General features: G+C 34.1%; 54 protein-coding genes, 1 tRNA gene, 1 pseudogene and 2 riboswitches (1 of these 58 running past the window's edge). Of the genes and pseudogenes, 5 read left to right on the top strand and 51 right to left on the bottom strand.

The genetic code is table 11. The features are described from left to right. The 5 genes from PND65_RS07010 to PND65_RS06990 form a co-directional block, all read right to left on the bottom strand. Positions 1–1,397, bottom strand: the 5' portion of a protein-coding gene (locus PND65_RS07010; RefSeq protein ID WP_015536292.1) for an ABC transporter permease. 232 nt of this gene lie to the left of the window's left edge; 1,397 of the gene's 1,629 nt are visible here — the first part of the coding sequence; the start codon lies at positions 1,395–1,397; its stop codon lies beyond the left edge, outside the window. Positions 1,398–1,402: 5 nt separating this feature from the next. Then, positions 1,403–2,416, bottom strand: coding sequence for an ABC transporter substrate-binding protein (locus PND65_RS07005; RefSeq protein WP_271991647.1), 1,014 nt, complete (start codon positions 2,414–2,416; stop codon positions 1,403–1,405). Then, complete coding sequence (locus PND65_RS07000; protein WP_271991649.1) at positions 2,413–3,189, bottom strand: sugar phosphate isomerase/epimerase family protein; 777 nt, start codon at positions 3,187–3,189, stop codon at positions 2,413–2,415. The genes PND65_RS07005 and PND65_RS07000 overlap by 4 nt, the downstream gene beginning before the upstream one ends. A gap of 914 nt (positions 3,190–4,103) precedes the next feature. Then, entirely contained in the window at positions 4,104–4,391 is a 288-nt protein-coding gene (locus PND65_RS06995; protein ID WP_195190969.1) for a hypothetical protein, read from the bottom strand. An 82-nt stretch (positions 4,392–4,473) separates the two neighbouring features. Then, a riboswitch (SAM riboswitch) is annotated at positions 4,474–4,559 on the bottom strand. A 103-nt stretch (positions 4,560–4,662) separates the two neighbouring features. Next, positions 4,663–5,991 carry an MATE family efflux transporter gene (locus tag PND65_RS06990; RefSeq protein WP_271991651.1) on the bottom strand — a complete coding sequence of 443 codons (1,329 nt, stop codon included), beginning with the start codon at positions 5,989–5,991 and terminating at the stop codon, positions 4,663–4,665. Between the two features lie 228 nt (positions 5,992–6,219). Between PND65_RS06990 and PND65_RS06985 the strand changes: the two genes are divergently transcribed. Next, positions 6,220–6,693, top strand: a complete 474-nt coding sequence (locus tag PND65_RS06985; protein ID WP_271991652.1) for a pyridoxamine 5'-phosphate oxidase family protein — start codon at positions 6,220–6,222, stop codon at positions 6,691–6,693. Between the two features lie 19 nt (positions 6,694–6,712). Here PND65_RS06985 and PND65_RS06980 read toward each other — a convergent pair whose 3' ends face one another. The 5 genes from PND65_RS06980 to PND65_RS06960 all read right to left on the bottom strand — a co-directional run bounded on the left by PND65_RS06980 (position 6,713) and on the right by PND65_RS06960 (position 11,238). Then, positions 6,713–8,287: a hypothetical protein gene (locus PND65_RS06980; protein ID WP_271991654.1), complete on the bottom strand. Its 1,575-nt coding sequence runs from the start codon at positions 8,285–8,287 to the stop codon at positions 6,713–6,715. After that, on the bottom strand, positions 8,280–8,984 hold the full coding sequence (locus PND65_RS06975) for an ABC transporter ATP-binding protein (protein WP_271991656.1): 705 nt from the start codon (positions 8,982–8,984) through the stop codon (positions 8,280–8,282). The genes PND65_RS06980 and PND65_RS06975 overlap by 8 nt, the downstream gene beginning before the upstream one ends. A gap of 253 nt (positions 8,985–9,237) precedes the next feature. After that, complete coding sequence (locus tag PND65_RS06970; RefSeq protein ID WP_271991626.1) at positions 9,238–9,990, bottom strand: type II CAAX endopeptidase family protein; 753 nt, start codon at positions 9,988–9,990, stop codon at positions 9,238–9,240. A gap of 36 nt (positions 9,991–10,026) precedes the next feature. Further along, positions 10,027–10,533 carry a GNAT family N-acetyltransferase gene (locus PND65_RS06965; protein WP_271991623.1) on the bottom strand — a complete coding sequence of 169 codons (507 nt, stop codon included), beginning with the start codon at positions 10,531–10,533 and terminating at the stop codon, positions 10,027–10,029. A 96-nt stretch (positions 10,534–10,629) separates the two neighbouring features. Beyond that, a complete protein-coding gene (locus tag PND65_RS06960; RefSeq protein ID WP_167699194.1) occupies positions 10,630–11,238 on the bottom strand; it encodes a DUF1349 domain-containing protein in 609 nt (202 codons plus the stop codon). 216 nt (positions 11,239–11,454) lie between these two features. On the opposite strand from PND65_RS06960, the gene PND65_RS06955 reads away from it, so the two are divergent. After that, entirely contained in the window at positions 11,455–12,222 is a 768-nt protein-coding gene (locus tag PND65_RS06955; RefSeq protein WP_271991620.1) for a biotin--[acetyl-CoA-carboxylase] ligase, read from the top strand. Here PND65_RS06955 and PND65_RS06950 read toward each other — a convergent pair. The 16 genes from PND65_RS06950 to PND65_RS06875 form a co-directional block, all read right to left on the bottom strand. Next, positions 12,186–12,881: a lysophospholipid acyltransferase family protein gene (locus PND65_RS06950; RefSeq protein WP_162610434.1), complete on the bottom strand. Its 696-nt coding sequence runs from the start codon at positions 12,879–12,881 to the stop codon at positions 12,186–12,188. The genes PND65_RS06955 and PND65_RS06950 overlap by 37 nt on opposite strands. Next, a complete protein-coding gene (locus PND65_RS06945) occupies positions 12,868–13,194 on the bottom strand; it encodes a 4'-phosphopantetheinyl transferase superfamily protein (protein WP_015535182.1) in 327 nt (108 codons plus the stop codon). Before PND65_RS06945 ends, PND65_RS06950 begins: the two co-directional genes overlap by 14 nt. After that, positions 13,195–13,632, bottom strand: coding sequence for a 3-hydroxyacyl-ACP dehydratase FabZ (gene fabZ, locus PND65_RS06940; protein WP_015535183.1), 438 nt, complete (start codon positions 13,630–13,632; stop codon positions 13,195–13,197). Position 13,633: 1 nt separating this feature from the next. Beyond that, a complete protein-coding gene (fabF, locus tag PND65_RS06935) occupies positions 13,634–14,869 on the bottom strand; it encodes a beta-ketoacyl-ACP synthase II (RefSeq protein ID WP_430734189.1) in 1,236 nt (411 codons plus the stop codon). Between the two features lie 8 nt (positions 14,870–14,877). Next, on the bottom strand, positions 14,878–15,621 hold the full coding sequence (fabG, locus tag PND65_RS06930) for a 3-oxoacyl-[acyl-carrier-protein] reductase (RefSeq protein ID WP_015535185.1): 744 nt from the start codon (positions 15,619–15,621) through the stop codon (positions 14,878–14,880). Continuing rightward, positions 15,609–16,544: an ACP S-malonyltransferase gene (fabD, locus tag PND65_RS06925; RefSeq protein WP_022356709.1), complete on the bottom strand. Its 936-nt coding sequence runs from the start codon at positions 16,542–16,544 to the stop codon at positions 15,609–15,611. The genes fabG and fabD overlap by 13 nt, the downstream gene beginning before the upstream one ends. After that, positions 16,541–17,605: an NAD(P)H-dependent flavin oxidoreductase gene (locus tag PND65_RS06920; protein WP_271991618.1), complete on the bottom strand. Its 1,065-nt coding sequence runs from the start codon at positions 17,603–17,605 to the stop codon at positions 16,541–16,543. The genes fabD and PND65_RS06920 overlap by 4 nt, the downstream gene beginning before the upstream one ends. Continuing rightward, positions 17,599–18,546: a nitronate monooxygenase gene (locus PND65_RS06915; protein WP_087319333.1), complete on the bottom strand. Its 948-nt coding sequence runs from the start codon at positions 18,544–18,546 to the stop codon at positions 17,599–17,601. Before PND65_RS06915 ends, PND65_RS06920 begins: the two co-directional genes overlap by 7 nt. Beyond that, entirely contained in the window at positions 18,524–19,516 is a 993-nt protein-coding gene (locus PND65_RS06910) for a beta-ketoacyl-ACP synthase III (protein ID WP_271991616.1), read from the bottom strand. The genes PND65_RS06915 and PND65_RS06910 overlap by 23 nt, the downstream gene beginning before the upstream one ends. After that, the gene (locus PND65_RS06905; protein ID WP_195190961.1) at positions 19,498–20,433 is read right to left on the bottom strand and encodes an acetyl-CoA carboxylase carboxyltransferase subunit alpha; all 936 of its coding nucleotides are present in this window, start codon (positions 20,431–20,433) and stop codon (positions 19,498–19,500) included. The genes PND65_RS06910 and PND65_RS06905 overlap by 19 nt, the downstream gene beginning before the upstream one ends. Beyond that, positions 20,430–21,302 (bottom strand): acetyl-CoA carboxylase, carboxyltransferase subunit beta, encoded by an 873-nt coding sequence (accD, locus tag PND65_RS06900; RefSeq protein ID WP_271991614.1) that lies wholly within the window; start codon positions 21,300–21,302, stop codon positions 20,430–20,432. The genes PND65_RS06905 and accD overlap by 4 nt, the downstream gene beginning before the upstream one ends. Beyond that, the gene (accC, locus tag PND65_RS06895) at positions 21,286–22,653 is read right to left on the bottom strand and encodes an acetyl-CoA carboxylase biotin carboxylase subunit (protein WP_271991611.1); all 1,368 of its coding nucleotides are present in this window, start codon (positions 22,651–22,653) and stop codon (positions 21,286–21,288) included. The genes accD and accC overlap by 17 nt, the downstream gene beginning before the upstream one ends. Next, the gene (locus PND65_RS06890; protein WP_035401276.1) at positions 22,650–23,075 is read right to left on the bottom strand and encodes an acetyl-CoA carboxylase biotin carboxyl carrier protein; all 426 of its coding nucleotides are present in this window, start codon (positions 23,073–23,075) and stop codon (positions 22,650–22,652) included. Before PND65_RS06890 ends, accC begins: the two co-directional genes overlap by 4 nt. Before the next feature lie 60 nt (positions 23,076–23,135). Then, the gene (locus PND65_RS06885) at positions 23,136–23,363 is read right to left on the bottom strand and encodes an acyl carrier protein (RefSeq protein WP_015535194.1); all 228 of its coding nucleotides are present in this window, start codon (positions 23,361–23,363) and stop codon (positions 23,136–23,138) included. Between the two features lie 142 nt (positions 23,364–23,505). Then, the gene (locus tag PND65_RS06880; RefSeq protein ID WP_229027164.1) at positions 23,506–23,886 is read right to left on the bottom strand and encodes a MarR family winged helix-turn-helix transcriptional regulator; all 381 of its coding nucleotides are present in this window, start codon (positions 23,884–23,886) and stop codon (positions 23,506–23,508) included. A 254-nt stretch (positions 23,887–24,140) separates the two neighbouring features. Further along, positions 24,141–24,229 (bottom strand) — tRNA-Ser (locus PND65_RS06875). Positions 24,230–24,361: 132 nt separating this feature from the next. Between PND65_RS06875 and PND65_RS06870 the strand changes: the two genes are divergently transcribed. After that, a complete protein-coding gene (locus tag PND65_RS06870; protein ID WP_087159093.1) occupies positions 24,362–25,612 on the top strand; it encodes a methionine gamma-lyase family protein in 1,251 nt (416 codons plus the stop codon). 21 nt (positions 25,613–25,633) lie between these two features. On the opposite strand, the gene PND65_RS06865 is transcribed toward PND65_RS06870, so the two are convergent. The 16 genes from PND65_RS06865 to PND65_RS06785 all read right to left on the bottom strand — a co-directional run bounded on the left by PND65_RS06865 (position 25,634) and on the right by PND65_RS06785 (position 44,273). Next, the gene (locus tag PND65_RS06865; RefSeq protein ID WP_271991608.1) at positions 25,634–26,380 is read right to left on the bottom strand and encodes an SDR family NAD(P)-dependent oxidoreductase; all 747 of its coding nucleotides are present in this window, start codon (positions 26,378–26,380) and stop codon (positions 25,634–25,636) included. A gap of 21 nt (positions 26,381–26,401) precedes the next feature. Next, the gene (gene efp / locus PND65_RS06860) at positions 26,402–26,959 is read right to left on the bottom strand and encodes an elongation factor P (RefSeq protein ID WP_015535197.1); all 558 of its coding nucleotides are present in this window, start codon (positions 26,957–26,959) and stop codon (positions 26,402–26,404) included. 74 nt (positions 26,960–27,033) lie between these two features. Next, positions 27,034–28,263, bottom strand: a complete 1,230-nt coding sequence (gene pnuC / locus PND65_RS06855; protein WP_271991606.1) for a nicotinamide riboside transporter PnuC — start codon at positions 28,261–28,263, stop codon at positions 27,034–27,036. 50 nt (positions 28,264–28,313) lie between these two features. Beyond that, the gene (locus PND65_RS06850; RefSeq protein ID WP_271991604.1) at positions 28,314–28,772 is read right to left on the bottom strand and encodes a GNAT family N-acetyltransferase; all 459 of its coding nucleotides are present in this window, start codon (positions 28,770–28,772) and stop codon (positions 28,314–28,316) included. A 106-nt stretch (positions 28,773–28,878) separates the two neighbouring features. Then, complete coding sequence (locus tag PND65_RS06845) at positions 28,879–29,334, bottom strand: hypothetical protein (protein ID WP_015535199.1); 456 nt, start codon at positions 29,332–29,334, stop codon at positions 28,879–28,881. A 61-nt stretch (positions 29,335–29,395) separates the two neighbouring features. Then, positions 29,396–31,009 carry a recombinase family protein gene (locus tag PND65_RS06840; RefSeq protein ID WP_008394611.1) on the bottom strand — a complete coding sequence of 538 codons (1,614 nt, stop codon included), beginning with the start codon at positions 31,007–31,009 and terminating at the stop codon, positions 29,396–29,398. 1,105 nt (positions 31,010–32,114) lie between these two features. Next, positions 32,115–33,329: a replication initiation factor domain-containing protein gene (locus PND65_RS06830; RefSeq protein WP_008394618.1), complete on the bottom strand. Its 1,215-nt coding sequence runs from the start codon at positions 33,327–33,329 to the stop codon at positions 32,115–32,117. A 408-nt stretch (positions 33,330–33,737) separates the two neighbouring features. After that, entirely contained in the window at positions 33,738–34,205 is a 468-nt protein-coding gene (gene ribH / locus PND65_RS06825) for a 6,7-dimethyl-8-ribityllumazine synthase (protein WP_008394619.1), read from the bottom strand. Continuing rightward, entirely contained in the window at positions 34,206–35,411 is a 1,206-nt protein-coding gene (locus PND65_RS06820) for a bifunctional 3,4-dihydroxy-2-butanone-4-phosphate synthase/GTP cyclohydrolase II (RefSeq protein ID WP_008394621.1), read from the bottom strand. A 19-nt stretch (positions 35,412–35,430) separates the two neighbouring features. Further along, positions 35,431–36,066, bottom strand: a complete 636-nt coding sequence (ribE, locus tag PND65_RS06815; RefSeq protein WP_008394622.1) for a riboflavin synthase — start codon at positions 36,064–36,066, stop codon at positions 35,431–35,433. Continuing rightward, entirely contained in the window at positions 36,051–37,151 is a 1,101-nt protein-coding gene (gene ribD / locus PND65_RS06810) for a bifunctional diaminohydroxyphosphoribosylaminopyrimidine deaminase/5-amino-6-(5-phosphoribosylamino)uracil reductase RibD (RefSeq protein WP_008690020.1), read from the bottom strand. Before ribD ends, ribE begins: the two co-directional genes overlap by 16 nt. A gap of 136 nt (positions 37,152–37,287) precedes the next feature. Continuing rightward, positions 37,288–37,402, bottom strand: a riboswitch (FMN riboswitch). Positions 37,403–37,511: 109 nt separating this feature from the next. Further along, the gene (locus tag PND65_RS06805; RefSeq protein WP_271991601.1) at positions 37,512–37,658 is read right to left on the bottom strand and encodes a helix-turn-helix domain-containing protein; all 147 of its coding nucleotides are present in this window, start codon (positions 37,656–37,658) and stop codon (positions 37,512–37,514) included. 184 nt (positions 37,659–37,842) lie between these two features. Beyond that, a complete protein-coding gene (locus PND65_RS06800) occupies positions 37,843–38,460 on the bottom strand; it encodes an alpha/beta fold hydrolase (RefSeq protein WP_271991599.1) in 618 nt (205 codons plus the stop codon). Then, a complete protein-coding gene (locus PND65_RS06795; protein ID WP_271991597.1) occupies positions 38,457–39,440 on the bottom strand; it encodes a helix-turn-helix domain-containing protein in 984 nt (327 codons plus the stop codon). The genes PND65_RS06800 and PND65_RS06795 overlap by 4 nt, the downstream gene beginning before the upstream one ends. 157 nt (positions 39,441–39,597) lie before the next feature. Continuing rightward, positions 39,598–40,380 (bottom strand): hypothetical protein, encoded by a 783-nt coding sequence (locus PND65_RS06790; protein WP_271991595.1) that lies wholly within the window; start codon positions 40,378–40,380, stop codon positions 39,598–39,600. A 158-nt stretch (positions 40,381–40,538) separates the two neighbouring features. Next, positions 40,539–44,273, bottom strand: coding sequence for a P-loop NTPase (locus PND65_RS06785; protein ID WP_271991592.1), 3,735 nt, complete (start codon positions 44,271–44,273; stop codon positions 40,539–40,541). Between the two features lie 563 nt (positions 44,274–44,836). Here PND65_RS06785 and istA point away from each other — a divergent pair. Next, a complete protein-coding gene (gene istA, locus PND65_RS06780) occupies positions 44,837–45,592 on the top strand; it encodes an IS21 family transposase (RefSeq protein ID WP_271992473.1) in 756 nt (251 codons plus the stop codon). 397 nt (positions 45,593–45,989) lie between these two features. Here istA and PND65_RS06775 read toward each other — a convergent pair whose 3' ends face one another. From PND65_RS06775 to PND65_RS06735, 9 genes are all read right to left on the bottom strand, one after another. Continuing rightward, positions 45,990–47,903, bottom strand: coding sequence for a UvrD-helicase domain-containing protein (locus tag PND65_RS06775; RefSeq protein WP_271991764.1), 1,914 nt, complete (start codon positions 47,901–47,903; stop codon positions 45,990–45,992). A 16-nt stretch (positions 47,904–47,919) separates the two neighbouring features. After that, on the bottom strand, positions 47,920–49,842 hold the full coding sequence (locus tag PND65_RS06770) for an ATP-dependent nuclease (protein ID WP_271991762.1): 1,923 nt from the start codon (positions 49,840–49,842) through the stop codon (positions 47,920–47,922). A 271-nt stretch (positions 49,843–50,113) separates the two neighbouring features. Next, positions 50,114–51,439, bottom strand: coding sequence for a tetratricopeptide repeat protein (locus PND65_RS06765; RefSeq protein ID WP_271991760.1), 1,326 nt, complete (start codon positions 51,437–51,439; stop codon positions 50,114–50,116). 106 nt (positions 51,440–51,545) lie between these two features. Further along, on the bottom strand, positions 51,546–51,944 hold the full coding sequence (locus PND65_RS06760; RefSeq protein ID WP_271991758.1) for a hypothetical protein: 399 nt from the start codon (positions 51,942–51,944) through the stop codon (positions 51,546–51,548). Then, complete coding sequence (locus PND65_RS06755; RefSeq protein WP_271991757.1) at positions 51,925–52,908, bottom strand: DUF4365 domain-containing protein; 984 nt, start codon at positions 52,906–52,908, stop codon at positions 51,925–51,927. Before PND65_RS06755 ends, PND65_RS06760 begins: the two co-directional genes overlap by 20 nt. A gap of 285 nt (positions 52,909–53,193) precedes the next feature. Further along, positions 53,194–53,628, bottom strand: a complete 435-nt coding sequence (locus tag PND65_RS06750; RefSeq protein ID WP_271991754.1) for a very short patch repair endonuclease — start codon at positions 53,626–53,628, stop codon at positions 53,194–53,196. 10 nt (positions 53,629–53,638) lie between these two features. Further along, positions 53,639–55,153, bottom strand: coding sequence for a Sau3AI family type II restriction endonuclease (locus PND65_RS06745; RefSeq protein WP_271991752.1), 1,515 nt, complete (start codon positions 55,151–55,153; stop codon positions 53,639–53,641). A gap of 54 nt (positions 55,154–55,207) precedes the next feature. Next, complete coding sequence (gene dcm, locus PND65_RS06740; protein ID WP_195190936.1) at positions 55,208–56,425, bottom strand: DNA (cytosine-5-)-methyltransferase; 1,218 nt, start codon at positions 56,423–56,425, stop codon at positions 55,208–55,210. Between the two features lie 119 nt (positions 56,426–56,544). Then, positions 56,545–56,748 (bottom strand): helix-turn-helix domain-containing protein, encoded by a 204-nt coding sequence (locus PND65_RS06735; RefSeq protein ID WP_271991750.1) that lies wholly within the window; start codon positions 56,746–56,748, stop codon positions 56,545–56,547. 440 nt (positions 56,749–57,188) lie between these two features. On the opposite strand from PND65_RS06735, the pseudogene PND65_RS09650 reads away from it, so the two are divergent. Continuing rightward, positions 57,189–57,263: pseudogene (locus PND65_RS09650) on the top strand (hypothetical protein); the annotation flags it as partial. Positions 57,264–57,671: the final 408 nt, after the last annotated feature.

Here is a 57,671-nt window from a genome sequence, read left to right as displayed (position 1 = left end):
AAAGGAATAATGATCTTGCGCCACACATGAACAGGCTTACTCCCACTCATTCGAGCCGCTTCTTCTAGGCTAGATTCCACAGACAATAAAGCAGTCGTACTGCCTTTAATTTGTAAAATCATATACCGGGTAATGTAGGCAATCACAAGAATCTTGATTGTACCATAAACACCTGGGACTTTTCCCCAATGAAAAATCATAGCCAAAGCCAAAACAATCCCTGGAAGTGCGTATGTCAAAGATGCCGAAGACTCAATGAAATACGCAACCTTAGAATTTTTACGAACTTTAAGATACGCGATCGTCGTTCCGATCACGATACACACAACACAAGTAAGCAAAGTCAAAAAGACACTATTAAACACTGAATTTCTAACACTTTGATTCGTAAAAACAAATTCAAAATTCTCTAACGTTAGACGCGTACCATATGTATTATAGAAACTTGATACCATCATCCCTAATAAAGGTACGATGTTTATACAAATCAAGAAGAACATCAACACAAAGTTGATTACTCTCACCTTTTTCTTGCCAATATAGACACGTATCGAATAATCTTCTTTTACACTTTCCATCTGAGAGCCCTTGGCCACAAAACGCAACTGAATCAAAGAACCTCCCAATGCAATCACCGATAATAAAATCGATAAAGCCGCCGCTAGATTGAAAGAAGAAGGACCAAAACTTATCGCATTTTCATAGATATATGTGCTTAATACAGGAATACCCGCCGAAATTCCTAAAAATGCAGGAATGCTAAAATTATCAATCGACGCCAAAAATGCAAGAACACCACCACTAGCTATAGCAGGAGATGCCAGTTTTAGAGTGATTTTCGTTATCACATCTTTTAAACCATAGCCACTAACACGAGCAGCCCACTCCATATCTTTCGGAATCTTTCGCAACATATTGATCACAATCAAGTAGACAACAGGAACATTGCAGATTCCCATGACTAAAATGATTCCTGGCAACGAATAGATATTGATTTCTGGCAAAGATAAAGATGTTAAAAAACTATTGATCAATCCACGACTCGAAAGCATTTCGCTCCAAGACAAAGTAATGACATAAGAAGGAATGATATAAGGAGCCAAGACTAGCAGTTCTATCCAACGCTTGTTTGAAATATTTGTATAAGCAACTAAAAACGCAAACAAAGATCCAAACACTACTGCAATAACCGTAGATAGTACGGAAATCAATAATGTATTTAATATTGCCTCCCTTGTTCGTTCTTGCGCCAACAAAACCACAAAATTCTGTATAGATAATCCATCATCCGTTGTAAGGCTCATCAACACCAATCTTAGAATTGGCATAATGAAGACAAACACTACAACGAAAACAAATATAGCGGAAACCGCTATATTTATTCCCTTTCGATTCATTTTTCTTAAGCCCCAAACATCGTCGCAAACTGCTCTTTGTCTGCTTCCTTTGTTTCTACGACTTTTTTGATATCAACAGAAATCGCATTGATTTCGTCAGCCTTTTTAAATCCTTCCGGAGCCTCTACACCCTCTTTGATTGGCGTATATCCAATTTCAGCGGTTTTTGTTTGACCCTCTACAGACAAGATATAATCGATGAATGCCTTTGCTTGATCAGAATTTGCACAATCTTTGACCATTCCAATTGGCTCAGTGATTACTAAAGATCCTTCTTCAGGGTATACAAATTCTACCTTTGCGCCATCAGCCTTTGCTCGCAAAGCCATATAGTCAACGATCATTCCATAGGCCTTTGTACCATCCGTAACCGATTGTAAAACCGTTCCATTTCCTTGTTCAACAGCTACATTGTTATCCTTTAGAGCTTGATAGAAATCCCATCCAAATCCATCAGTCTGCGTCAATACGCTCAAGTTATAAGATGCAGCACCTGAATAAAGTGGACTAGGCATGACCACATTGTCTTTTGCTGCCTCGCCTGTCAAATCAGCAAACCCTTTCACTTCACCATCAACTAGATCTGTATTATAAACAACACCCGTCGTTAAGATCTTTGTCCCTGTGTATGTATGATCAGTATCATAGTATTCTTCGCTGATTCCTTCCAATTCTGGCGATTCATAAGATTCTAAAATATCCTCTGCTTTCAATGCCTCAAACGTTGTTGCATCCGATACTAACAATACATCCGCCAATACAGAACCCACTTCTTTTTCAGCCAATACTTTACTTACGACTTCTTCTGTTCCACTACGGAAAATATCTACTGTTACATCTGGATAAATCTCATTAAAACCTTCAACTAAAGCTTGAATATCCTCTTCCGGCTGAGAAGTATAGACCGTCAAACTTCCTGAAAGGCTAGTCGTATCTTCTGTTAATGTACTTGTTTGCGCTTGACATCCAGTCGCCAAAGCCATCATTCCAGCCATTGCCAATACACCTAATTTTTTCATTGTTCTTTCTCCCATTCCTTTAGAAATTCTGTTTCTTTTCGCACACGCTCAAAGTTTCTTCCTATCGCAAACCCTTCGACGACTACCGGAACATCATCATGCCTTAACTGATGTAAAACTTGAACGATGTCCAAATCGCCTGGCTCACTTATCGGCGTATGCAATTTCTTTCCGATTTTATTTGTGATATGAAACTTTGAAATTGGACTCAATTTATTTCGATATGCCATAAATTCTTCTGTGCTCTGACAATGCGCAAGATCCAATGTAAGACTCACAGAATCTTTAACATCTCGAATAAAATCATCCATTTCCTCCGGCGTTGTTACAAACTCTTTCGGAATCTTTTCCATCAATTCTACGGAAACATGAACATCTTGTAAGTCCGCATAATCTACGATTTCTACCAAATTTTGTCTAGCTCGCCTTTTCGTTTCCTTATCTACAAACAAAGAACATCTCGGAGGATGCAAGGTGACGACATTGCTTCCTACTTTTCTTGCCAAATCGATGGACGTTTTGATTTCTTTAATCGATGCCTTTCGAATTCCTTCGTTGACAGAGGCATAATTCAAGTCCCAGCTTTTGGCATGGATGATCGTTTTAATGTTTGTTGCTTGGCAAGCTTGGATCCATTCATTCATGTCCAAAGCACAAGATTCGACTTGTTGCGCCCAAAGCTCCACGCCCTCATAGCCATTTGCCTTTGCCATTTCAACGATTTCTCGGCTTGTCGCTTCCCACATCAATGTCGAAGAAAAATAGAATTTCATTAATCTTCACCACTTTCTCCGTGATTGATAATAACAAACGAACGTTCATTTAAAGTTAATGAAGTGTAAAATACTCGTAAAGATTGAAAGCTTTTAACTTAAGGCCAGAAATTAACTAACTATAATTCAAAGAATTATTATTAAAATTGATTTTTACTATTCTTATATATCCCTACTTTTGATGCTGTCACTTTCGTCCATGTTTCAAAATGTTTGATCCATATCCAAAGAAATCTATTTGTTAAAACAAGAGTATCTGTCCCAAAAAAAGATCTAACAGGATATACCAAATTGATCGATGGTATTTAACCAGCTCACAGTGAAGAATCTATTCAATGAATGAATCAACCAATATACCCGTCTTTAAAAAGATGGATCAATAAAACAACAGCCAGGCAGTTATTAGGTACAACTGCCTGACATTTCGTGGTTATCATCACTTACCTTTAAACAATGTTTTGCATAATAAGCATGCCAATATTCATTTAAAAATCACTTACACATTTCCCTTAACAACCCCTATTTTCCATCACATTCTGGATTTATAAATTCTGTATCCATATAATCATCCATATCATTTAATTCCCTAATATATATTAACCTTTTTAAAATACTTTTCGCTCGAACATGATTTCTTTATACCATTTTAGTTTATCTCATATTGATTTTTATCAATTCTTCTATATTAAATTTACAAATCATACTTACTTTTAATCATTTTCAGTTTTATAATGTATCCAAAATGCACTCGAATTGGATCATTTTTTCTAAAATAAAACCAACTACTGCATAATTTGCAAGAGTTGGTTTTTACTTCTAATGTCGTTTCACTATTCGAACTCGACTCCTATCAATTATTTACATTTATATTATATTGATTATATTTATTGATTGTATTTAATATGTACTAAATTTTAAAAATTTATTCTTTTTAATGAAGAATAATCGACATGAACAATTTCCTTATTTGTCGCAAATGACATTTTCCAACACATACTTGATATAAACGCAATCGTTTTATCTGAATGAACAGCTATGTAATATGATAAACGATGATGTTTTTCCAGCTTTTCTCCACTCATCCATGTTGCACCTAATTCCATTAATTCTTTTTTAAAGTTTTCTTCAGTTTTATCATCTTTTAAATAAAACCAAATTGTATCCTTTCCATACTTTTCTAAGATCATTTTTACATTATTCATTTTTAGTTCCTCCTTTTCACCTATAAAGAGGACAAAAAAAACGATCCCATCGTCATGACAGGATCATATATTTTCTAATTTGATCCTATCATTCAAGCTTTAGCACCTTGCCATTGGTAGGTTGCTGTGTGGTCAATGAGCTTGTCTCTCGCACACTCTTTATAGGTATCTAGATTATATTCTATTCAATAGATTATTGTAAACACGTTTATCACTTTTTAAACCATTTAACCAGTATAAACAAAAGTTTTATCGTTCATTAAGGAAAGAATCAAATCTCTAGATGAACGATTTCTTTTCTTTTGATACGCTCATACAGAATAACACCTATTACAGTTGTTAAAAATTCAGCCACTGGATAAGTCATCCATACCCCTGTCATTGACCATAATAGAGACAATAAAAAGGCAAATGGGATGATAAAAATAAAACCACGTAATAAAGATAAGACGTAAGCCGGAATCGCTCTTTCAACAGAGGTAAAGAAAGTTGATAAAATGATGTTATAGCCAATAAATGGACTGGCGATAAAATAAATTTTTAAACCTGTTACTGCAATTTCCTGCAAAGCCATATTATTTTCACTGTTAAATACAGATGTAATTGGATCATCAAACAAGTAGATGCATGTATAAATAACAAACGATAATATCAGCATGGTAATCATGGCGTAATTTAACATTTTTCTAGCCATGTATTTTTCACCTTTACCATAAAATGTGCTGATTAAAGGTTGGATCCCTTGCCCAATACCTGTGTATATCGCAATGATCACAAGCGATATATTAGCTACCACACCATAAGCTGCAACGCCGGTATTTCCAGCCAATCCAAGGATGATCATATTAAAAACGATCATGACTATACCCCCAGATACTTGAGATACTAAAGAAGGAAACCCCAATGCAACATCTTGTTTAAAGATATAGAATCTTAAGCTGGTCCAAATAAAATGGAATGTATTTTTCTTTTTGATCCAATGAGGAAGCATGATCAAAATACTGATGATTGGCGAAAGGCCAGTCGCAAAAATAGCCCCAAAGATACCCATGTTCATCGGAAAGATAAATACATAATCTAATATGATATTTGAAAAACTTCCTATTAACATAGCTGCCATTGCAAGATGTGGGCTTCCATCATTTCGTACAAAACATAAAAATACATTATTCAAAATAAAGGATGGTGCAAATAACATCAACCAATATAGATATGTATTCGTCAGTTCCAAAACACTGGTATCAGCACCTAGTAAAGATGCGATATCTTTCGAAAAGAAAACGCCCAACAACATATATATAACTGAAAAAATCAAAGAAATAAAAATCGTATTTGAGTACAGACGATTGATTTCATCTTGTCTTCCCTGGCTTTTACAAACCGAAAATCTTGTGGCAGCCCCCATGCCTAACATTAAGCCTGTTCCATAGATAAAGTTATATACAGGAATTGCCAAATTCAATGCTGTTAATCCATTGGCACCAAGGCCTTTGGAAATAAAAAATGTATCCGCCAATATGTAACAAGAAACACCTAAAGTACCTAATACACTTAAAAAAGTATAGTTCGTAAATTCTTTTAAGTATGACCGTTTTTCCATATCCTCACTCCTAACACAAAAAAATAGCGTCCAAGCTTTCCATCTCCAACGGCCTACGGATAGAAAGTTTGAGCGCTAAACTTCTTACCCGGCGGCAAGAAGTGCCCATTTCATTTTCGCATCTATTATATTGAAAACATTTTTATTAGGCAATACCTTTAACTTATCTTTAACACCTATTGAACCAGCATCTTACTTTGAGTATAGTTATAAAAAAGGAGAACTTCTATGCGACGTTTTAAACAAGAACTACCATATGATGAATGTCTACACATCCTACAAAAAAATCATTCTGGAACACTGGCTTTATGTGATAAGGAATCGTATCCATATGCCTTGCCACTAAGCTATGTCTATGATGAAAACTGCATTTATTTTCACAGTGCAAAAGAAGGACATAAGATCGATATCTTACAAAAGAACCCAAAAGTATCTTTTTGTATAATCGATCAAGATGTAATCCAACCTTTAGAATATACTACATATTTTAAAAGCGTTATTGTCTTTGGCAACATTGAGATCCTTGAAGACAATGAATCTAAAATTGAACCTTTAAAAAAACTAGGATCAAAATATGCCCCAAACAACACCGAAGAAGCTTTAGATAAAGAAATACAAGTTGGCATAAACAACCTTGTGATCTTAAAGTTAAACATCGATAAGATCAGTGGAAAACAAGCAATCGAATTAATGAAAGAATAAAAAGCAGCGTTTGCTGCTTTTATCGTCTAAGTCGAAATGTCTGGCTGGCTTTTTTATAAACCAAACGATAGGAAATCACAAAATAAACCAAAGAAAATAAAGTCATGATTGTTCCAAAAACATATGTACTCATATGAAGATAAATGAAGGCAAAACAAATTCCATATGTTAATGACATAATCAAACTATATGTTGCGCTCTTGGTTTCCGTAAACTCATTATATGGCTGCAGTAAATAGTAACAAGTCAAATAATGAATCGAAAAGAAAATGCTGGTAGAAATAATACATATAAAGACAATTAGATATACTAACAAACTTTCCTTGCTTCCACTTAATGCTAATAAAACATCAAGCCCAATTGCCAAGGCAACAGCTGGAAGTAAATTGATCAAGATCAAAGAGCGCAATCGTAAGCGAAATAAAGAAAGGATCACTTCTGGTCTTCGATAGAAAGAATATGTCAACATACTATGATCACAGTTACGAAACATTGCCTGTACAACTGACTTTGAAGAATTAAATGAATACAAAATAAAGATAAAATATGGTAAATAATCAAGTACAAATTTTTGTACGATCATACCCACTTCATCAAAAAAGAGCTCTCCAATTCCAATCACAAGTGCAACGCCTATGATGATCAAACTCAATTTCTTGGAATAACGCCACAAGATTTTTTTATGACGTTTAACAAATAAATCATTAAAATACGCATAGCCTGTTTTATCACTAGTGATCGATTCATCCATTTTGATTGCATCAGTTATATTTTTAGCTTGTGCATCTTTCATGATCGCCTGCATATCTAAAGGCGTATTCTGCAGTAAGATTCGATACATCTCTTTATATTTTCCATAGTTCCAAACATATCTGGATAAAATCAATCCCACTATACATACAATAAGCATGGCTCCTATATATACATAGAAAGGTAAAAAAGTTTGAAAAAATAAAACTGCATAAGCCAAGATCCAACAAATAATAATTCCGGTCCATACTGTAAACACAGGACTGTTTTCATTACGAATCTGCCCTTTTTTATCAAACCGGTATAACGAAAAAGCCGCACTGATCATTTTGGAAAAAACAATATAAACAGGTATCAAAATACATATATAAAGAGGAATATTAAAGAAAAAACGTAAACAAATCAAGGAAATTCCCATTCCCAACAATATCTTAAACATATTGTATAAATAGTTAGTCAAAGTATATTTTCTTGCATCCATACGCATCAAGATCATGGCGTAATATTTATCTTTCGTAGGATCAAACATCGTATTGTTTGAAATGGCACCAGCAATCGTCAAGAAAAACAGAATATTTAAGATCATCAAAATTTTTGTATCATTGGATATAAAGAAAACAGGAACAAAAACAAACACCAAAACATACAAACCCTTATTGATAAATATACTTAATAATTCCCATAACAAAGCAATGCACGTAATAATATTTTTTAGAATCGTATTCCCATATAAAGTTACAGGTATTACTTTTTTGACAAGAGGAATTTGTCGAAGTGCATATAAAATTGAATTAATGCGATATGCCATTTTTAATTGAAATGATATCCAAAAACATTTAAGCATGATCTTCCTCCTGCAAGATGCGTAAGATATCTGTTTTTAATTCTTCTTCATCTAAAGTTGAAGATACAGCTCTTAACTCTCCCTGACTCAACAAAACAATCTCATCGCAAAGATCAAAAGCCAATTCCATGATATGCGTCGATAAAATCAATATACGATCATGTTTAAGATCTCTTAATATATTTTTCATCTCTTCAGCGACAACAACATCTAAAGAAGTCAATGGTTCATCCAATAATAAAACTTTGGGTGAAGCTATGATATTGATCAACATCTGCATTTTATTTTTCATACCATGCGAAAAATCCTTTAATAAACGATCACGATCTTCTCTTTCCAAATTAACGATATCAAAGTATTCATCAATTTCTTTTTCTTCCTGCAGGCTCTCTTTATTAATTTCAATAAAAAATTTTAGAAATTCACGTGCTGTCAAAAATTCAGGAACTTGAGGTGTTGATAATACATAACCTATATCTTCCAATCGTAAATCATGCTCACCCATTTCATCTTCAAGATAAAACCTTCCACCATCAACTGAAATATCTTGATTCAAACAATTGAACAAAGTTGTTTTCCCTGCACCATTTCTTCCTAATAAGCCATAGATCTTCCCTGGCTCAAAAGTGAATGTGACATCCTTTAAGACATCTTTAGTATCAAATCGTTTTTGAAGATGTTCTATTTTTAGTTTCATACGTCTATCCCTTTCATACATTACTATAAAAGTATTATATCATTACTACCCCCCCCCCATGACAATTGTATCTTTTCTTTCTATACTGAAAACAAAGGGAGATAGAGGTACATATTGTTGACTCTGACATAATTCAACTTTACGCTTATATTGGATGAAAACAATACTTTCCAGATATTGAAAAGCGACCAATCATAAAGACTGACCGCTTTGTATAATACTGGATATGAAATTGTTAAATTAGGATTTGCTATTATCTTATATATCTTTTATTTATATTTAAAATTAGTATTGATACTATTATTGTTACAATTAAAGTTATACAACAACTTAACAAACTATAATTAAATACAAATATTGCAGATAACCCATTTATTAAACAATGAGTTAATATACAAGGAAATACACCTTTCGATACCTTTCTTATTGTTGCCAAAGCATAGCATAAGGTTAAACACATTATTCCAAAAAGAAAATAGTTCATATTTGCATTTGCTGTTCCTATTATAAAAAATATTGGTAAATGCCATAACCACCAAATAATAGAAGTAAAGATTGTTGCTATATGAAATCCAAATTTCTTTTCCAATTCAGGTTGTAAAATCATTCTCCATCCAACTTCTTCATTTCCACCACCAAATAACATCATTGGTAAAATTACTATAAGCATAAATATAGGAGCACCAAATTTAAATCCATTTATTGCACACCCCAAAACATAATAAATCAATACAAATAAAATTACTAAAATATAAGTCCAAATATTATGTTTTATATCAAATATCTTTTTTAACCATTCTTTTAAATTCTTAACTTTGTTATTTCTCTTTAGTGATATATAAGAGGCAATAGTTGGAGAGAATCCCCCGATAATGTGCATAATCCTTAAAAGTATATTATTTATTGTCAAGTTAAATATTTGACTAATTAAAGCACAACCACCCCAAAATATTAGCATTATAACAAATGTTATTATTAAAAATTCTTTCACTAACTTTTTATTCATAAATACTCCTATCATCTCTACAAATTAGGATTTATTTTACAATTTGATTTCATATCCAATTTCACGTAAAACATATCCATCGTCAAACACTTCATCATAAACTCCATTAACTTTTGTGAAACCATTTTTTTGATACAATCGAATAGCTGGTTTATTTATATCTACTACAAATAATCGTAAATATTCAGCACCAAGTGATTTAGAAATTTCTTTTGCTTTATTGAGCATTTGCTGACCAATTCCTTTTTTAGAATACTCAACATTAACACCCAATCGGTCAATATACATTGCTTTAGCAGATTTTTCACTCCATTCAACATAAGCTTCTCCTGCATTGTTATCACATAAAGCAAAAGCAGATATGATTTCTTCATCATCTGCAATAACATAAAGACGCTTGTTATTTATGTCATCTTCAAAGAACTCGCAAGGATAAATATCGTCCCAAATTTGAATGTTATTTTTATTCATATTTTTTATGATTTCTTTATAAATTATTTTCAGTTGTTTCAAATCATCTATTCTTGCTAGTCTAAATTCCATCTTATCATCTCCAAAAAATCGATGTTGTTCATTATAATTACACTTCTAAATTCTAATTTCTGCTCTACAATTTAGGGTTCTACAATTTAGGATTTACTATTCTAAATCTGGTTGCTGTCCATCATGTGGTAACCATTTGCATTTTGAGATTTCCATATCCGTAAATGTCGCTTTAAATGATGACTCTTCAGGACTACACGCATAGATACCAAAACGAATTTCACCATTGCCATTCCACATATGACATACTCGCATTTGTTTAAATGTAGTACCATCTTCGGAACATTCAATACAATAATCGTCTTCACGACGACTTAATCTGTACCACATTGATTTTATATTTACATCAATTTCAGTAGTTGCCCAATCGGAATATCCGTTGTTTGTAACAACGCTTCCAAGATGTTGAAAGCTGTCATTTTCATATTCAATAGAGCCTTTGAGCCAATTTTCGCTGTCAAGATACATTACAATTCCACACTGGTCAAATCTGCATTTACTTTGAAATTGAGTTTTGACAGTAAATGAAAAGAATTTATCATTTGTCTTCATTTGCAATACAGGTGCATTGTCATTTCTGAAATGATAATATGTTCTCTGCCATAAATCTGTATGCGGATTTGTAATAATTTCAATTTTATCAGCAGATATTGAATAATCTTTAGGTTTTCTTGTCCATTCTAATTTACTTACATCAAATTTCATAATATGAATTATCTCCTTCAAATTCCAATTTATAGAGATATTATACATCTATTTTTACCCTATGTTTTATAAATTCTAAATTTGGAAGAACAATCTATACTTCAATGAATAAAGGACAACACAATACTTTTAAAAAGGTATCACCCGATTTTTTCAGTATAGAAATCTTTTCTTTTTCGATTTCTTGAAAACCATATTCTTTGATATAATTTTTGTATGCAAGCATATATAGATAAACTCAACCAGGAAAAGATTCAATCCAGTCTTCCTTCTTTCTATCAAATCAAGGTCATTGACTCTACTGCCAGCACCAATTCATGGCTATCAGAACATACAGAGCTACCTGAAGGAACGGTTTTGATTGCAGATCATCAAACACAGGGAAAAGGAAGAAATGGCCGCTCGTTTTATTCTCCTTCAAATAGTGGCATCTATCTTTCTTTATTATTAAAGCCCAAAGAAGATAAAGAATGCGTCCTACACTATACAGCCTTAAGTGCCTTATGTATGTGTGAAGCCATTGAATCTGTATATGGATTCTTCCCTTCGATCAAATGGTTAAATGATATTTATTTTCACGATAAAAAACTTGGAGGAATCTTATGCGAAGGAAAGCTGCAGCAGGAACGCTTTGATTCTTTGATCATTGGCATTGGCATAAATGTCCATTCCTTTATTTATCCTGAAGATATTGCTTCTATTGCCTGTGCTGTTGAAGATTTTGTTCCGTTCAAAAAACCTCGCAATATATTGATCACAAGTTTTCTAGAGTCTTTTTATGATTACTATACCAATCATCATTCTTTTCTTCAGGCATATAAAGATCATCTTGCCTATATTAATCAAACAGTAAGGATCCTGCATCCCCAGAAAGAATATAAAGGAATGATCTTAGGAGTCGATGATTCTTTTCGACTTGTCATAAAAAAAGAGGATGGATCGATCGATCATTTATCCTCTGGTGAAATATCAATTCGACTTTGAATCCAGTCATGAAGTTCTTTAGCAAGATCTTCCTGGCTGATTTTTTTATATTCTGAAGCACGAATCGGTTTTCCATATTCAATTTCAAGTTGTTTAGTATGATCAGATGAAATATCTAGTGTATAAGCTTTTTTTAAGGCAACTGGCACAATTGTAGCTTTTGATAAATAAGCCGGCAACAAAGCACCTGCCTTGAACTCATTCATCGTATCTCCTTTTGATCTAGTTCCTTCAGGAAAGACCAAAAGATTCTTTTTTTGTTTAAGCTCTCTAGCAGCTTCTCTTAGCATATGCACATTGCCTTCTCTAGATTCACGGTCAAAATGGATCGTACCTATATTTCTAGCCCATCGGCCAAAAATAGGCATGGTTTCATTCTCTTTTTTTGAGATAAAAGCCAAATGAACCGGACAGCTTGCCAAGACAAGAGCTGGATCCAATGTGCCTTGATGATTGGATACAAAATAAATCGTTTCCTCTTTAGGAATTGTTTCAATTCCCTTAACAGATAAATCGTATCCCAGATATTTCAAAATAAAACGGCTCCATTTTTCCAGTCGAACCTGTGCTTCCAACTGACTTTTTTTCTCATATATCTTTGAGCTAACCCAGGCAACAGGCAAAACAGGTAAAGCTCGAATGATCTTAGATGTTTTCATGAGATTCCTTTCTTTGAACCAGGGCTGTCGCCATGGCAAATCCTCCATCATGGGCAATCGATACTTGAATCGTATACCCTTGATACTGAATTTCTTTTGGTGGCTCTACTACAATTTCCTTTAGCTTTAGAGGAATCGGTAATGCTTTGATAATGGCCTCTCTAGCGGCAAAGCGCCCTGCCAAAAACTCTTTTTGTCGATTTGAAGAATAATTTGAAAATTGTTCATATTCTTGTTCACTCAAGATCCTTCTGGCAATTTTGTAAGGATCCTTGATTCGATCGATATTTACAATATCACAACCGATCCACATTTATTCCACATCCTGTAAAGCACAAAGAATTTCACCATATGCGACTTTTTTATCGTCCACATAAGCTTCACAACCGGCAATACAAATACCACCGATCATACGTTTAAATTGAACCTTCATCCTTAATACATCCCCTGGTACGACCACAGACGAAAAACGCATCTTATTGATTCCCGCAAACAAAGGAATCTTTCCACGATTTTCTTCCTCTTTCAATAAATACACAGCTCCTGTTTGTGCCATAGCTTCTACGATCAGAACCCCTGGCATAACACTTTGTTGCGGAAAATGTCCTAAAAACTGCATTTCATTGGCACTGACACACTTGATTCCAACAATGGTTTTGGTTTCTTCATCAATGGATTCAATTTTATCAACCAACAAAAAGGGATATCTATGCGGAATGATCTTTTTTATATCTTCGTTTGATAACAACATACTAATCCTCCCATTTTTTAAATACCAAGGATGCATTATGTCCACCAAAACCTAAAGAGTTGCTCATGGCATAATGAATATCTTGATGACGTCCTTGATTTGCGACAATATCTAGATCACAGTCTGGATCGGATTCTTGATAATTGATCGTTGCCGGGATAAAACCTTCCTGTAAAGATTTGATAGAAATAATAGCTTCCACAGCTCCACTGGCACCTAACAAATGCCCTGTATTGCTCTTGGTTGAAGAGATAGCTAATTTATAAGCGTGGTCTTTAAAAGCTGCTTTAACAGCCATCGTTTCTGTCTTATCGTTTAGTTTTGTACTCGTTCCATGAGCATTGATATAGTCGATATCTTCTGCTTTGATACAAGCATCCTGTAATGCCTGTACCATGGCTTTGGCTCCACCTGAGCCATCATCCAATGGTGCTGTAATATGATGTGCATCGCAGCTTGAACCATATCCTACGATCTCGCCATAGATCTTGGCATTGCGGGCCTTGGCATGCTCTAATTCTTCCAGGATCAAGATCCCGGCACCTTCACCCATGACAAAACCACTTCTCTGTTTATCAAAAGGAATGCTGGCTCTTTTGGCATCATCTCCAGTATGTAAAGCACGCATTGACTGGAAACCGGCAATGGCTAATGGAGTGATCGCAGCTTCACTGCCACCAGCTAACATAACATCTTCATAGCCATCGCGAATTCGATGAAAAGCTTCTCCAATCGCATTGGAACCAGCCGCACAAGCTGTTACAACACAAGAAGTTGCTCCTTTTAAGCCCCAGTCAATTGCCACCTGTCCTGCTGCAAGATTGGCTAAAGCCATAGGAATAAAGAATGGAGAGACTCTTGAAGCTCCTCTTTCGCTTAACGTATGTGAAGCTAATTCAATTGATTCAATACCCCCAATTCCTGAACCAATGATGCATCCAAAACGATCTGCATCCGAAATTTCTTTATCAAATCCAGCATCCTGCATCGCTTGTTTAGAGGCGATACGAGCAAACTGTGTAAAACGATCATTAAACTTTAGATCACGTTTAGAAAAATAAGTTTCCATGTCTAGATCTTTTACTTCAGCCGCCAATTTCACCTTATAATCACTTGTATCAAAGTGCGTAATCGGAGCAATTCCACATACTCCTTCTTCAATACTATTCCATAAAGCATTTACATCATTTCCAATAGGAGAAATAACTCCTAAACCTGTAATTACAACTCTACGCATAATTCCTCCTACATGATCATGCCGCCATCGACATGAATCGTTTGACCTGTTACATATTTAAAGGCATCGCTTGCCAAGGCAACACATACATTGGCCACATCTTCTGGTTGCCCAAATTGTCTTAATGGAATTTGTTCCATCATCTTCGCTTTGTCTTTCTCTGCCAGTTTTGCGGTCATATCCGTTTCGATAAAGCCAGGTGCAATCGCATTGACTCGTATATGACGAAGCGCCAATTCTCTAGCTGCAGATTTTGTCAAACCAAGCACGCCGGCTTTGCTGGAGGCATAATTGGCCTGCCCGGCATTTCCCATGATACCTACAACGCTTGACATATTGATGATCGAACCACTTCTTTGTTTCATCATGATCCTTGAAACATGTTTGATACAATTAAAGGTCCCTTCCAGATTCACGGCAATGACCTTATGAAAATCTTCATATGACATTCTTAACATCAAACCATCTTTATTGATTCCTGAATTATTTACCAAAACATCTATTCTTTCAAATGTCTCAATACTCTTTTCAACCATTGTTTTTACTTGATCTTCATCAGATACATCTGCTTGAACAACAAGTGTCTTTACACCCAATGCTTCAATTTCCTGCTGTGTATTTAAGGCCGCTTCTTTAGAACCATTGTAGTTGATGACGATGTTATAACCTTCTTTGGCAAAAGCTAAGGCAACAGCTTTTCCAATACCTTTGGCAGCCCCAGTAATCAATGCTGTTTTATTTACTTGTTCCATGTCTGCAGCATCCTTTCTACATCTTCCATTGTATTGATCGTAAATACATTCACTTTGCGATCGATCTTTCGAACAAAACCTGTCAGTGTCTTTCCTGGACCAATTTCGACAAATGTATCGACACCATCTTTGATCATATTTTGAATCGTTTGTTCAAAATAAACACTTTGACAAATTTGCTGCTTCAAGATCTTGATCAAATCTTCGATCGTTTCATATTCATGAACTTTTCCGTCCACGTTGTGATACACAGGAATAGAAGGTAAAGATAACGAACTTGTCTTCAACACTTCTTCAAGTTGATTGCTGGCAGGAGTGAGTAAAGAAGAGTGGAAAGCTCCGCTGACACTTAAAGGTAAAACTCTTCGCGCTCCTTTTTCCAATAACATTGGTGTCGCCATTTCTAAAGCTTCTATTTGCCCGGTAACAACAATCTGCCCTGGACAGTTATAATTGGCCACTTCAAGAACCAACCCTTTTTCATTTACTTCTTTGCATACTTCCAAGATCTTGCTTGCGTCTAATCCTAGAACTGCACGCATTCCCGTTGTGTTCTGCGGCAAGGCATTGGACATTAAGATCCCTCTTTGACGTACGATATTAATTGCAGTTTGTGCATCCATTGAACCTGCACAACATAACGCGCTGTATTCTCCTAAGGAAAGGCCGGCACATACATCTGGTTTTATACCTTTTGATTTCAATCCTTCTAAGATCATCAAAGAAGCTGCCACAATCGAACTTTGTGCATAAGCTGTATCATTCAATGTTTCCTGCGGCCCTTCAAAACAAAGCTTTTTTATGTCGTAATCACAATGCAGGTTATCCATCAATTCTTTACTTGAAGGGCAATGATCATAGAAATCTTTTGCCATTCCTACAATCTGTGAGCCCTGCCCTGCAAATAGAAATGCTGTTGTCATTGTTCTTTCACCTCTCCTTTTAATTGATCCATTAATGTATGTACATCAATGATCTCATGAATCTTTTCGGCACTTGTTCCACAAAAGAACAAGCCATTCTCCATATCTCCTTTAACCGCTCGAATCAAAGCACGAGTTATACAGTAAGGCGTCGAACTTGGAGTGCATGGAAGCATGCAAGCCAAACAATTTGAAACACTTTGATTTGACTCTGTTTCCGTTCTTTTGACAAACTCATTTTTAATGGCCCTGCCTGGAAAACCAGCCGGGCTTTTTACATAGACAATATCTTCCTTTTTTGCCTTTAAGATCATCTGTTTAAAATTTTCATGAGCATCACATTCGTTTGTCGCAATAAAACGTGTTGCCATCTGTACACCAGAAGCGCCTTGATCAATATAGTTTTGAATATCTTCATGTGTAAATATTCCACCGGCAACAAAAACCGGAATCTGTTTATTATATTTCTTTTCAAATGGTACAAGTTCTTCTAAAACCTCTTTTAAGATTTGTTCTAGCGTTTGATATGTTCCGTCTTCTAGATCTTTTTTCTTAAAGCCTAGATGTCCTCCTGCTTTTTGACCTTCGATTATGACAAAATCTGGTGTTGTATTATGATGTTTATCCCATACACGACACAACAATCGACATGCCTTGGCACTTGATACAATTGGTGCCAACATGATCTTGCCCTCTGCATACTTTGGCAAATCTAAAGGTAGTCCAGCTCCAGATATGATCGCATCTGCCCCAGCTTCAACAGAAGCTTTTACATAGGATTCATAATTTCTGGATGCAACCATAATATTGACTCCTAGAAGCCCGCGTTTTACTTCATTGGCTTTTTGAATTTCCTTTTTTAATGCTCGAATATTAGCTTCTAAAGAATTGGTTTCAAAATCTGGTTCATTAAATCCAGGCATAGCGGCTGAGATAACACCCATACCGCCTTCTTTTCGAACAGATGATGCCAAGTTTGATAAAGATACACCTATTCCCATACCACCTTGAATAATTGGAACTTCTAAGATCTTATCTTTTAGCTTTATAGGTCTTAACATTGGCATTCCTCTATTTTCTTTTTCAGTTCTTCCAGTTGTTTTTTAGAATCATTCATCATATCTTCAAAGATTTCTGATAGAGGACGAATTTCCTTACATAAGCCGGCAACCTGCCCCATCATGACAGATCCAGTTTTCATATCGCCTTCAAAAACAGCTCGTCTTAATCCACCAAGAGTCAATTTTTCCATTTCTTCAGGTTTGGCACCTGCTTTTTCTAATTTTAAATACTGACGGCTCATTGAATTTTTTAAGATACGCACCGGCGTATTTAAAGTTCTTCCAGTTACGACCGTATCTGTATCCTTTGCCTTTAAGACAGCATTTTTATAGTTTTCATGAATTGGACATTCTTCACTTGCCAATAAACAAGTTCCTAACTGAACACCACAGGCTCCTAAAGATAGAGCTGCATTAAAACCTCTGCCATCTGCAATTCCCCCAGCTGCAATGACTGGAATATTCACTGCATCAACAACTTGAGGTAATAAAGCCATCGTTGTCTGTTCATTGACATGTCCACCCGCTTCTGTTCCTTCGGCAATGATTCCATCAGCTCCTGCTCTTTCCATACGAATCGCAAGAGCAACACTGGCTACAACAGGAAAGACCTTAGTTCCTGAAGCCTTTAACATTTCCATATATTTTCCTGGATTTCCTGCTCCAGTGGTTACAACAGGCACATGATTCTGCGCAATAACTTCCATGATGGCATCTGTTTCCGGATTCATCAACATGACGTTGATGCCAAATGGTTTATCTGTCAAAGAACGAATTTTTTGAATACTTTCCTGAACTTGCTTGGCATTCATAGCCCCTGTTCCAATAATACCTAATGCTCCACTTTCTGAAACTGCTGCAGCAAATTCAGGTGTTGCGATATTGGCCATAGCGCCTTGAAATATAGGATATTTGATATTAAGCATCTGATTGATCATCATGTTTTCCTCCTTCGATATGAATCTTGCAGGCTGCCCAGGTAAATCCTGCCCCAAAGCCAACTAATACAAGATTCATATTTTCTTTGATCTTGTTTTGTTGCCATGCCTGGCCTAGCGCCAATGGAACACTGGCAGCTGATGTATTACCAAATTGATCTAAATTGATAAACATCTTATCCATTGGAAATTTCATTTTCTTGCTGACATATTCTAAGATGCGAATATTGGCCTGATGGGGAATCATTAAATCGATCGAATCAATGCTCTCTTCTTTAAGCACATGTTCGATCGCATCTGGCATGGAGCGTATCGCAAAGCGGAAGACTTCTCTTCCATTCATGCTAAGATAAGGTTTCTCTTGGGCTATATTTTTCAATTCTGGTTGTAAAGAACGCCCGGCACAATATAGTGCCTTATCTTTATCTCCTTTGGACCTAGCATAAAAAGTCATGTTAGAACCATCGTCGCAGTGTTTGATCAGGACGGCTCCTGCTCCATCACCAAACAAAACACAGGTATTGCGATCTTTCCAGTCTAAGATCTTAGATAAAGTTTCTGCCCCTATCACAAGAGCTATACCTTTATCCAACATTCTAGAAGCACACTGTAAAGCATAAATAAATCCACTGCATGCTGCATTGATATCAAAAGCCATGACGGGATCCTCATTAAGACCTAGAGCTTCCTGCACTAAACAAGCACACGATGGTGTGACATTATCTGGCGTACAGGTTGCCACAATAATTAATGAAATTTCATGTTTATCGATATGATTTTCTTCGATCGCTTTTTTGGCAGCTCTGATTGCCAGATCACTGGTATTTTCATTTTCTGATACTGTTCGCTGCTTGATGCCGGTTCTTGACTGGATCCACTCATCACTTGTATCTACAACATTCTTTAACATGTCATTGGTTACACAATTTGAGCCATAAGCATAGCCACAGCCAATTATCTTGACATTTTCCATGATCCTTCTCCTAAATGACGAAATTTTTCATAACGTTTTTCTACCAGCGTAGTCGTTTTCATCTTAGTCAGTTCATTCAATGTTTCTTTCAACATTAGATCCATCTTATCAACAACACTCTGCAGATTTGAAGCGGCTCCACCAAATGGTTCTGGTACGATTTCATCAATTACTTTTTTCTCCAAAAGGTCTTTGCTGGTAAGCTTCATCACATCACAGGCTTCTTTAGCACGTGAGCCATCTTTCCACAATATAGAGGCAAATCCTTCAGGAGATAGAATAGAGTAAACTGCATATTCTAACATGAAGATCTTATCGGCCACACTTAGCGCAAGAGCTCCACCACTTCCTCCTTCAGAAAGAACAAAGCATATAACAGGTGTCTTTAATGATGAAAACGTATATAGACAATCGGCGATTGCCTGGGCCTGCCCTTTTTCTTCGGCTTCTTTACCCGGATAAGCCCCCGGTGTATCGACAAAAGTAATGATCGGTCTATTAAACTTTTCTGCCTGCTTGGCTAGACGAAGCGCTTTACGATATCCTTCTGGCTGAGGCATTCCAAAGTGCTGCTTTAAATTTTCTTCAACTGTTTTTCCTTTGGATTGTGCAAGAATCGTTACCGGCATTCCATGAAATGATCCTAAGCCGCATAACATGGCTGGATCATCCAAGCTTTTACGATCTCCATGTAATTCAATAAATTCATCAAACAATAAATCGATATAATCCTGGGCTTTAGGTCGATCAGGTCTTCTGGCAAGTTCAACATGATCCCAAGGTGTCAGAACGGTTTCTTTTTGAATTGTTTCAATTTGTCTTTGATAGTCATTCCACATATCCAGATCTTTTTCATCGATCTGCATCTGTTGAATCTTTATTTCATTTATTTTCTGCTGTGCTTCTTTAAGATTCATGATATGCTCCTTTTACAATGGAATGACAAGAGTCTTCCAAGCTCTTCTTTCATCTTTTCACGAGGTACGATTCGATCGATAAAACCTTTCTCTAAAACAAATTCAGCGGTCTGGAAATTGTCTGGCAATTTTTCATGAATCGTATCTTCAATCACTCTTTTACCCGCAAAACCAACCAAAGCATAAGGTTCACTCAAAATGATATCTCCTAACATCGCAAAACTGGCGCTGACACCTCCCGTTGTTGGATGTGTCAAAACAATGATCGATAACAATCCTGCATCACTATGCTTTTTCATTGCGGCTGAAGTTTTTGCCATTTGCACCAAAGATAAGATACCTTCCTGCATTCTGGCACCTCCACTTGTACAACATAAAATCAAAGGTTGTTTTTTCTTCGTGGCCAGCTCTATAGCTCTAGTAATCTTTTCTCCTACAGCCGCTGACATGCTTCCCATGAAAAAATTAGAATCCATTACACCAATCACGCATGGAAGGCCTTTGATCTTTCCCGCTCCTGTAATCACGGCTTCTTTCATGCCCGTTTGTTTTTGAAGTCTTTCCAATTTATCTTTATATCCAGGAAAATCATCTGGATCAACACTGATCATCTTGGCATCTGTTTCTTTAAATGTTCCTTCATCGATCAATTGACGAATTCTTTCTCTGGCAGAAATTTTAAATGGATGATGACATTTAGGACACACATAATGATTGGATACTAGATCCATCATGGCCACTGAGGTATGACAATGTGAACAACTCATGAATACATGATCTGGAATCTCTTTAGCCTTAGGGATAGGTTTTTTACGCCATTTACGAAAAACATCCAGGCGATTCTTTCTCTCTTTAAATAAATTGTCCATTTTCTTTTAACCTCTTCAACAATATTGGAGCATAGCCAATATCATGACTTCCTTCTATAAACTCTTTTTGATACAGCGTTAAATAGTTAAATTCAATATTGGTCTTTACCCCGGAAACAATTGTTTCTTCCAAACTGGCACGCATTTTTTTAATGCATTCCAAACGATTTCCAGCTGAAACGATCAATTTCATGATCATCGAATCATAGTATGGGGAAATAATAGAACCATTATATACAGCTGTATCCACACGAACTCCATGTCCTCCTGGCACATGCATAAATGTAACTGGCCCTGGACTTGGCGCAAAATCATGTGCAACATCTTCGGCATTGATGCGACATTCCATCGCATGTCCATGACACTGAATATCTTCCTGCTTTAATGTAAGATGCTGGCCAGATGCTATTTTGATTTGCCATTTGATCAAATCGACACCCGTTATAGCTTCAGTAACAGGATGTTCCACCTGAATTCTTGTATTCATTTCCATAAAGTAGAAATTTCCTTGTTTATCCATCAAGAATTCCATCGTTCCGGCTGAATCATATCCAATCAATCTTGCAGCATTGACAGCCTGTGATAACAGTTTTTCTCGATTATCACGAGTCAAAGCTGTACATGGTGCTTCTTCAATGATCTTTTGGTTTTTTCTTTGGAATGAACAATCTCTTTCAAACAAATGAACCACGTGTCCATAATGATCCCCTAAGATCTGCACTTCGATATGTTTTGGATTTTCAACATACCGTTCCATATACACTTCATCATTTTCAAAACATACTTTGGCTTCCTGTCTGGCTTCGGTATAGGCATTTTCAAGATCTTCGGCCTTATAAACGATTCGCATACCTCGACCACCACCGCCTAGACGTGCTTTGATAATAACAGGATAGCCAATTGACTCCGCCATGTTTTTAGCATCTTCAACACTGTTTAAGGCATCCTCGCATCCTTCAACAACAGGAACTCCAGCTTCTTTCATCAGTTTTCGAGCTTGTGTCTTATCACCCATCATTTGTATCAATTTAGGATTTGGGCCTACAAAAGTCATATCGCATTCCTGCACCAGGCGGGCAAATTTAGCATTTTCACTTAGAAATCCATATCCTGGATGCACCGCATCGCAACCTGTTGAGCATGCCGTTTGTACGATCAAACCCATGTTTAAATAACTGTCTTTGGCAGGTGCTGGACCAATGCAGACTGCCTGATCGGCCAGCTGGACCGCAAGTGATTCTTTATCTGCCGTAGAATATACAACAACTGTTTCAATTCCCAACTCTTTACAGGCACGAATGATTCGAACAGCTATCTCTCCACGATTGGCAATCAATAAACGGCGAATCATTCAAGTTCTCCTAATACGACAAGTACTTGTCCGTATTCCACCATAGAACTATCTTCCACACAGATTTCTTTTACGATACCTTCTTGATCTGACTGAATTTCATTCATTGTTTTCATTGCTTCTACCATACATACGACATCTCCCTTATGCACAATGTCTCCTACACTGACATATGGTTTATCTTTAGGTGATTTAGCACGATAAAATGTTCCTACCAAAGGAGAAGTAATTTCAATCTTGTTTTCATCCTCTATTGGTTTTGGTTCTACTTGTGTATGCACGATCTGTGAAACAGGAATACTTTGTGCTGGACCTGTTGGTTTTTCCAAACGAATCTTTAGATTGCCTTCTTCAAGTTCCATATGTGAAAGATTACTTGCTTCAAAGATTTCGATAATTTCTTTGACTTGCTTAGTTTCCATACCCATCACTCCTCTTATTGAAAATGAGCCAAGATCTCTTAGCTCACTGTGTTCGACGATTTACTTCTTTTTTGCTTCGATGATATCGATTACGTCTTGAACTGTTTCCAGTTTCGCAAGCTCTTCATCTTCGATACGAATATCAAATTCGTTTTCTAATTCCAATGCCAACTCAACAGCTGCCAAAGAATCGATTCCTAGATCATCATTCAATTTAGCTTCTGGTTTAATTTCTTCTTCATCTACATTGATCGCATCGATCAATACTTTTTTGATATCTTCAAACATAATTTTTCCTCCTATTTACTTTGACATTCAAAACATTTAACGAGTGTATTATAATTACTTTGACACTCAAAGTAAATAGTTTGATAGTCAAAATTTATATTTTTTTACAAGAAATTAAAAAAATCTGCCCAAACGGACAGATTTATGCACCTTTTTTCTGATCTGAATACATATCACTAAAGTATTCTAATATATTTTCAAGTGTGGCATTCAAGACTTCATTTTCTTCTAAACCAAGATCTCCAATTGCCTTATTGATCATATTTTCATGAAATTCATCATGAATCTTTAATACCTCAAGCGCTTTAGGCGTATTTCTTAAGCGAACAATGCGACGATCATTTTCATCTCGATATCGTTCAACATATCCTTTCTTTTCTAAACGAGATATATTGGTCGTTAGAGTTCCTGATGTGACCATCAGTGTTCTAGCTAAATGACTCATCGTATTGGAGCTGGCCTTTTCAATACGTTCAAGAATATGAACCTCATTGATCGATAGCTCTACTCCTTTTTGTTTCAAGTTGTTTGCCTCAATATATAAAATATAGTTAAAGAGGTAAACCAAGAGTTCATTTAACGTATGTCGAGTCTTCTGTTTTTTTTCGTTTTTATTACTTATTTCACCCTGTGTCATTGTTTACAAAATACATTGTTTTCTACAATAAGTCAAGAAAAGCCCTCGAAAAAGTTATGACAATTATCTTAATTAGTAATCTTTCTCAAAATCTTCTCACAAAATAAAAAACTCCTTTATATAAAGGAGAAACTAACTTATGGCGAAGATGGTGGGATTCGAACCCACGCGCCCTTGCAGACCTATCGCATTTCGAGTGCGACCTCTTGGACCTCTTGAGTACATCTTCATTTTTTGTCCTCTTTGAAATTACGCCAGATCAATAAAAAAATCAAGAGTTCTTTTGTAATTCTTGATGTTTTCTTTCTATTATATTTAAATCATGTATAATAATTGAGGCGTAATTTTTTAGGAGGCAATTATGATCTTAGAACAAATTGATAAAGAACTATTAGCTATGGCAGAAGAATCTGATTCTGTATTAAAAGATATTTACCAAAATATTGATGATATATGTTTACATAATTCAAATCGAGTCTTATCCGCATTTATTGAAAATCAAGTATCATACTCTGATTTTGCGGATATTAACGGTTATGGAAACTATGATGAAGGACGCGACAAGATTGAAAAGATCTTCGCAAGTGTATTAGGGTGTGAAGATGCATTGGTTCGCCCTCAGATCATGAGTGGAACAAACGCAATCTATTTAACACTCTCAGCTCTTTTAAAACATGGAGATACTATGATTTCAATTTCTGGAGCACCTTATGACTCATTACAGGAAATGATTGGCATCATTGGTGAATCTACACAATCTTTAAAAGCTTATGGAGTTAAGTATGAACAAATTGATTTAGTAAATGATGATTTTGATGATGACAAGATCATTGAACGTTTGAAACAAGGAAATGTAAAATTGATCGAAATACAGCGTTCTAGAGGTTACTCTCATCGTTTATCTTTAACTATCGCAAAGCTTGAAAGAATCATCAAAAAAATTAAAGAAGTAGCTCCAGAAGTCATCATTATGGTTGATAACTGTTATGGTGAGCTAGTTGAAAAACTAGAACCTGGCCACATTGGTGCAGATGTTGTCGTTGGATCTTTGATGAAAAACTTAGGTGGAGGAATTGCCTCAACAGGTGGATATGTTGCAGGAAATGCCGACTTGATCCATATGGTTGCCGAAAGATTGACCGCACCTGGTATTGGAAAAGATCTAGGGGCAAACTTTAATTTAAACAACTCATTCTTTAAGGGAATCTTCATGGCACCAAGCGCTGTAAAAAGTGCTTTAAAAACGGCTGTTTTTACGGCATACATGTTAGAGAAGCTGGGATATAAAAATGTATCTCCTGCCTATAACGAAGAAAGAACCGATATCATTCAAACTTTAGAACTTGGCACAAAAGAAAACCTTGTAAATTTCACACAAGGCATTCAGGCAACAAGTCCAATTGATTCCTTTGTTCGTGTCTTACCAGCTCCAATGCCTGGTTATCCATTTGATGAAGTTATGGCAGCAGGAAGTTTTACACAGGGAAGTACGATCGAATTAAGTGCCGATGCTCCAGTGGTTGAACCTTATACATTATATATGCAGGGTGGACTAAGCTTAGAATATGGAAAGCTATCTATCCTACTAGCACTAACAAATATGAATAAATAGAGAAAAGCTGTTAGAAAATTTCTAACAGCTTCCTTTTTGTCCTCCATCAATTCGTATAACGGTATTATTAATAAAATCAGCTTCGTCACTAATTAAAAATTTAACCAGATACGCAACTTCTTTAGGATCACCATAGCGACTGACCATGATTTTTTCTACTTCTTCTTTTAAAAATTCTTCATCATAGCCATCTAATTCATTTTCGGTTCCAATAAATCCAGGAGCGATGCAGTTTACATTTACATACGGTGCAAACTCAAAAGCCAGATTATGTGTTAGTGATATCAAGGCAGCTTTAGATGCATCATAATCAATGCACATTGGATAATACGTATTGATTCCATTGGTAGAAGAGATATTGATAATTCTTCCGTATTCTTTCTCTAACATATGTCTATAAACTCTTTTAGCACAGTTAAAGGCTCCTACTACATTTACATCCAAGGTCCTTTTAAATTCTTCGGATGTTTTTAAATGGAATAAATTGGAAAGATCAATTGCGGCATTGTTGACCAGAATATCAACACCGCCTAATTTTTCTTCAATTTTTCTGACCATCTGATCCACTTGATTTACATCCGATACATCCGCACAAATTGTTAAACATCGAACCGAATATGTATTTATGATTTCTTCTTTTAGTTTTGCGGCCGCTTCATGAGAAGTCAAATAATTGATCACAATATCATAATGGTTTTTGGCCAGTTCCAAGGCAATAGCTTTTCCGATACCTTGAGCTCCTCCAGTAATAAGTACAACTTTATTCATAGGTAAAAAAGAAAGAGCTTATTAAGCTCTTCCTGCATACTTTCCATCTGTTGAGAATACAACGATTTTTTCTCCTGGTTCAATAAACTGAGGAACTCTTAATGATAAACCAGTTTCTGTTACTGCATCTTTTGTCTGGTTAGATGGTGCCCCTTTGATAGCAGCATCTGTTTCTGTAATCGTTAATTCTACTTTTTCCGGTACTGAAACAGACAATAATAATCCTTCAAAGAACATCAATTGAACTTCTGCACCTTCAACGATGAAGTATTTATTGAAGCCTACCTGATCTTCTGTCAATTCATATGTATCATATGTTTCCATATCCATGAAATAATAAGTTGAGTCAGCCTGATAAGAATACTGAGCTGCTTTTTTAGAGATATTTGCCTGTTCGAATTTAGTAGAGGCATTGAAGTTTCTTTCCTGTGTATTGCCTGTTTTTAAATTCTTCATCTTTGTTTTTAAGATTGCAGCTCCCTTACCTGGTTTTACATGCTGGAAATCCAATACCTGCCATGGATCTCCGTCAACAATTAAAGTTAATCCTGTTCTAAAATCACCTGCTGAAATTGCCATAATTATCGCTCCTATACTTTCTATTTATTACATATTTAATTGTATCAGTTTTATCAGATATCCTCAAGATTTTATCAGAATATCGATAAGCGCTCTTCTTCTTTGTGTGACTTGATATAATTGCTCCATTTAATGTAGCCGTATGTTGTATTTGTAAAATATCCTAACTTTAAGATCAATAAGACATACTGTCCAGAAATGATATTGATCACAGCTTCTAATGCAGCACAGATATACCATGCGATCCATTGTTCCCTGAATCTAAAGAAGATAAACAATCCATTTGCTATACCTACTGCTGAAGCACATGCATCTATATAAATAATTGCTGTTTCTATTGATTTATTATTATAAAAATCTGTTGCAATATCCAAGCCGCTGATCAAATATCCGATCACAAATGTCCATAAAATAATACCTATAATGACAAGGACTTCCTGCCATCCTTTTAAGCGTCTTACAACGGTTAATTCATCCTCATTTTCATCTTTGTGTCTTGACCAGTTGATATAACTAATAATATCTATAGGCAACCAGAAGAATAATGTTGTTGCCATGGTCGCAAAGCGATACATCAATACGACACACATGGCTATCTCGACAATTTCGACCAGTACCGAGACTAAGAAATTATACCTTGATTGTTTTGATATCAACAATTCACAAAGAATATTTAAGAATGTATCCAATAGATACAACAACATGATAATGATACCATTGACTCCATTAGCACTCTCTTCTGGGAATAATACTGAGAAAATAGTAGCCAATACCATAATAGACATAAACCATGACTTTTCATATGTCGTAAATTGTCTTGAGAATAACATCATTATCAATAAAGACAATACCAAGATCAAAGAGGCATTCGCAAAGTTAAAAATCGGCATTGTCTGGTTTGCCATGATTTCCTGATATTCCTCTTGAGCCTGAGCTTGACTTACATCTTGGTGATCAAAATATAGTTTCGTTCCATCACTTGTTTCGAATTCATAACCTGTGATCGTTTTTGCGTCTAGATTTTCATATTCTTCATATGTGTAAGTTACGACCAGTTCTTTATCTCCTGCACGATATGTAACATCGCACATCGCGTTTTCTTCACCGTCATAATCTTCCATTTCAAAGTCACGTGTCATTTCCATACTTTGAACAAAAGAAATAGTGCCCACATCTGAATTGATCTTGGTAAAACCAACTCCGTATGAAATGATTGACCCTAGTATCAATAAAACTAAGATAATAATTTCAATTATCCTTAGTTTTTTATTAGGTTCAATGTTTTTTTGAAAAAACTTAACCATAGAATAATTTCTCCCTTCATAATATTCTCTTTCCTTAAAATGCGTGGATATTATAATAAATTTCCTTCATTTTGTAAATTTGAACCCCGTCGATTCCAAACCATCCTATATTCTTTTTCACCAGTGTTTTTATCAACATCCTCATATTGAACACAAAATTCTTCAATTTGATAAAAGAGAATCGCATTAAGATTTTTCTGATATACATTTAATGATAGATGTTCTTTTTTAGCTTTTACGTGATTTAATAAAGCTTTTCCTATCCCTCTTTTTTGATATTGATCTAGAACAAAGATTCCTTCGATATGCTCTTTATCAAGACCTATAAAACCCATAATTTCTTTTTCTATTTCATACAAATAAACTTCTGCCTGTAAGAACATATCTTTGATTATTTCATGATGCTCTTTCCAATAATTGGATGCGATAAAATCATGTGCTTTGATATTTGTTTCTAACCATATCTTAGCCACTGTATCGACATCTTTTTCTTCTAATACTCGAATCAAAAAAATACCTCCAATTTCTTTTATCGGGCTTTATTATACGTTACGTTTATATTGAATCATAGATAAACTATGTCTTAAAAAAGCAAAAAAGGACCTTCGTCCTTTCTTACTTGAGTTTTCTTCTACATAAATTTGTCTTTTTACACTTTGGACATCTTAGATATCGCTTAGTAAATGTATGATATCCTTTAACATACTCATGAATGGTAGGCATAAATTGATGATGACATGATGGGCATTCGTAATAGCCTGTTTTTGAATCTGTCAGAATGATTGAGATAATGCTTAAAATAATAATGATCAATGCGATACTGATCAAAAAGATTCGAATAATTGTATTTAAATTTAAAAAAGAAGCCATCATGATCAAAGAAACTGATGCGATAATAGTTGTTACGATCGATACAATTGTTTGAAATAATCGTTTTCTATTTGCTTCGTTTTCCTTTAATAAAGAAAGCATATTATCTTCTGCTTTTTCTTGATAATTTATTATCGATAACTTTTCTCCAGATAACAGCTCATTTACACTTATATCTAAAGCTTCACATAAAGGCAACATTAACGATACCTCAGGCAACCCATTTCCAGTTTCCCTTAGTTAAAGATATGAACCCTCTTTATCAGTCTACTTTTCCAATAAATCGGTAGTATATCTCTATTTCCTGTATTCTTTCGTTCTCCTCATTCGTTGTTGCTTCGTGAATAAGGATTTTTTCTATCATTGCATTTAATAACGGTGCTGTCAGTTCCTTTGGTACGGAATACTCCTTGATTAACTCAATCCACTTTTCAGCACCTATCATATCCTGTTCCATTTTACTTAATTCTTCTCTTAGGTTGGTTATCTGCTGTTCAAGTTCTATCTGCTCTTTTTGATATTTCCCCGACAGCATGATGAAGTTTCGTTCCGTTATCTTCTCACAGGCTCTATCTTCATACATTTTTGCAAATAAACGGTCAATCTCATTTTGTCGGTTCTCGGCTTTCTTCAAGGCACTTGCCTTTTTCTTCTTTTCCCGTATTCGCTCTGCATTGCCGACTTTCTGTATTTTGTTCAATACCTTTTCTTCGTCCTGCTGTACTGCCTTAGCCCAATACTGCAATCGTTCCAATACAGCTTGATACAGCACATCATAGCGGATATAGTGCATAGAACAATAACCTTTGCCAAACTGTCCGTAGAAACTACAAGAATAATAACTATACGGTGTTTTATTTGCCTTATTTGTCGCAAACCTCATAGACCAGCCACAATCCGCACACTTGACAAGCCCTGCAAATATCGGCGTTGCCTTTTCCTTTGTCTGTCTACGCCTTGATTTTATCTGCTCCTGCACACGATAGAACACTTCCTTGTCAATAATCGGTTCGTGCGTGTTTTCTACTCGAAACCATTCGCTTTCGGGCTTTCGTACTTTCTTCTTGCTTTTGAAAGAAACGGTTGATTGTCGATTATGAACGCTGTTTCCGATATAGACTTCACTTTTCAATATCGCCTTTACATGAGCAATCGTCCACTCATAACGCTTGCTTTCGGGCTTTCCCTCAAAGATATGAGCAAAAGTACCGTACCTTGTAAAATTCAACCAAGACGCTGTCGGGACTTTTTCTTCTCGCAGTATTTTTGTGATTTTGGCACTACCGTAACCTTGATAGGCTAGAGAGAAGATTTTTTCAACAATCCATTTTGTTTCCTCATCAACCAACAGTTTCCCTTTGATGTCGGGGTGTTTCTTATATCCTAACGGAGCATAAGCCCCATAATACGCACCCTCTGCAAATTTCGTCTTAAAGGCTGATTTCACTTTACGGCTCGTATCTCTTGCCACCCATTCATTGATGATGTTCTTAAATGGTGCAATCTCACTTTCGCCTTTTTCGCTGTCCACACCGTCGTCAATCGCTATGTAACGGACATTATGGCTGGGAAAATACAATTCTGTATATTGTCCTGTCATAATATAATTTCTACCAAGTCGTGATAAGTCTTTTGTTACAACACAGTTGATTTTTCCTGCCTCTATATCCTCAATCATTCTTTGAAAACTCGGTCTGTCAAAATTTGTTCCCGACCAGCCGTCATCAATATATTCATCAATCACATTCAAATGATGTTCTTTTGCATATAGACGCAACATACTTCTTTGTGTGGTAATGCTGGAACTTTCGCCCTGTAATTCATCATCTCGGCTTAACCTAAGATAAAGTGCAGTATTGTAAATCTGTTGTTTCATTGTCAGTTATCCTCCTTTATAACTAACCCGTGTTTACAATACCTGCTTGCAAGTAAAGTATAACACGGGTACTTTTTGTCATTCAATCTATTTCTTACAACTGCACCGATTTTATGCGATTGTCTGCTTTGCTTTTTCCAACATGACATCAGTTAGAAGTTCTTCCATTGTCTTTCCCTTTTCGGAGAAATGCTCTTTTACAACAATCTTTGTCTTTCCTCTGTTGCCAATGCCACACTTGTTATTTTTCTTTTGAATTGTTTTTACAGCATTATCAATAACACATACCCCCTTTCTGTAAAATCTTTCTAAGCAATTCAACGGCTTTTGTCATAGCCCACAGGACTTCCACCTCTGCATAGTTCTTATGTAGCCGTACCCATTGCGTGCGACGCTTTTAACGCTCAAGCTGTGGCTGTACGGGAGTATCATTATCTGACAGCACAGGTCATGGCGATAAAAGAGGACAAATCTTTTACAAGAACACAGATAGGTTGTCGCTCACTTTTGCAGGAGAAAGGTCATGGCGTATCTGTTTCAACGGCTCGCTGTCTGTCAAAGGTATTGAATTGCTTTATTCAGTTGTCAAAGAGCGATTGAAAGAAGAAAATCATCTTTCCTATATATCGCGTTGGAAAAGAGTAAAAGCGTAACCAATATTCAAAACTTTTTTCTTTTCTTGTACCATATAGGGAAAGAAATTGTCATTCTGCTAAGTTGATGATGAAAAGATTTCTTTTCACACCCTAACTACCTATGCAATACCGTTACTGCCAACTATGAAATGAAAGATTTTGTTTGCTCCATATAGGGAACGACAACTACCAAATGTTAAGTTGAGAATGAAAATATTTTCTTCTTTTCACATCAACACTCAACTGCTAATACCTGTTTGAATACAAATTGAAGATACTTTGTCTTCTTTCACATAACACTGTCCACTCATCTTGAATTTCCGACATTTTTTCAAAACTTTTCTTCTTTCACTCCATATAGGGAATGGAAACCTTGATTTGATGACCTATTTTCAAAAAAAGTTAGATTTCCTTTTCTCGTACCATATCTGTACACAAGTTGATGTTTTGTTGCAGATATTTTGAAGAAATTAAAAAATACCGTCATTCTCTTGTGGGACAGCGGTATCTATGCGTTCTTCTATGGTTGATTTTTCTAATTGTAATAAGTGTTTATGCTTATCTTTGAGTTCTGCCTGCTCAATCATATCTTTCAGTATCGTTGTATGATTTTCTCTGTCTAATGCTTGTACCATTTTTATGGTTGGTGCAACCTGTCTTTGTAACCAATGTAATGCCTTTTGTAAAGTATAAGGTTCTGGTTTAGTCGTTAATCGTATCGGCTCTCTATTTTCCCCTATAAACCATGCCCAATCATCATTTGTTTTCCATTGACTTTTCGGTTTATCATCTTCTCTATCAACAAAGCGGACATAATGATTGATGATAGAAAAAGCGGTGCGTTCAGCGTCCCGATAGGTCAGTAAATCTACAACCGCATAATAGGCTCGTTCATTCTTCATGCGTATTTCAAAACGGTTCTTGATTTCTGTATCTTCAACTTCTATGCCATTTTTGACATACTGCTCGTAATTTTTCTGATAGGCACACATATATAACTCACTACTGGTTGAACCGAGATATAAGGTTTCTCCTGTATTCTTTGGTAAATCGCTACCACATTTTTCCGTACCGCTGTAATCTTTCTGCATACGAAAGTAGGAGATACATTCGCCAGCCTTGTATTTTTCCTTTAACTTTGGAATATCTAATATTCCTGCTTTATCATTGATTGCCAAGTCAAGTCGTTTCATCTTACCACCTGCCGTTAAACAATCCAGCATAAAGTCATACCATGAGCGTTCCTGTGCCAATAGATAACTTTCCATTTGCCGACACCCTCTGCCTTTTAGTTCTAATAAAACACCTAAATGCTCTTGCATGGAACACATGATGTTGATGTCGCCTAAAACATATTTGCTTTCATATCCGTATTTTCCAAAATCTTCATAAAGCATATAATCGGCTTTTAGTTGTAATACTTCACGAATAATCTTTAATGCGTCTGTCGTAGGAAAGCGGACACGGAAGTAATCAATCAACAGAAATAGTGGTTCTTGCGGATTGAAACGCTCAATCTGTTTTTCTATCGTTTGTTTTAGTTCAGCAGAGGGAACAACAGTCCCATTCTCTATCTGGTTAAAATATGTACGACTGATACCACAGGCAACAGCAAGTTTTCTTTGTGTTACTCCATATTCTTCACGCTTTTGTCTTAATTCTTCTATAAAGTTTTTATCATTCATTCTTCAATTCCTCCAATCAAAAAAGGCAACTACCATATTTGATAATTGCCTATACTTAAATTTCCGCAAAAGAAAAGACAATCAATTTCTCGTTTGAAATCAACTGTCTTTCCTATGTCTTATTCAATTTTTATGTATTAAATGAGTGCTTTTTAGTTAACACCCTATTAAAAGCGATTTTACCTTGTAAATACAGCGTTTTCCGCTTAGTAGTGTATATTGTTTCTTGTTTTTTGTGCCCCCCTTGTTAGATAACGGGGGCTTACTGTTCGCTCGCAAGCTCGCTCAACTGCCGGAGTGAACCAGCCACTAAAAACGGTGGAAAAATCTAAGAGATTTTCCCACCGCCGTGTCTGGATCACTCCGCCTATTATGCTTTTTCGCTTTACCTTTTAATCCCCAATCATATTATACCTCTAATGCACGAATTAGATTTACCATTTCAATAGCTCCCTGTGCACATTCAGAGCCTTTATTTCCTGCTTTGCTACCAGCTCGTTCTATCGCCTGTTCAATCGTATCTGTCGTAAGAACACCAAACATAACTGGTGTTTCGGTATTTAAACTGATTTGAGCAATTCCTTTTGATACCTCACTACACACATAATCATAATGGCTTGTACTACCTCGAATAACTGCTCCCAAACAAATAATCGCATCATATTTTTTACTTTTTGCCATTTTAGACGCTATCAAAGGTATTTCAAATGCTCCCGGAACCCAAGCTACCTCTATGTCCTTTTCACCAACATTTTCTCTTTTCAAATTATCTAATGCACCTGCTAATAGCTTAGAAGTTATAAACTCATTAAATCTTGCTACAACAATACCGATTTTTATATTTTCTGCTACTAAATTTCCTTCAAAAGTGTTCATTTATTTTTCCTCCATATTCAAAATGTGTCCCATTCGGTCTTTCTTTGTCTTTAGATAAAAACTATCATAAGGATTTGCTTCTATTTCAATCGGTACTCTGCTTGAAATTTTCATTCCATAATCTTCTAACTGATAAACTTTATCAGGATTATTTGTAAGTAAATGCAATGATTTTATTCCCAAATCTCTTAAAATCTGTGCACCGATATAATATTCTCTTAAATCGCCTTGAAATCCTAATGCAAGGTTGGCGTCAAGTGTATCCATACCGTTATCCTGTAAATGATAGGCTTTTAGTTTATTGACAAGCCCGATACCTCGTCCCTCTTGTCGCATATAAAGCAATACACCAGAACCATTTTCTGCAATCATTTTCATTGCTTTATCTAACTGCTGTCCACAATCACAGCGTAAAGAGCCAAAGGCATCTCCTGTTAAGCACTCTGAGTGGACACGACATAGCACATCGTTTCCATTATTCAAATCTCCCATAACCAATGCAACATGATGTTCTCCATTCAATTTATTGATATAACAATGTGCTTTGAAATTCCCATATTTTGTAGGCATTTCTACAACCGAAACACATTCTACAAGCAAATCATATACTTTTCTGTATTCCTGTAATTCTTTAATTGTGAGGGTAGGTATATGGTGTGTTTGAGAAAACTGAATTAAATCAGGTGTTCTCATCATTTTCCCGTTTTCATTCATAATTTCGCAACATAAGCCACATTCTTTTAAGCCAGCCAACCTCAATAGGTCAACCGTTGCTTCTGTATGTCCATTTCTTTCCAAAGCACCTCCGTTCTTTGCAATCAGAGGAAACATGTGCCCCGGTCTACGAAAGTCAAAGGGATTTACATTCTCAGTCACACACATACGAGCCGTTAATCCTCTTTCTTCGGCAGAAATACCTGTTGTAGTATCCTTATAATCAATAGAAACTGTAAAGGCAGTTTCATGGTTATCTGTATTATCTTCAACCATAGGGGAAAGCATGAGCCTGTTAGCCAGACTTTCACTCATAGGCATACAGATTAAGCCTTTTGCATAAGTCGCCATAAAATTAACATTTTCTGTTGTCGCAAATTGTGCCGAACAAATTAAATCCCCCTCATTTTCTCTCTCTTTATCGTCCATAACCAAAACAAGTTTTCCCTCTTGTAACGCCTGCAATGCCTCTTTTATTTTTTGATATTTCATAATTCCTTTATCCTTTCTGCTAAAATCCGTATCGGCATAACAACTCTTTCGACAACTCTGTTTCATTGCTGTTGTCTATGAGTTTCTGCACATATTTCCCTAATATATCATTTTCAAGGTTTACCATATCCCCGACTTGTTTATTCTTGAGAATTGTTTGCTCCAAAGTATGAGGGATAACGGATACCGAAAAATCTGCTTTCGATACTTTTGCGACAGTAAGACTAATACCGTCAATAGCAATCGAACCTTTTTCAACAATTAGATTTAAGATTTCTCTTTGCGTATTGATTTGATACCACACCGCATTTTTGTCTCTACGCACAGACGATATTCTGCCTGTCCCATCAATATGCCCCGTAACAATGTGACCGCCCAACCTGCCATTCATAGGCATAGCTCTTTCTAAATTCACAAGGCTTCCATGTCTTAACAGGCTAAGAGCCGTTCTGTTCCATGTTTCATTCATCACATCAACTGTAAAAGATTGTCGAGTGAAACAAGTAACTGTAAGGCAGATACCATTGACTGCTATGCTGTCGCCTAAATGTATATCCTCTAATATTTTTGAAGCTTTAATGGATAGTTTACAGTTACAAGTATCTTTCTGTATTCTTTCTACTTTACCGATTTCTTCTATTATTCCTGTAAACATGGATAAATCACTTCGCTTTCTATGAAATAATCATTTCCCACTTGAGAAAAAGCATATGGTTTAAGCATAATGGCGTCATTAGGAAAAGCAACACCTTGACCACTTACAGGGCTTTTTGCACTCCCACCAAATATTTTAGGTGCTATATAAATTTGCACCTCATCAACAATCTGTTGCTCAAGAGCACTCCAATTCATTGCACTTCCACCCTCTAAAAGTAGACTGTCTATCTGCATATTTCCTAAACATTGCATTAAATTCATTAAGTCAATATGATTACCTTTTTTCTTCGTATAAATAATTTCACAACCACATTTTCTGTAAAGAGCAATCTTACTTTCATCAATAGAAGAAGTAGCGATATATGTTTTAATGTCATTCGCTGTTTTGATAATTTTTGATGTAATGGGTGTTCTTAAATCTGTATCACATACGATACGAATAGGATTTTCCCCGTTTTCTAATCGGCATGTCAGTAAAGGGTCATCTTGAATAACGGTATTCACTCCTACCATGATCGCAGTAACCTTATGCCTGAATTGATGTACTTGTTTTCTCGCTTTTTCGCCACTTATCCATTTTGATTGATTTGTATAAGTTGCTATTTTCCCGTCCATTGTCATTGCATATTTCATAAAAACATAAGGAATATGCCTTGTAACATATTTTCTAAAAACTTTGATTAACTGTTGACACTCCATTTCTAAAATTCCTATCACAACTTGAATGTTGTTTTCCTCAAGTACCTTTACACCTTTTCCAGACACAATAGGATTACAGTCTAAAGTTCCGACGACTACTCTTGTAATGCCACTTTTAATAATTGCTTCTGTGCAAGGTGGTGTCTTACCATAGTGACAGCATGGTTCAAGTGTTACATAAAGTGTTGCTCCTACAGGTGACTCCCTACAATTTTTTAATGCATTTCTCTCTGCATGCAATCCACCAAAGATTTCATGGTATCCCTGTCCTATAATTCGATTATCTTTTACAATTACTGCCCCAACCATAGGATTAGGATTGACATAGCCAGCACCTTTTTTTGCCAGTTTTATTGCTAATTTCATGTATTCTGTATCGCTCATTTTTACACCTCCAAAAAAATACATGCCTTGAATAAAATCTATCCAAGACATGCAAAAGAGGATTTATGCGATTAAAGAAAATGCTCTGAAACAATATAAAATCATTCCAGAGCACGCAAAAAAAGCATAAACTTACTTTCATCTTCTTTCATCCAGACTATACTGTCGGCTTTGGAATTTCACCAAATCATGCCTTTCGGCTCGTGGGCTATACCACCGGTAGGGAATTACACCCTGCCCTGAAGATAGTTATTCAATTACGGACAATTATAATATCTGATATTATATCTGTCAATAAAAAGTTTTTTTCTCGTTTATCCAAATACAATAATTTGCAAGCAGGTAAACACAGGTTATTTCTTAATATCCTTTTGTTTGGGAAACTCCTGTTTCCCATTTAGAAATTGTCTTATCACTGATTCCTAAAATATCCGCCAACTCTCTTTGTGTCATGTGTTTCAATTTTCTATTTGTCGATATAAACTTACCAACCTTTATCTGATCCATGTTTCTTCCTCCTTATATACATGTACAGAATACTGGATAATTTAATTCTATAGAACCCACGGATCGTAGAGTTTCATATATTATGATTTTTTATTGTTCATTTATCTCTTTATGTCTATACATTTAGAAAATGAATTGCGGAAATTCGGTTTTTTGGCATAAAAAGTTTTGCGGAAATTCGGTTTTATTCAAAAAATCCATTAATGACACCAGCTACCTTCTCAGGCACTTCTTCATTTAGAACATGTCCTGCACCTTCAACAATAATTAGTTTAGCACTTTTTATATGCTCTTTAAGATAGTAAGCTGATTTTAGATTTGTCTTATCTTTTTGTCCACATACAATACATGTTTCATTTTTTAATTTCGATACTCTGTTAGTAAAATTCAGATCTTTCATTGATTTTCCTAAAGCCAGGGTATCTTTTTTAATGAATGCCATATCTTCAAAAAGTGAAGATGGTAAAAATCTTAAAACTATATTCTGTATCGTAAAAACCAGTTTAGGCACCTTATGTGGTGTTGCGACTAACACTAGCTTTTGTACCTTTTCTGGATTTTTCAGTGTATATTCCAATGCCAAAATTCCTCCTAAAGAAAGACCAACAATATTAATCTTCTCTTCAAATTGATCGCAATATGATTTAAATGCTCCATATAGGTTTTTATATGTAGCCGACTTCCCTTTTAAAACATCTCTTAAATCTGGTGTTAAGCACTCATTTTTATATTCAATTTCAGAAAGCACTTTATCCCAACTGTTAGCTCGCTGTCCTGAGCCATGAACAAATATCGTTTTCATGATTTGTTTTTCTTAAATACATTTGCGATTGCCAGAACACCCGGAAATAAAACAGCCGCAATGACCCAAACGATCCATCCTTCCTGCCAGTTTCGTGTAGGCAATGTAATTGCCAGATAGATAGCTGTAACAGATAACCAATAAACCGTTGTGATGACTCCAATGATCGGACTCTTTTCCTTCTTTTCTTTTGTATAGTCTCCTTCCTGTAACAGCTTGGCAAAACTTTCCCAAATAATACCGACACGAACAAGCAAAACAACGCCTATACCTACAATAAATAAAGCTAAACATAACAATGAAACCATCAAGATCAAATTGTTTTCTTCAAACATAACACCAGTAAAAAACGGAACCATGGCCAGGATACATAAAGAAACACCAATGATGTTATTCTTAGTATATGTATTTTGAAATTTCTCTTTTCGTTCATTTACCAGACTGATGACACCATATTCTGTATCAAAGATTTCTTCTTCTAAATATTCATATCGAGCCGTTTTTGAATGACTGTAAATAAAGATAGCTACTGCAATTGCAACAAGAATCATCAATATGATCAACCCCACAGCTCCTGCCACATTTTCGCTGATGCCAAAAGACTTTGTTTCACTTAAAGCACCTAGTATTAATAGACAAATCGGAGAAATAATGCATAAAAAGACTCCATTGGCAATCATCTTTGAAGTTTCTATCTTCACTTCAATAAAACGATTAGCTTCTTCCAATGTTACTCGTCTACCAAAATCATTTTCTTCACTAACAATGACATCCGCGTCTTCGATTTCATCTTTTAGTAAATAATCTGTACTCACTCCAAACAACTTAGATAAGCGAACGATCTTATCTAAATCTGGAACCGATTGCGCACCTTCCCATTTAGATACAGATTGTCGGGATACATTCATTTGGGAAGCTAATTCTTCTTGAGACCATCCAGCCTTCTTTCGCAATCGAATTAATTTATCAGCAAATATCATATTATGTCCTCCTTGTGTTTCAACTTTCGCTCTGATTTTAACATTCAGCACGGTTGCCCACCATAAATCAAGGCTTTCAATGTGTCAACTGGTGGTTGCAACTGCAAGTTTATACACAAATTACGTAGTTTTACTCAATAATTAATCAAGATATGAATCAATAATATTCATCCAACTCTTCCATGGCATCATCAACACCCTTTCGATATTCGCTATCTTCCTGATAACGATCAAGATCATATTCTTCATCTTCTACAATGGCATTATATCCATCTGTATAACTTCCAAGTGTTGGACCTTCTACATCCGGATTATCCAATACCTCATCTTTTTTCTGATTTGAATAATCAGTATTATCATTTAAATGACAAGCTGGACTATCTTCTTCATGTACGACATAAATTGTCTTTAAATCCATATCAAGAGCATTAAAACAAGGCCCATTATAAAAAACATACTTATGCTCATCATTATGAATCTCTAAACTAAGATTTCCTGTATATTCAATATTAGCATCTATGTCTTCATTAATAGCTATTCGCTTAGAATAATCAGAGTATCTATCCTCAAATTTATTACTCATTTTCTCCATAATAGAATATAATTCTTCTGCCTTTTTCTCATTATCTGCAATATCTTCATATTCTTTTATCTTCTTTGAAGAAATCACAACATCAAAATCATATTCTCTTAAATTTTCAAATGATATATCTGTCTTGAAAGTATTAATTGATACATTAATATCATCAAATTCAGCCTTTTGAAGATCTTCCTGCAAAGGAAGTACAAAATCTTCCTGAACAAAATCCTTTGCGACATTTTGACTTTGACCTTCTTTTAAAGCTAAAAAGCCTGGATAAATTACCTTATTACAAACTATTCCAATCCCTATAACTCCCAAAATAGAGAATATTATCTTTTCTGACTTTGATAGATTCATTTATTATCACCTGTCTAATAATTTTCCTTTTTTCTAACTACATACCTAGTAACAATAAGAAAAATATACTAATTTCAAGAAAAATATACTAATTTCTTAAAAATAGAAAAATTGATTGTATATTAAGAAAAACATCTCTAGGAGATCCTAATACAAATTCACATATATAAATCTCTACAAATTTCTTCCACTTCTTCTTGTTGTATCATTTTATAAAGTTTTTCAACTTCTGTTCTAATTTTGTCTTTATGTTTTAAAAATTTCAAACCATGAAGGTATGGGAGCAATGATTCTAGAAAATCGATTTGTTTTTTATAAACTGATGTAAAATTTCCATTAGATACCAAATGAGTAGGCAGTAATGATAATTTATTAAACATTTCAAAATCTTGATTATTATCTAAGAATATCTTTATTGATTCTTTTCTAATATCTTCATTAAGCTCACAAACAAAATTGAAAATAATAACAATTTTACTAGAAAATGCATTTTTTTCGATTAAATCTCTTATCCACTCTTTTTGATGTCTTATGATATTCTCATCAGATTCTACATGTGTCATCACATTTCTGAAAGATTCTTTGATTCTCCACGTATACATCTTATCTTTAGGAAAGTTATAAAACATATAATCAAAGTAATCCTTATATTTTTCCGATTTCCATAAAGCATTATTTATATAAAAATCATGTTTTATTTCATTTTTCCAAAAAAGTTCAGAATATTTTTGAATCCAACTTTCTCCTAATGACAAAAATTCTAGCAAAAAAGTTCCATTTAAATCATGAGTTTCATTTTGTTTTAACATATAAAAATATATTTCTTGCAGAAGATTAATATCGCTTTGAAATAAATGTAACAACTCTTTGGGTAAATAAATCGATTCGTTAAATAACAAACAAAAATACAAATTCACTACAAAAGGACTACAATTTCGCTTTTTAAAAAGAATGGCACAAGAAACTGGATAAATATTTTGATTTATATGTAAAAACTTATCTAAAACTCTTAGAGATCTATAAGAAGCTAAATGAATATTCTTATCAGAATCATTCCTTAAAAAAGCCAAAAATTCATTTAATATTTCTGATGTAACTTTGGTGTCTGGTAAAGTATTAAAGAAACCAAATAACCATTCATATTTCTGAGGAAAATCAGATTGATTTATAAATGATAATAATTGCATAGAGTTCATATTTTTATTTAATTTCTCCAAAACTATTTCTGGATGCATTGAAATATTTTTCCCAAATTGAACAAAAGCTCTCATAAGTTCTTGTAAATGTTCTACATCAAAGTGTTGAACCAGCATTTCAAATCCTTCAACAATATTATATGAATCATATGAATCTTTTCTTAGTAATGTGTCAGACAAAATAGAATTCATACTCTGAACCAAACTAGGAATATCAGAAACCGAAATACTCTGCCCGTATTCTGATATCGACTTTGTTCTCACGCACTGGTAATCTTCATAATTTAATCCTGCTAACTCATAATCGACACGCAGAGTTTGATATAACTCCCATTCTTTCCCTTGCAATAATTTATCCCATTTTTTATTATACTTCACATTCATTTTGTCACCATTCAATAATAATCTTTGAATGACTTTTAAATAACTTATTCGATTACATTTCAATATAGTTAATAATTCCTCAATATATTTAACTTCACTGGATACTATTTCATAATCGGGTTTATCATAAAGATCAATTACATATGATTCTAAAAGTGATAATAAAGCATTGTTCCAAGCAGGTTTTGAGGCAAGGTTTATTAAAATTTTCCAACAAACTTCACGATACTCAACCAAACCTTCCGATTGCTTTATCTCCAAATTATACATAATTAATTTATCATCCCTACCCATTTCAATTGGGAGAAATTTAAAGCCCAATGAATACTTAGACCATTGAAACCCCACCCCTTCTGCTATAACGTTTCCTTTTAAAACTGAATTATATATATACTCTGAAATCATCTTTTGTCCTTGATATCTATACTTATATGAAAAAACACCCACTCCGTAAGAATTTTCTAACCATTTATATCCTGAAACTAAAGTTTTGACATTTTTAGAACAATATTTAAAAAGTATATCTATTACATATTCTAGATATTCACTATGCTGATATCCCGTTAAATATGCTAATACTGATTCATCCTTTGTATAAACATTTGCAGAAAAATCTACAGTCGTAACAGCAAATTCTTCTGAATTAATAGCATCTATACTTCTCTGCGCCAAGAGGAAAGCCTTTTCTGGTCTAAAAACATGAAAATCTTTTACGAAATCCTCATAACATTCATCCTGAGATGTATCAAAATTATCCCATACTTTTAGGATTTCTTGCTCACAATATGCTTTAGTTTCATCAGATTTAAATAAACTAAGAATTGTATTGATACTTCTAATGACACCATTACGAAAGTGCTTGTAACCTATTTCTAAAACTTTAGAAAAAGAAACTATTTTTACCGATAAAAACACATAATATAGCATATAGTTCGACAAACATTGATCAGAAAACATTGCAACTTGATTAAACTGAATTTCAACTACTTCCAATTTAAAAAGGTATCGTATCGTATCTAAAAATACTCTATCAGTAATACCGTAATCATCTAATAACGGTCGCAGAGCAGATATATCGTTTAACAAAACAGCATTTATAATAGATAAAACACCTGCAGTAAAGCAGAGAGCATCATCCCTACCTATAGAGCCGTCTACATATTTTTTATAATACGCTTCATATAATTGAGAAGCGTCTTTGATTGATGTTAAATTTTGTTTTTCAACAGCTAATCTCCCAGCCATGTATGCTATTCTTGGGTTTCCCTCAGAAATATGTATAATTTGTCTAATGTACACTTCATTCTGAATCTTCAAATTATTTTGAAGAAAACCTTTAATTTCCTCATCTGTAAAAGGAGGAATTTCAATAATTTTCGGAACAGAGTATTCTTTTACTGAAGAAATAACCTCGTTCTTTGCATAATCTCTAACTGTTAGAATAATTTTTACTTCATATCCTAGATATCTTTTTGTTGTATATTCGAGGATTGACTTTAGTCCTGCTAATTCATTTGCATCATCAATAAAGAAAAGATATTTATCTGGTTTTTCTGTAGCCGAGATTAAATCATCATAAAGCCCCAAATTATGATTCTTCACGCACAATAAATTATATCCAGCATTTAAAGACACATCACGAGCTACTTCTAAAACAAGCCTGGTTTTCCCTGCCCCTGCTTTACCAGTGACAACTACAATTGAACTCTTCTTTAAAGCATCATTAATTTCTTTCTTTTCTTTTTCTCTATATTGAAAAATCGTATTTAATGGTGCAGTCATATCATTTGCATCATACTGAACAATAAATTCATCAACTGAAAGAATTTGATTTGTGCTAATGCTTAATCCTAAAAAATCTTTTCCCAAAGAACGATAACGATTGTGCACCAGATTAGCAAGTTCATCAATTCCCCAAATTGTTAATAAGATTCCTTTAGATTCACAATAATCATGAAGATACTTGTCGTTTCCAGCACTTAAATTTGATGAAGTATGGCAACATATTATTTCCTCAATATCTTCTACGTGTAATCCAGTCTTAGAGAAATCTAAACATTTATCAATATCCTCTTTGATCTTAGAACAAATTGATTCCTGCTGAATTGTATACACTACAAATACATATTTACCATTCTGTTTTCGAAAGTATGTATCTGGATTACCTTTTGTAGTATTCCCTGTACCTGATTTCATGCCAAAGCCATGTATTGCACCGTACCCTTGCTTAGATATTAATGTATCACAAAATTCTTGAAACGGAGCTGGAGCCAATGCTAGTATTCTTCTTTTTATATCGGTAATATTTGGCATTAAACACACCTCATTCCCAAACTTATATCACTTTTACCTTTTCAGTTATGATAAGTTCTACTTTTTTATTATAGTTCAGTTCATTATATTCAGCCATTCCTATTTATTATACTTTCTTCAAAAATAACATATGAGTGATTTAGAGACTTCAATACATACTAAAAACTAAATCTACATAACCTAAAAATCATTATAAATTTTTATCAATCTCGACATTTATACGAAACTATAAAAATTTTTAACATTTTCAACAAATATTTTGAACATTATGAGGTTAGTTGGATTTATACATAATGCTCGTAATATTTCTCAAACAGAAAGAAAAATATTATTTGTTCAATGAATATTCCAAAGTGGCAGAGCCACCTAATCCAACAAAATAGAGCCGCATATTCCAATCTGAAGAACCACTTAATCCAAATCACAGAGCCAGACAATCCGATTTGAGAGCCAATCTCTCAAGGCGGCGGTAGCCTGGTTTTTTTCTATCCTCTAATTTCTTAAGATATGTATGCGATCGTTATCGCATTCTTTAATATCTTGGAAAATTGGAGGTGTTTTATATGCGAGATTTAAAGAAAATCCTGAAGTTTAGAGCTTCAAATAAGAGCCAACGCTTTATTGCAGATTCTCTGAAAATATCCAGGAATACAGTCAGTCGGATATTTTCATTGGCAGACCAGAAACAGCTGCATTGGGAAAAGGCCCAGAACATGGATGAGGATCAAATTGAATCCTATCTGTTTGGAAACGATACAGTGAACCTTGTCTATCAATCCCCAGATTTTGAAATGATCCATAAAGAGCTTTTTAAACCGGGAGTCACTCTTCAACTGTTATGGGATGAATACGTCGAACAATGCAGGTCCATTGGAAAACCATTCTATCAGAGAAGTAATTTCTACAGGCTGTATACAGATTATGTGAAAAAACATCGTCTTACGATGCATATCAACCATAAACCGGGCGACAGGTTGATGGTGGACTGGGATGGCAAGATCATGGAAGTAACCGATCAATATACCGGAGAAATAACAAAGGCTTATCTCTTCGTGGCCACTCTTCCGTTTAGTATGTTTTCCTATGTGCAGGCTTGTCCTTCCATGGACTCGAAAAACTGGATCGATTGTCATATCAATGCTTTTCGTTATTTTGACGGGGTCACCAGACTGCTGGTGCCGGACAATCTTAAGACAGGGGTGGATTCCAATAAAAAATATGAAGATCCTGTATTAAACAAATCCTATCAGGAAATGGCCAATCATTATGGAACCACTGTAATCCCAGCCAGGATCAGATATCAACAAATTGAAGGTTAAGCGTATAAATTATTTCTCTAATTTTAAAATAGTTTTGATTATATACCTTCTAACTACTTTTTTAGTCGAAAGCATAAAAAAAGAAAGTCATTTAACGTTACCAATTTTATCATTTTTTCAATTTTGGAAACGTTAAACGACTTTTTCTCTTATATGTTATTCGAACTCCGAAATGAAATGATTATAGTGAACATATTTGTTAACATATATATCAAGAAAAACTCTAATTTTATGTATCTTATTCAACCTATTATACATATATTTATATTTTGGTAGCACAATGGTATCAAGTATACATGCCTTCAAAGTTATTTGTCATTCAGCTACCTTCAAAATTTCTATTTTGTAAATCATTCCGTATCACATAATTATGCTATGCTTTAACACGAACAAATACTTATTTTCTCAAATCAATAATTTCCCAATCATCCTTGAATACTTCTTGACTTTTTTCATAAGTTTTAGCTTGCATTGCAACACATAACAGTTTCTTTGCTCTACTCATGCCAACATAAGCAAGCTTTCGACTATACTCAAACAACTCCGAACCACCGCATTTGCCTACACCAAAATATGGAAGAATTCTATTTAAGTCAGATGATCCTTGTCTGTCGGTTTCAAGATAAAGAGTTGCATCATGTGTTTCACCTTTTACTCCATGAATAGTATCAAATTCTATTCTACGTCCTCTTATTGGATCAATATATATGTTTTTTTCCGACTTTTGCACCTGATTTCCAGCGGCATTTTCATCAAGAAAAGCCTCTGGTAGCAAAGCAAAAAAATCATCTATATCTGGATTCTTAACTTTCAAAATTTTATTTATATTTTGACGCATCAGAGAGTCAATATTCTCCCTATCAAAATTCTGAATCCTAGACAATTCATAAATCCACTGGCTATATTCTTCTCTATATTCATTAGTAAGCTTTCTTCTTATTGTATACACAGAATATTCTCTGCCTGAACTTGGAGATTTAATTTTTATATAATGAAATATGCAACATAAAATTTCACGAACAGTATATTCTACTTTATACAAATTACCCTCTAATAAATTTGTAGCAATATCATCTATTAATTTCCAATACTTGTGTTTTGCTTGATTTTTAACGGAACTATCAAATTCTGTCCAATAGCTTCCTATTTTAAGTCCTGGGGAGTCTTTATTTCTAATAGCACCAATAGCTTTATATATAGCTTTATTATCATAAAGACCATGGCTCTCTAAAACACCTATGAATTCGCTAATTACTCTGTCAATTTTATCAGGATCAAAGACAAGTAATATTGGCTTTAATCCTGTATTGCCTACAGATGTAATGATAGTTTCATCGGATTTCTTTAATTTACATATCACATCTGCAATTTCCTGGCTATATCTACAAGAAGTTTGTATCGGCAAAAAACCGTCCTGTGGCACCCAATCTGACACTTTGACTTTTGAAGAATTATAAATAGCTTGATCTGGATCTCCTATTTTGATTAATGTACATTTTTGTGGGTTAAATATTGCAGAGATGACTTGTCGTTGAATAATATCACAATCTTGATATTCATCAATAAAGACATACTGGAAACGTAATGAAAATAAATCTTGATACGTTTCAGATAGAACACTTACAGCCTGATTAGCATATAAATATGCATCTTTGTATCGTATTATACCTTCGTATTTTAAAAGATCAATAATTAAGTCTTTGTACTGTTTAGTAGAAGGTTTACCTCCAAGAGCTAACGCATTTTTTTGCTTACCTACACAAAGAGCTCCATCATCACGTATATAAAGTTCCTGAATATATTCGAGTAGATTATTAAATTGACCACCAGTTTTAAATCTATTCTTTATTAAATAATCAAGAGCATTATACTTCTTAATGTTTTGCATCCTGTCTAGCATATGCTGCGCATAAGTATGATTGTCAACCACTTGTACATTACGACCAGAAATATTTCTCAAATATGGCATAGTAACAAATTTATCAACAAATGATTGAATCGTTCCGATATAATTTGGATAGCTAAAAAGTTTATCAGCATAACTTGATAGACGTTTTTTTATTTCCTCTACAGCAACATTAGTGTGAGATAGAACACAAATTCCTGCACCTTTTTCAAATGGCATCCGATCACTCAATAGTTTCAATTTTGCAAGAAGGACAGTTGTTTTACCACTTCCCGGGCAAGCAGATATATCGGTGGAATGCCAACAACGAATAACATTTCTTGCATCTTCTTGAAAGTGTGCTCCTTCTGGCAAAAGAAGATTCTCAATTGATTCAATATCTTGATCAGAAATTTCCAATTCCATAGTAGAATTCTCCTTTTTAATCTCTTTCTCCTGCAGCATATTTGATAGCTTTCACAATATAGCTTAAGAATTGATCTTCTTCAATTTTAGTTTTCAACTCTAATCTCTTTTCCTCATCTTTCTTTAAACTATACAAATCAAGATCAATCATCTTCTCTTGCGATAGTTCGCTTGGAATAACAGATATTCTCCAACGCAAGATTGATGCTAAACATTGAGAAACGATTGCTTTTAAGCTACTTTTCCCATCCCCATTGAGCATTAAATTGTAAATTTTATATGCTTTTTCTGCCTGAGATAAATCATGCCACTGCTTTTTTTCTTCTTCAACTATTTTGTTTGCTTCAGTGATTTTTTTATCAGTAAGTGAAATGTGTTCTCGTGCATTCAAAATTTTCTTTCCGTAATGAACCGCTTTATGGAAGTCTTCTGAAAGACTACTCATAGCAATACAATATTCCAACGTCCATCTAGGTGAAGTAAATCCGTGGACTGATCCTTCGGTGTATTTTTCATTTTTCTCTTTTTCGTTTTGCTCAGATTCAATTATTTTTTCATTGAACGTTTTTCTCTTTGTTACTGGGTCAACATCATATGGTTTTACATCACAATCTGTAATCACAGAAACTGGAATATTAATTGTTTGTCCATCTTCTCTTACCATAATCCTACTGTATCTAAGGAATGCAGTACTTCCAACATTTACAATGGATATTCCGTATTTTTCTAACGGATAACCTAAAATATCAGCAATTACAGGAATAAGTATATTCTCAGCGTCACCTTCTACCATTATAATGCCCTTAGCAAAAAATAAGTTAGCTTTTGTTGAATCGAGAAAACGCTGAAGAAACAAATAATCCCCTTTTTGAAGCCCTGTTTTTCCCTCAGCCAAATCATAACCAGCACCATCTTTCATTAATATCAAATTTTTAAGATTGATTTTTGAAGCAAGTATTGGACTATGTGTAGATATAATAATCTGAACATCATTCTCGTTATATTCGTTTTGAAGATAATTGATTAATCGAAGTTGAGCCTGTGGATGAAGATGTGCTTCCAATTCCTCAATAAGAGCCAATTTCATGCCACCATCGTTATCATCCTTAAGCAGTAATAGTTCTGCTGCAATAAATAACAGATTTAATTCTCCCAAACCTGGATTTATCTCTGGAGCATTCAAGGACAGAGATTCAAGTATAGACTTTAATTGAATATCTGATGTCTTAAACTCTGCGTTACTGGCTTGTCCTCTGTCATTAAACAATTCTAAATTATTACAGATTGTTTGAAGAATACACTTTCCCTCAGGATCATTCGTGAAATATTCCTCTATCTGCGTATTCGCTTCTTGAAAAATATCTTTGATAGCATGTTCTTTTTTGCCTTTGAAAACGGGGTGGCTAAGAAGTATTTGTGAAATTCTGGAACCTCGTCCAGAACTCATTTCACGTTTAGCGTCCCTAAGTGGTTTTAAGTAGACCGCTTTCAACAAATCTCTTGCTTTTCCATCAATTGAAACACTGTCATCTACATCCCCTACCCGTAATTCCTGAAATATTTTATGGCCTTCTTTCCATGCACGATAATGAAGTTCAAGTATGTATTCCACTTTTTCGCCATTCTTTTCAAATTTTAAATACTCGATAAAGTTTTTTGCTTCATTTTGAGTAAAATTCGTAATTCTACAATCAATTTTAAATTCGCTACACTCCTCTCCATGGGTAGACTTATAAAAATCATCATCCATAGGCCTAATATATTCATTACTTTGAGTTAACAAAACTAGCTTGAGTGCATCAATTACTGCAGTTTTCCCTGAATCATTTTCTCCTATCAAAGCATTTAATCCTTTATGAAAAGTAATATGCAATCCTGGAAGACCATCTTTAGATTTAAATCTACGGAAATTATATATTTTTAATTCAGATATAATCATAATGTTCCCTTCTATTTTTCCTTTCTTTTTTCGCTAATCATATAAATATAAGTTAAGCTACTAAATTATTCATTATTTTAAACCAAATTATATATCTGAGACATTCTTACGTAACATCTATTCTCGAATACGGTGCTCAATAATTTTTAATCATATTATTCCAAATTAAGTTTTTTAAAAAGAACTCTTGTAAATTTCCAAATTAAACTAACCGTATTTTAAAATACATTTTCTTATATCATATATGATTTTAAATAATATCAATGATGCACTATTTATATATTTTAAGCATGTCAGAATACTCTGATTTATACTTTTTGTTGTGTGGATCTAGTTCAATTGCTCTATCAAAGTAATCAAACATTTTCTGATATTCCTTTTCAATAAAATAATAAACCCCTATATTCCACCAAGCATATGATGCAGTCGGTATATATATAGTTATCAATTTATTAGCTTTAAAAAATTCCTGATAATTGTGCTTTTCATAGTAATATTTGCTATGTTTAATTAGTCTTGATTCAACATTTTTTGAAAAATCATAAGTCTGATTATTATTTCGATTATAAAGAAATAGTTGCTTAGGAGTGTAATCACAATTAAATGATTCATCAAACAATTTAGAGAACTCCTTTAACTTATCATTAATAGCATCTATCGATAAAGGAGACTCAGGTACTTCATCACATAAATATTGTAATAAAATAGATATCGCTTCATCAAATGTAACTTTAGAAACAATTGGTTTTGGCAAATCAAAAAGTAAACTTCTCTCTCCTAAAGAAATATTCATCTCCTTAAAGTAATAATCAGAAACAGAGCAAATATCTGATAAATCTCCTATATTGATTAATCCATTATTTTTATCAAACTCATCTAAAATCTCTTTTCTTTGTGTATTTATTACAACTCGGACTTCACTCTGATGTTCAAATCTAAGTTGTTTAAAAAATAATTCTTTTGGAGCTTGTTCTGCTAACATCCAATTTTTACTTCTATCTACATAATGAACCGGATTAATGATTATTTCATGATTATATACTCCTTGAGAACGCAATGACTTTCTAATTCTTTCAAAAAATTCTTTAGGCTTGTATATAAAAATAACAACAGGTTTTTCTTCATCATCAAGAGAATCATACTCCTCTTTAGTGACTTCAGTAAAATCTTGAAAATAACTTTTAGGTATCACGCCTTTTTTTAGATTATTTAAAAAATGATCTGTATATTCTTCTGAAAATAAGGATTTACTTAATCCATACAAACAAAAAGAACGCAAATTTAAAATTTCATCGTCAAAAAAACAGAACTTATTGACTTCTTCAATATATTCACAAAACGAATTAGCTCTCAGTGATAAAAAAAATGCTTCAGCTCCATCTATGTTTTCTACAGCAGAATAGCAGCCCTCTAATTGATCGCCTTGACCATCTTTATCTATTTTTCGCCATTCCTTTGGAGTCCCAAATCTAATCAATCCTTTTTCAACAAATGCATCGGCATATTTCCTTATTGTGCAACGTAAAAGCATTATAGTTGGTGAATAATTCGTTGAAATCCCTTTATATCTTATATTTGGATGATGAATAAATACCATCAAATCACCTCTATTTCAAATTACACTTTCTCATAATTTATTGTTTCCATGAGCAAAGACTATAATTCCTTCATATTTTATGAAATTTTCAATATATGTCATCACTTTAGTAACATCCTCCTATAGTTAAAATGATTTGTGTATACTTATAACCTTTATTTTTATTACTACATTCCATAACTATGAAATAATCACTCTCATTTTTTGCTTTTACAACAATTCCTTGTGAAAAATCTGTTTTCCAAAGAGCTTTAACACCATAATATCTAGCTACAACTGCATTTGTAGGATTTGGAGATTCAGTATCAAAGCCATTTTCGAATAACCAAGAATAATAATTTTTAATAGCAGGAGGTGGCCCCATAAAATGAAACGCCCTTACTATCGCCATTTGAAAATCCATCTCTTCTTCAATATCAATTAAATACTTTTCAGTGGGATCCAGACTATATCCATCGAAAGATTTTGTTCTTCCTGCATCTGTATTAAGTTTTATTTCTTTCATTTTCTTCTCCTTTCGGTCTTATATCAGTATAAGGTTGAATTTGTGATACATATTCATCCACGTTTAAAAATGATTTCCCTAATTCATTTAAACTAATATCCAACATATATTCAGCAACTTCACCTGAATGAATGATGCTTCTCATCGGATTTAATTTTTTTCGAAAATCCTCAAATTCATCACCTACAACCAACCATTCTCCAATTTCTTTATCAAAATAACAATGATACTCTCTCCAAAGACGTCTATCATATTCATAAAAAAAATCTTCATCTGCTGCAAAATCTGCCCAAGGAAATAACCGAGAAAACACCTCAACATAAGGTGTAAATGGAAACCAATATGGGTACGAATACTTTTTAATACTTTTTCCATCATTTACAATAAATTCCATATTTCCTCTTCCGTTGCTCTTATTTATCCATTCTTCTGAGTGTAGTTTTATTTGACCGCCATCTTGAATAATTTTCATAAAATTTTTTTGAGATAACAAAAAATTATAATTAGCAATATGATGCGGTAAATTCGTTAAAGAAATAAGTTTATTATTTGATACATTATCTAAAAAAATTTGAGTTAGAGGGACCTTCACAAAAAGCCCTTTTCCTTTTCCATTATTGGTTCTTTCAATGCTTTCAGCAGTTAATTTTTGCCAAATACATAAATTATCATCTGGATTGTACAGAACAATTATGCATGGTAAAGTGTTCATAGTCCAATAGTTATACTGTCTTTCATCTATGTCACGAAATATAATATAATTATCTTTTTTTTCTTTAAACCAACTTATTCCTGATTTTATTTGTAAAGCGAGAAGCTGTTTTGACTTTCCTGTTGGTTCTGTTAGCTCCATATGAGCATCAATACCTATATCATTTATCGGTTGCTCACGAAACATCCATTGGTTTCGTTCCGCAATCTCTCCAACATGATTAATCCCTATTCTTTCTGTTTTATTAGCCATAAGCATTCTCCTTTTTATCTCTAGTAATTTAGATACAACAAATCTATTGCTACTATTTTTCATAGTTTCATTTTATTAATTAACAATACACATTATTAAATTCTTACATAATTTCACAAACCCCTTATTGTATTGCCATCTATTTATCTTGAAATCAAAAAAATAGTTTTTATCATTAATTTTCATTTCATCATATAGAATATAAATCTATTTTGAAATTTTAGGAGTCCATACCGTAAAAATATACTAATAAATCTCAATTAAACAATAGTCATTTAATACAGTCTATTCTCTGATATATATTTCATAAATGTTTTCTTCTATCTCATCTATACAGTATGGTAAATATCTTTTTACATCATTACTCCAAAAGTGTAATGGTGTCCAACCCATTTGATGAAGTAAATTGTCATTTCTTAGATCTCTTTGAATGTTCTCCTCAATCTTTTCAATCCAATAATCTTTATTGTTCTTAAGTTTATCTTTCGTTTTTTCGAAATCTTTCCCGTGCCAAAATTCGCCGTCAACAAATATTGCTATCTTATATTTTGGTAATGCTATATCAGGTGTCCCAGGTAATTTTTTATAATTCAATCGATAACGATACCCTTTATGCCATAAAGCTTTTGCAAGCACAGATTCAACCTTACTTTTTTTATGGCTCAACGCCTTCATACGCTTTGAAACTTCCGGAGTAGTTTTTAAATTTTGATGCTTCACATACATCACCTTACTTTAATTGTTTTAATATATATTGCTTGTTCAACCAAAAACTCTGTTTTGTCATCCACTCTCCATTTGGCAATTCATCTGCATCTCTTTCAACATTGCCTTTTAAAAATCCATCATTTAACTTATAAGCGGATTTCTGGGCATGAGGACGTATATGTATGATTTCAGTATCTTTCATTCCAGGTAAGTTATTCTTAACTTCTAATTCACCATCTAGATTTTTAACCTTTTTGAAAATCACTCCATTTTTGATTATATTTTTATAATTTTGCCATTCACTTTTCACAATCTCATTCAAATCATAGTAAGGCATGTGCCATAATTTTGCTTTCTGTAGTACATAAACATCATTAACTCTTTTGAAAACTACAAATAAGAATTGCGTTAAATCAAAATAATTGAATACTGTCGAATCTTCCCATTCTTCTTGTACAAGTTCTTTAAATTTAAATGGTGCAAAAGACATATTTTCTCTATTCTTTCCATTTTCTTCTATTCGTATGGTCTTGACCACGATATTTGCTTTTTGAAATTCTGCAGCATGATTACCTTTGATTCCTAACATTCGGAATGTAAGATCATTCCATTGTGCTTTGTTATTGTTATAAGGGCAATCATACATTTCACATAATTCTTTATCTGTCATGCCAATGTGCTTATTTATCAAAGATACAACATGCTCTTGGAAATTTGTTTTGATGTCTTCTTTTATTATTGATTCACACGGCACATTGTTTTGAAGGATATAATTTTTCAAAACATAATTCATGTAAGATACTTTGAAACAATAATTTCTTTTCTTAGCTAAAGTATGATCACCATAATATTGTGGTCGCATGCTTTTTTTGGCAGTTGCGCCTTTCGTACAAGCTCCCAGATACATCGTATCTCCTTCGCTTAATTCATGAGCTTTTCCTTGTTTGATTTTTTCATTGATCTGATTATAGTCATCGATGATTATCTTAAGATCATCCTTAGGCGGACTAAATAAATTTACAAATTTAATGACATAATCCAAACGTTCTATGGACTTGTCCCTCAAATAATGAATCAAAAGGATACATTTAATTTTTTCCCATACATGACTTTTATAGAAATCTTCTTCTACAGGTTCATTGTAAGAAATATTTGTTATGGACAGTCTTTCTCCTGCTCGATATTCACCTTTTTTCGTCTTATCAATAGGTGTTTGTTTTAATTCTAATCCTATCTTATTAAAATCCGCTTCTTGATTACCATTTGGATCATAACCAAAATAGTATTTTTCTATAAAATTACCCAATTGACCTTTCGCTTTGTCATTCAAAGATGCTCCAAAACCATATTCTACTGTTTTTTCTCTTACTACCATATTTTCAAAATTGGCATATGCATCATATAAATTCCCTCCATAACTTTTTATTGGACTTTTTTCATATTCTTCCAATACCTCATGAAAGGTCATTCCTTCCAATTTTTTTGCATATGAATAAATACTATTGATATCTGTATCATCATAATCAAATAACTTCATATCTATCACCCTCTTTCCCTATATGCACAAAAATCTTATGCCTAAAACATAAGATCATTGTTCTTTATCGATTATTTTATCCAAAACTTTTGCCATTCTTGTGATCATTGGTACTACCAATGCATTCCCCATGCAAAAGAATCTCATCCTATTAGGCATTCCACTATTAGTCCAATCGTCATCGAAACCTTGCAAACGTTCTGCTTCGATTGGAGTCAATGTTCTCAATCTTCCTGTTCCAGGATCTGAAACGACATGTGTGCTTCTATTCAAAGTAGATTCGCTAGTAAGCATGGTTCTACCTGGTTTATCCCATGAATCCGGAAAAGCAATAGGCCCCTCTGAAAAGACATACTCATGCCCTGTCTTAGATACACGATTTATTTTTTTCGCACCTTTCAAATAAGTCCATTTGCTCATTTTTTCGTTTGTTATATAAAAACTTTCGTCAACATTAGACTGTAAGATATCTCCCAATAGTATAGGTGTCTCCATTACCGGAACGACATTATTTGTATATATTTTTCCATTTCTCATTAATCCAGCTGATTTAAAATCAAATGAAAATTTATCTGTCATTTCTAATAGATCATTCATCAAAGTTCCTTCAAAACAATTCTCCACTTGTTCGATTGGAAATGATTTCGCCATGAATCCATCTGAATTGATCAGTGATAATTCGTCCATTTCTTTTACTGAATCAGCATAAACCGTATCATTTCTATATGCAAAGATAAATACTCTTCTTCTGCGTTGTGCCGCACCATATTCAGCAGCATTTATCACTCTCCACTCAGCAGAATATCCTAAGGTATTCAAACAACTTAAGATGATACCAAAATCTCTCCCACGTTGTTTTGCTGGAGATTTTAATAATCTATCAACATTTTCAAAAATGCAAAATGCAGGTCTCTTTGCTTCGATGGTATCTCTAATTTGCCACCATAGAACTCCTTTTTTTCCTTCGATACCTTTTGAACTAGATAACGATTGAGCTACTGAATAATCTTGGCAAGGAAATCCACCAACCAAAAGGGTATGATCTGGAATAGCATTTTTATCTACAGTAGAAATATCTTCACAAGTATGAAATTCCCCATTTATATCTGGTGAATCTCCAAAATGTTGCACATAGCACTGATTTGCCCATTGTGTTCTCGCCCCTGGTTCCCATTGTGAAAACCATGTAGTTTTCCATCCAGAATCGGCTCTTTCAAAACCTAATCTAAATCCTCCTACACCGGCAAATAATTCACATATTGTTTTGTTCATAAAGTCCTCCTAGTTTACACTTCTCACTTATTTTTTTGGAATCTAAGCTTTGCCTTGAACACTATCAAACGATAGATCATGATTCCATACCGAAATGAGCCTCAGCTCAAAAAAGAAAATCAATCAACAACTTCTATGATTTCATCAAAACTATTACAACCTAAAAACTTATAAATCTTTAATAAATTTTCCATCGAAATAGTCTCATTTTTTGACAACTTTGCTAAAGTCCCAGGAGAAATTCCAGCTTCTTTTGCAAATTCCGTCTTTTTCAAACCTTTATCAATTATTTTTTTGAATAAATTATTATAACTTACTTGCATATTGATTTTCCTTTCGACAATAAAATTATATCAATTATAATCATATAATTGAATAGTTTTTTCATATAATTGGATTTTTTATTTGTTAAATTGAAAAAACATCTTGTCTAGAGGCTTATTAACTTTTATCCAATGTTTATGAAAAATAATGACTCCAAGAAATACTGTAAAACCGACTTCAATTGAATGACACTGAAAAATTAAGAAAAAACAATAATCCAGGATGAATGAGAAGTATATTACAGTTAGCCGAGTTGGACAGAATGAGTAGAAAAATTTTGATACACAAGAAGCTTTTTTTAAGAAAGGAGCATTTTAGAATAAAGCGGTCGTAAACGATTTTGGGGAGGCTGAAAAACGTGATTTTTTATAAAAAGAATTAACAGAAGGTCAGCATTGATAGATTAATCAATGTTCTCGATTAACTTTTCACGCGGTACAATACAAAAAGAATCAAGCAATCATTACATTATCTTATCCCTTATGAATACAGACAAAGCTTAGGACAAATATAAATTAGTCAAAATTATTATCCGCACTCCTTACTAAAAAAACCAACTATCGTATAACTTACAATAGTTGGATATTTCTATTAAAGCCTTCCTATCACACAAACTTTAAAATGTCAAATATTTCAATGAATTAATCACTTAATTCTTATGGTAGATATTTTTATTTACAAATCGCTTAGGCTTTGAGTTTTTGTCATGTGCTTATATAAGTAGCCCAGTCAAACTACTACTAATAATTGAAAAGCATGTCACTACATTTAATATTTAACAAAAAGATTCTCGAATATACTAAGAACATTGCTCTAGGATAGATACTACAAGTCGAGTCTGATCGCAGAGTTTTTCATAAGCTTCTATATCATTTAAACGCGTAATTCTTTCAAATTCAGCGCATTCATAGGTCATATGCAT

The sequence above is a fragment of the Faecalitalea cylindroides genome (assembly GCF_028321995.1).
Classification (GTDB): domain Bacteria; phylum Bacillota_I; class Bacilli_A; order Erysipelotrichales; family Erysipelotrichaceae; genus Faecalitalea; species Faecalitalea cylindroides.
Note: the sequence above shows the minus strand (reverse complement) of the source record. Positions and strands in the feature narration are given on the sequence as shown.

Excerpts from the sequence above, each read along its gene's own strand:
- PND65_RS07005 (WP_271991647.1), bottom strand. The coding sequence starts at position 2,416 with ATGAAAAAATTAGGTGTATTGGCAATGGCTGGAATGATGGCTTTGGCG.
- PND65_RS07000 (WP_271991649.1), bottom strand. The coding sequence starts at position 3,189 with ATGAAATTCTATTTTTCTTCGACATTGATGTGGGAAGCGACAAGCCGA.
- PND65_RS06995 (WP_195190969.1), bottom strand. The coding sequence starts at position 4,391 with ATGAATAATGTAAAAATGATCTTAGAAAAGTATGGAAAGGATACAATT.
- PND65_RS06990 (WP_271991651.1), bottom strand. The coding sequence starts at position 5,991 with ATGGAAAAACGGTCATACTTAAAAGAATTTACGAACTATACTTTTTTA.
- PND65_RS06985 (WP_271991652.1), top strand. The coding sequence starts at position 6,220 with ATGCGACGTTTTAAACAAGAACTACCATATGATGAATGTCTACACATC.
- PND65_RS06980 (WP_271991654.1), bottom strand. The coding sequence starts at position 8,287 with ATGCTTAAATGTTTTTGGATATCATTTCAATTAAAAATGGCATATCGC.
- PND65_RS06975 (WP_271991656.1), bottom strand. The coding sequence starts at position 8,984 with ATGAAACTAAAAATAGAACATCTTCAAAAACGATTTGATACTAAAGAT.
- PND65_RS06970 (WP_271991626.1), bottom strand. The coding sequence starts at position 9,990 with ATGAATAAAAAGTTAGTGAAAGAATTTTTAATAATAACATTTGTTATA.
- PND65_RS06965 (WP_271991623.1), bottom strand. The coding sequence starts at position 10,533 with ATGGAATTTAGACTAGCAAGAATAGATGATTTGAAACAACTGAAAATA.
- PND65_RS06960 (WP_167699194.1), bottom strand. The coding sequence starts at position 11,238 with ATGAAATTTGATGTAAGTAAATTAGAATGGACAAGAAAACCTAAAGAT.
- PND65_RS06955 (WP_271991620.1), top strand. The coding sequence starts at position 11,455 with ATGCAAGCATATATAGATAAACTCAACCAGGAAAAGATTCAATCCAGT.
- PND65_RS06950 (WP_162610434.1), bottom strand. The coding sequence starts at position 12,881 with ATGAAAACATCTAAGATCATTCGAGCTTTACCTGTTTTGCCTGTTGCC.
- PND65_RS06945 (WP_015535182.1), bottom strand. The coding sequence starts at position 13,194 with ATGTGGATCGGTTGTGATATTGTAAATATCGATCGAATCAAGGATCCT.
- fabZ (WP_015535183.1), bottom strand. The coding sequence starts at position 13,632 with ATGTTGTTATCAAACGAAGATATAAAAAAGATCATTCCGCATAGATAT.
- fabF (WP_430734189.1), bottom strand. The coding sequence starts at position 14,869 with ATGCGTAGAGTTGTAATTACAGGTTTAGGAGTTATTTCTCCTATTGGA.
- fabG (WP_015535185.1), bottom strand. The coding sequence starts at position 15,621 with ATGGAACAAGTAAATAAAACAGCATTGATTACTGGGGCTGCCAAAGGT.
- fabD (WP_022356709.1), bottom strand. The coding sequence starts at position 16,544 with ATGACAACAGCATTTCTATTTGCAGGGCAGGGCTCACAGATTGTAGGA.
- PND65_RS06920 (WP_271991618.1), bottom strand. The coding sequence starts at position 17,605 with ATGTTAAGACCTATAAAGCTAAAAGATAAGATCTTAGAAGTTCCAATT.
- PND65_RS06915 (WP_087319333.1), bottom strand. The coding sequence starts at position 18,546 with ATGATGATCAATCAGATGCTTAATATCAAATATCCTATATTTCAAGGC.
- PND65_RS06910 (WP_271991616.1), bottom strand. The coding sequence starts at position 19,516 with ATGGAAAATGTCAAGATAATTGGCTGTGGCTATGCTTATGGCTCAAAT.
- PND65_RS06905 (WP_195190961.1), bottom strand. The coding sequence starts at position 20,433 with ATGAATCTTAAAGAAGCACAGCAGAAAATAAATGAAATAAAGATTCAA.
- accD (WP_271991614.1), bottom strand. The coding sequence starts at position 21,302 with ATGGACAATTTATTTAAAGAGAGAAAGAATCGCCTGGATGTTTTTCGT.
- accC (WP_271991611.1), bottom strand. The coding sequence starts at position 22,653 with ATGATTCGCCGTTTATTGATTGCCAATCGTGGAGAGATAGCTGTTCGA.
- PND65_RS06890 (WP_035401276.1), bottom strand. The coding sequence starts at position 23,075 with ATGGAAACTAAGCAAGTCAAAGAAATTATCGAAATCTTTGAAGCAAGT.
- PND65_RS06885 (WP_015535194.1), bottom strand. The coding sequence starts at position 23,363 with ATGTTTGAAGATATCAAAAAAGTATTGATCGATGCGATCAATGTAGAT.
- PND65_RS06870 (WP_087159093.1), top strand. The coding sequence starts at position 24,362 with ATGATCTTAGAACAAATTGATAAAGAACTATTAGCTATGGCAGAAGAA.
- PND65_RS06865 (WP_271991608.1), bottom strand. The coding sequence starts at position 26,380 with ATGAATAAAGTTGTACTTATTACTGGAGGAGCTCAAGGTATCGGAAAA.
- efp (WP_015535197.1), bottom strand. The coding sequence starts at position 26,959 with ATGGCAATTTCAGCAGGTGATTTTAGAACAGGATTAACTTTAATTGTT.
- pnuC (WP_271991606.1), bottom strand. The coding sequence starts at position 28,263 with ATGGTTAAGTTTTTTCAAAAAAACATTGAACCTAATAAAAAACTAAGG.
- PND65_RS06845 (WP_015535199.1), bottom strand. The coding sequence starts at position 29,334 with ATGTTGCCTTTATGTGAAGCTTTAGATATAAGTGTAAATGAGCTGTTA.
- PND65_RS06840 (WP_008394611.1), bottom strand. The coding sequence starts at position 31,009 with ATGAAACAACAGATTTACAATACTGCACTTTATCTTAGGTTAAGCCGA.
- PND65_RS06830 (WP_008394618.1), bottom strand. The coding sequence starts at position 33,329 with ATGAATGATAAAAACTTTATAGAAGAATTAAGACAAAAGCGTGAAGAA.
- ribH (WP_008394619.1), bottom strand. The coding sequence starts at position 34,205 with ATGAACACTTTTGAAGGAAATTTAGTAGCAGAAAATATAAAAATCGGT.
- PND65_RS06820 (WP_008394621.1), bottom strand. The coding sequence starts at position 35,411 with ATGAAATATCAAAAAATAAAAGAGGCATTGCAGGCGTTACAAGAGGGA.
- ribE (WP_008394622.1), bottom strand. The coding sequence starts at position 36,066 with ATGTTTACAGGAATAATAGAAGAAATCGGTAAAGTAGAAAGAATACAG.
- ribD (WP_008690020.1), bottom strand. The coding sequence starts at position 37,151 with ATGAGCGATACAGAATACATGAAATTAGCAATAAAACTGGCAAAAAAA.
- PND65_RS06805 (WP_271991601.1), bottom strand. The coding sequence starts at position 37,658 with ATGGATCAGATAAAGGTTGGTAAGTTTATATCGACAAATAGAAAATTG.
- PND65_RS06800 (WP_271991599.1), bottom strand. The coding sequence starts at position 38,460 with ATGAAAACGATATTTGTTCATGGCTCAGGACAGCGAGCTAACAGTTGG.
- PND65_RS06795 (WP_271991597.1), bottom strand. The coding sequence starts at position 39,440 with ATGATATTTGCTGATAAATTAATTCGATTGCGAAAGAAGGCTGGATGG.
- PND65_RS06790 (WP_271991595.1), bottom strand. The coding sequence starts at position 40,380 with ATGAATCTATCAAAGTCAGAAAAGATAATATTCTCTATTTTGGGAGTT.
- PND65_RS06785 (WP_271991592.1), bottom strand. The coding sequence starts at position 44,273 with ATGCCAAATATTACCGATATAAAAAGAAGAATACTAGCATTGGCTCCA.
- istA (WP_271992473.1), top strand. The coding sequence starts at position 44,837 with ATGCGAGATTTAAAGAAAATCCTGAAGTTTAGAGCTTCAAATAAGAGC.
- PND65_RS06775 (WP_271991764.1), bottom strand. The coding sequence starts at position 47,903 with ATGGAATTGGAAATTTCTGATCAAGATATTGAATCAATTGAGAATCTT.
- PND65_RS06770 (WP_271991762.1), bottom strand. The coding sequence starts at position 49,842 with ATGATTATATCTGAATTAAAAATATATAATTTCCGTAGATTTAAATCT.
- PND65_RS06765 (WP_271991760.1), bottom strand. The coding sequence starts at position 51,439 with ATGGTATTTATTCATCATCCAAATATAAGATATAAAGGGATTTCAACG.
- PND65_RS06760 (WP_271991758.1), bottom strand. The coding sequence starts at position 51,944 with ATGAAAGAAATAAAACTTAATACAGATGCAGGAAGAACAAAATCTTTC.
- PND65_RS06755 (WP_271991757.1), bottom strand. The coding sequence starts at position 52,908 with ATGGCTAATAAAACAGAAAGAATAGGGATTAATCATGTTGGAGAGATT.
- PND65_RS06745 (WP_271991752.1), bottom strand. The coding sequence starts at position 55,153 with ATGAAGTTATTTGATTATGATGATACAGATATCAATAGTATTTATTCA.
- dcm (WP_195190936.1), bottom strand. The coding sequence starts at position 56,425 with ATGAACAAAACAATATGTGAATTATTTGCCGGTGTAGGAGGATTTAGA.
- PND65_RS06735 (WP_271991750.1), bottom strand. The coding sequence starts at position 56,748 with ATGCAAGTAAGTTATAATAATTTATTCAAAAAAATAATTGATAAAGGT.